This is a genomic window from Plantibacter lichenum (genome assembly GCF_050587525.1).
Lineage (GTDB): Bacteria > Actinomycetota > Actinomycetes > Actinomycetales > Microbacteriaceae > Plantibacter.
This window is the reverse complement of record NZ_JBOBFT010000007.1, coordinates 1-54,935: the sequence shown is the minus strand read 5'-3', so window position 1 is coordinate 54,935 and position 54,935 is coordinate 1. Positions and strand designations below refer to the sequence as shown.

The window sequence follows — 54,935 nt, the reverse complement described above, 5'->3', positions numbered from 1 at the left end:
TCGAGGCCCGCTTCCATGAGCGTCCGGCCGATGCCGCGCCCCGCGTGGTCGGGGTGCACGCCGATCGCGTAGATCTCGCCCTCGCCGTCCTCGACCTTCAACCAGTTGAAGCCGACGAGCGTGCCGTCGGCATCTCGTGCCAGGAGGAAGTCCTCGGCGTCGAACCAGGTGTCGGCTTCGCGGGCGCGGAGGTCGTCGATCGTCATCTTCCCCTGCTCGGGGTGCGTCGCGAACGCGAGGGCGTTGACGGCGAGCCAGTCCGTTTCGTCCTCACCGATGCGGAAGGGGGTGATCGTGAGGTCGTCACGGTTCGTGGACGTCGCTGCACGAGCTTCGGACGCAGCTGCTTCCGGCGCAGCCGACCTGCGCAACTGCAAGAGGGTCCGGATCGCCTCGAAGCCGAACGTCGCAGCGAGCTTCCGCGATGCCGGGTGGTCGCCGTGCGCCCATACCTTCACGGCGGGTGCGCAGTTGCCGAGGACGCCCTCGAGCGCCTTCTTCCCGTACCCGTTGCCGCGCCACTCCGGCTCGACGACGAACTCGAGTTCTCCCTGGCCGAGGATCGCGACGCCGATGACCGCGAAGTCGTGCGGTTCCGCCGGAGGGTCCTGCGGTTCGACCGCGAAGATGAGCGTGCGCGCGCCGGTCGTCACGTCGATGAGCGATTGGTCGCTGAACGGCGGTTGCCCGTCGACGGCGCTCGCCGTGCGGACCACGCGCTCGAACGCGGCGCGTGTGTCAGGGTCGTCGAGGTTACGAACGCTCAGTGTCAGCCGGTGCATGGTCGTCCTCGTACACGTTGAAGCGGTAGCCGACGTTGCGCACGGTGCCGATGAGCTGTTCGAGCTCGCCGAGCTTCGCCCGGAGGCGCCGCACATGGACGTCGACGGTCCGGGTGCCGCCGAAGTAGTCGTAGCCCCACACCTCGCTCAGGAGCTGCTCGCGCGTGAAGACACGGGAGGGGTGCGTCGCGAAGAAGCGGAGGAGCTCGAACTCCTTGAAGGTGAGGTCGAGCGGCTTGCCGTGCACCTTCGCCGAGTAGCTGGCCTCATCGATGACGACGCCGGAGGCCTGGATCTTCGACCCCGTGTGCTCTTGCGAAGCTCGACCGATCGCGAGGCGGATCCGCGCGTCGACCTCGGCCGGTCCAGCCGCTTCGAGGATGACGTCGTTGACGCCCCAATCGGCGCTCACCGCCGTGAGTCCGCCTTCCGTCAGGATGAGGAGGATCGGCATCGACAATCCGGATGCTCCGAGCACCTTGCACAGGGCTTTGGCGCTCGCGAGGTCCTGTCGGGCGTCCACGATGAGGAGGTCGGCGCTCGGGGCATTGGCCAGCTGAGCCGGATCGGCCGGGATCTGACGCGTGCGGTGGCTGAGCAGCCCGAGCGCGGGCAGGACCTCGGTGCCGACCATGGAGGTCAAGACCAGAATTTGCGCCACGCGCGTCCTCTCGCTGAGCTTGGAACCATATTAGGTGCATGCGCGGGGTGTCTGTTTCCAAACGGTTCCCGTCCGGTTCTCCCACGCCGCCGCCCGATCCGCGCACGCACTGGTGGCACCGCGCCACCCGCTCTGTGACAATGGTCGAGTGAACGAACCCGCACTGTCTCCGAGGCTCCGCTGGATCAGCGTCGTCTCGATCTGGGCGCTCGCCGTCATCGGCGTCATCGTGTCCGGGCTCGTCTGGTCGGCGGGGGAGACGTTCTTCGGGCTCACGGTCACCCTCGGGGTCTGCACCCTCGCGGCGTTCTCGGCTCAGCTCCTCACCCGCCAGAAGGTGGGCTTCGTCGACCGCATGTCCACGAGCGTCACGGGCGCCGTGGTCATCCTCGCCCTCGGCGGCGCCGTCTATGGACTCATGTCCCTGGCCGCAGGGTAGACTTTCCCGCATGCTGCTCGCACTCGAACTCTTCTTCATCGGACTGCTCGTCCTGGCCAGCCTCTCGATCGCATTCGTTGCCGTGGTCGTGCTGAAGAACCTGTACCGCGGTCAGCGCTAGTCGCTGAGGTCCCTCGATGATCGAGATCCCCACAGACCTCCCCAGCGAACTCGTTCCGCTGTCCTGGCTCATCGGCGTCTGGGAAGGCACCGGCGTCATCGATTACACCGTCGGTGAAGAGTCGGTCACCCGCGAATTCGGTCAGCGCGTGAGCTTCAGCCACGATGGCCTGCCCTACCTCAACTACAACTCCTACACGTGGTTGCTGCCCGAGACGCCGAAGTCGGCGGAGGACGGCGCTGCTGGTGGCGAGGCTGCTCCCGGTGCCACTTCGTCATCCGAGTCCCTCGCGGACGTCAGTGCCGAGATCGACGCGGACGCCGACCGCTCCGACGCCGCAGCTGCTCAGACGAGCGCTCCTGCAGGTGATGCACTCGACGCCGCCGACCGGCCGGATGCGTCAGGCCCGCTCGACGCCCCCGAACCCCTCGTCACCGAGACCGGGTACTGGCGCCTGGAACGACCGCTCATCGAAGGCGATCCCGGCCCAGGCATGCTGCCGGGCGTCGGACCTCGTCCGTTCGGTACAGCCCAGGCCGTCGAGACGCTCCGCACCACGACGGGCGCGTTCCCGCTGCAGGTGTCGATCGTGCACCCGAACGGTGTGAGCGAGTTGTACCTCGGCCAGGTCAAGGGCCCCCGCATCGATCTCGCCACGGACGCCGTCGTGCGCACCGCCGGCGCGAAGGAGTACTCCGCAGCGACGCGGTTGTACGGCCTCGTCGAGAACCATCTGCTCTGGGCGTGGGACATCGCCGCCCTCGGGCAGGATCTGCGGACGCACGCGTCCGCTCGCCTCGCGAAAGTCGACTGACATGCCCTCCTCCCCGTTCCTCGGCCTGCCCGGAGCTGTCGAACAGCCCGAAGCGATCGACCACGGGGTGCCGTCGCACTACGGCAGCCCCAACATCGAGCAGCGCAAGATCGAGCAGGGGACCGCGGTCGTCGACCTCTCCAACCGTGGTGTCATCACGGTCACGGGGCCCGACCGCCTCACCTGGCTGAACTCCATCACGAGCCAGGAGCTGCGCAGCCTCGCTCCCGGTGAGTCCACGGAGACGCTCTTCCTCGACATCAACGGACGTATCGAGCACGAGGCGAAACTGGTCGACGACGGAACGACCGTGTGGCTCATCACCGAGGCCGAGGACGCCGAACCGATCCGGGCCTGGCTCGATCGCATGCGCTTCATGCTGCGAGTCGAGGTCGCCGATGTCACGGAGCAGTTCGCCGTGCTCGGAGGCATCGCTGCGCTGGAACTCGCCGCCGCGTCCCCCAACGGGTCGCCGCTCGTCTGGCACGACCCCTGGCGCGACGTCACCGTCGGAGGCCACCAGTACGCGCGCGCCGAGCACCCCGCCGCCACCTGGACGTGGACTGAGACGATCGTCCCGCGCGCCGATCTGCCCGCGCTCGTCGCTCGCATCCGTGCAGGAGAACTGACCGCCGCCGGGTCCCTCGCCGCGGAAGCACTGCGCATCGCCGCCTGGCGCCCGCGTCTGGCCGCAGAGGTCGACGAGCGCAGCATCCCGCACGAGCTCGACTGGCTCCGGAGCGCCGTGCATCTGAACAAGGGGTGCTACCGCGGGCAGGAGACGGTCGCCAAGGTGCACAACCTCGGTCACCCGCCTCGGCGCCTCGTGCTGTTGCTCCTCGACGGCTCCGATTCGGTGCTGCCCGCTCCCGGGTCGGCCGTCTTCCTTCGTCCGCCGCTCACGCGTGAGGATGGTGCTGGGGGTGCTGCAGCTGGTGGCGCTGCCGGTGCTTCTGCGCTTGAAGGCGCTCTCGAGGAAGCTCCGGACGCGGTTGCTCCTGCGGCTTCTGCGGTCGACGCTCCCGGAACCGACGCTCCCGCTCCCGATCGCAAGCTCCTCGGCCACATCACGTCGAGTGCCATCCACCACGAGCTCGGTCCGGTCGCGCTCGCCGTCATCAAGCGCACGGCCGACCCCGACGCCGTCCTGTACGTCGACGGCGGAGGCAGTGTCGTGACGGCCACCCAGGACGTCATCGTCCCCGGTGATGCCGGCGCGGTCGCCGACGTCCCCCGGTTGCCTCGCCTCGGCGCCGTCCGACGCTGAGCGGGGTGACGGGCGTGCCTGCCGATGATCCCTCGGCCGGTTCGAATGCCGCCGGACCCGAAGGATCAGCTGGTGCGTCTGGTGCGTCTGGTGCAGCCGGAGTTCCCGGCCCGGCCGGACCCGCGAGCCGGTGGACTGCGGCGATGCGCCGTCGGCTGGCGCTCGGTCTCGCGTGGCAGCGGGTCCTGAACTCGGCTCCCGCCGTCACCCAGGTGACGGTGACGGCCGTCGCATCGTACGCGTTCGCGCACTATGTGCTCGGGCATCCCGCTCCGCTCCTCTCGGTGACCGTCGCGATCTCGAGCCTCGGTTTCGTACGGGACGCGCGTCCTGTGCGGGTGCTCGAGACGGCGGTCGGGATGAGCGTCGGCATCGCGCTCGCCGAAGTCCTGCTGCTCGCGTTCGGGCAGGGCACGTGGCAGCTGGCGGTGGCGTTGTTCGTGACGTTGCTGGTCGCTCGGTTCCTCTCTCCTGCGGCGTCGTTCGCGATCGCTGCCGCCGTGCAGTCCGCGCTCGTGATGCTCCTTCCCGCGCCAGACGGTGGTCCGTTCGTCCGCACGGTCGATGGGCTCATCGGCGGTGTCTTCGCCCTGCTCGCGACGGCGCTCATCCCGCGGGATCCCCGTCGGGCCGCTCTTCGCGACGGTCGTCGGCTGCTCGACGAGCACGTCGCCACGAACGCGTCGCTCGTCGCGGCGCTCCGCCTCGGTGACCTCGACGAGGCGGATCGGGCACTCATCCGTGCCCGTTCCACGCAGCCGGCGCTCGACGCGTGGCGGGGCACACTCGAATCGGGCATCGCGATCGCGAAGCTGTCGCCGTTCCTCCGTCGTTCCCTGTTCGACTTGGAGCGGCAGCGGACCCTGTTGGCGGGGATGGATCTCGCGACGAGGAATCTGCGGGTCATCGCCAGGCGGATCGATTACGTCGTCCGTGACGGTCGTCCGCGTCCGGAGGCGGCCGATCTGCTCGCTCGCATCTCTGTGGCGATCGGGATCCTGTCGCAGTCGCTCGGTGACATCGCCCAGCAGCCGGTCGCTCGGCAGACGCTCGTGGAGATCGCGAAGCACCTCGATCCTTCGTCGATGCTGCAGTCCGCTTCGATCTCGGAGCAGAACCTCGTGCTCGGGCTGCGTCCCTACGTCGTCGACCTCTTGACCGCAACCGGCATGTCGACGGCCGACGCGCAGGCCACACTCCCCGAGCTCTGACCCTGTCTCGGTGCCCGCCCGCTGGCCTCCCCTGTCCCTGAGCCTGCCGGTCTGGTCACTGAGCCTGTCGAAGTGTGGTCCCCGGTCACTGAGCTTGTCGAAGTGTTGTGCTCCCGGTCACTGAGCCTGTCGAAGTGGGTTCTTCTTCTGGGCACTGGCGCCCGGCTTCCGGTCACTGAGCTTGTCGAAGTGTGGGGTCCAGTCGCGCAGAAGTTCTCCACAGATTCTTCGAACCCCTGTTCTAGAACACGTCTCCTTGGTATTCTTGATGAGTGGACATACCTTCGACTCCGGACGCGATCGCCGCTCGTCTCGCGAGCCTCGGCGAGCAGATCGTCGCGGAAGACGTCTGCATCGCCGCCGCCGAAGCACGCAAGGCCACCCTGTTCGCCGAGGCCGCCCGTCTCTCCGACCTCACCGCGTTGACGCTCGCTCCTCCCGGCACGACCCCGGCTCGGGCGAAGGACCTCGCCCGTCTCTCCCTGCACCTGGAACTCTCTGCGATGACGAGGGTTCCGGAGCGCACGATCCAACACCGCCTCGCCGAGTCCGAAGCCCTCGTCGACCAGCTCCCCACCACGCTTTCGGCGTTGGCTGCCGGGTCGATCTCCGCAGGGCACGCCCGGGTGATCGTCGAGCAACTGACCGATGTCGACCCGGCGGACCGTGCAGAGTTCGAGACCCGGATCCTGCCTCTCGCGCAGACCCGCACGGCCGCGCAGCTGAAGCAGCTGGCCCGGCAGCTGCGGGAGAAGCTCCACCCGGAGACCATCGGTACCCGTCACCACCGGGCCAGGCAGGACCGCCACGTGACCCTGTCTCCGGCACCGGACGGCATGTCGTGGCTGTCGATCCTCACGACCGCGACCATCGCAACTGCCGCCTACAACCGCCTCGCCGACCTCACCGCGAACACGCAACGCGGCGGTGACCCGCGGACGCGTGCGCAGTTGATGGTCGACAACGCCCAGAGCCTCCTCCTGTATGGCGTCACGGCGTCCTCCGGCCCTCCCACAACAATCGCAGTGCCCACCCAAGTCACTCCCACCGTTGAGGATGATGAGGTTCCGGCATGGGCGGCACGGTCAGCACCAGCCCGTCCCGCCGCGTCCATGGACGACACGGCGGTCACACCAACACGGAACGTGGCTGTCCTTGACCGTATCGACGAGCGCCGCCCGAGCGCGGAACCTGGCCCGACGACCGATACGCCAGCGCCCTCACTACCGACTGCCGAAACACTCCCGACCCTTGAACCCCGCACCGCGACCCGTCCGCTCCCGAGCATCGAGGACATCACCGACAGCATCATCCCCACCGTCCACGTGACCGTCCCGGTGCTGACGATCCTTGGCCACGAACACCAACCAGGTTCCCTCGAAGGCTACGGTCCGATCGATCCGGAGACCGCGGTCAGGCTGAGCGTGCACGCGAAGTCGTTCACTCGCATCCTGACGCATCCGGAGACCGGGACGGTCCTCTCGGTCAGTCGAGAACGATACGTGCCACCCGCGGACATGAAACGGGCCCTCGCGATCCGAGACACGCACTGCCGAGCACCGGGCTGCAACCGCCTCGCGAAAGGGTGCGAACTGGATCACACGGTCCCGTGGTCGGAGGGAGGTGAAACGAACGTGGAGAACCTTGCGCACCTGTGTCCGAAGCATCACCACCTCAAACACGACACCAACTGGTCCCTCAAGCCGGGCCCGGACGGGGTGCTGCATTGGATCAGTCCGAGTGGTCAGGTGTTCACCACGGAACCGGATCCTCCGGACTGGTACCCCCTCGAACCCCACCCGGAACCTGACGGCGACGCACCCGGTCCCTGAACACGTCCACCCGGTCCCTGAGCCTCACTGACCACGCCGCACCCGGACACTGAGCCTGTCGAAGTGCGGACGACCCGGATCCGTGGGCTCAACCCTTCGACAAGCTCAGGGACCGGACGGCCCCGGTCACTGAGCTTGTCGAAGTGTGGACACGCCGAACACGAACTCACCCTCGATCCGAAACCCAAGCTGTGGAGAAGCGGTTTCGGGCCCTTCCGCCGAATAGCGTTGCTGTCCATGCGAACGAGACAGAGGTTCCCCACCGTCGCTCTGACCGTCGTCGTGATGGTGGTCGGTTTAGGCCTCACTGGCTGCGTCCCACCAGCGCCACGACCGACCAGTGCGCCGTCCGAGACGTTGACGCCGGTGTTCGCCTCCGACGAAGAGGCGCTTCAGGTCGCGACGGAAACGTACCGGGCGTACTTGGTTGTTTCGGACGCGATCTTGCGCGATGGAGGCTTGGAACCGGAGAGGCTTCGCACGATTGCAACTCCGGAATTGGCAGCGCAAGAAGCAGAGGGATATAACGACTTCGCGGTGCAAGGACGAAGGCTCGTAGGCGAGACAAAGTTGCTCAAGTCCAGATTGCAAAGCCGTTCGAGCTCCCCGGATGAACATGGAACGATAGCCACGATCTATGCGTGTGTAACCCTCGCCGATGTGGATGTCGTCGATGTCCAAGGTCAGTCGGTTGTAACGCCTGGGCGGCCAGATGAGCGTGTTCTGCAGGTCGGAATCGCCATGGGTATAGCCATGGATAGCACGGTCTCACAGTCGTACGTTGTTTCTGACAAAGTTGCTTGGGATGATCTCTCTGTGTGTGCGCAATGATGCGGGCAATATCTATGTGCGCCGCGGGTGTCCTCCTCTCGATCCTGTCAGTGGCTTTGCCGAATGCAGCGACTGCTGCAGGCTGCCTAGACACGGACTTCGCCATAGGCGCATGCGTCGGCAACGGGAGCATCGACATCGGCGCAGGGACGACCCGACCGGGACGAGACGGTAACCGAGGAGGAAGCCGCGACGACTCCTCGCACGGCTCTGGTGACTCGGGTTCGGGCTCGGATTCAGGCATCAGCCCGGGCGGTGAGTCCTGCGACGCAAGCTTCCGAGACTGCTACACCTTCGGAGCACCGCCGAGTCCGGAAGGCCCCGGAAGCGATGCACCTGCCGCACCAGCGGTGACCATCCGAGATATCGCCTCGTTCGCACCGAACACTCCCTCCCTGCGAACCCAACCGGACCGCTGGGCAGTCGTCCGGTTGCCGCTCAACGTCATTGCCACGGCCGCTGTGCACATCCGGGAGGGCACACTTCTCGGACAACTCGCGGAAGTGCGTTTCACGCCCATCGCGTACTCCTTCGACTACGGCGACGGAACGACGAACACCGTCACCGACGGAGGAGCCGGGTGGGTGGAGCTCGGACTCCGCGAGTTCAGCGAGACGCCGACGAGCCACACCTTCGGCACCGCCGGTCGATACATGGTGACGGTGTCGGTGGACTACGCGGCCGAGTTCCGACACGGAGGATCGCCGTGGACGGCGGTGAGTGGGAGCCTCACGATTCCGACGGACACACCACTGCAAGTGTCGGTTCGTGAAGCGAAGACGGTTCTCGTCGATCGCGACTGCAGACATCCGCGACGGGGTCCAGGGTGCTGACTGCAGGGTGTTGAGTGCAGGGCATTGCGGGCTGACGATACCAGCCGAGACTCCGACGAACTACACGGGTGCGACAGCGTCCCAGGGGACCGTCAACTCGCCGAGCCGCCAGCGGCTCTTCCCGCCGAGCACCGGCCAGCCGGCATCACGCAACGATCCGACCGCGGCGATCCACCGCTGAGCTGGGCCGTAGACGGCAAGACCGGCATGCATCCGCCACTGACGATCGAGCTCCGTGAGGAGCGCGTGGATCGGCTCACCCGGGACGTTGTGGTGGATGAGGGCTTTCGGAAGTCGTTCGGCAACGATCGACGGAACCTCCAACTCCGACAAACGCAGGCTGATCGTGAAGGTCCGAGGACCACCGGCCTCGACGGCGATCCAACTCGCAACGCGACCGATCTCATCGCACGTGCCCTCGACGAGGACGCCACCCGGCTGCAAGCGCGACGTCATCCGCTGCCACGCATCCGGAACCTGTGATTCGTCGTACTGCCGCAGCACGTTGAACGCACGGATCACCGCAGGTCGCTGACCGTCGACCAACGGGACCTCGAACCCTCCGAGCGCGAACGAGACGGCTGCATCGGCGGGGAAGCCCGTCCGACCGGAGCGCACGCGCTCCAACTGCTCCTGCGCCCGGCGCACCCGTTCGGGAGCGATCTCGAGACCGAGCACGTGGACATCGGGCCGAGCGCGACGGAGTCGATGGTGCAATTCGAAGGCGGTCACACCACTGGCCCCGTAGCCGAGGTCGATGACGAGCGGCGCGTGACTGCGACGAAGCACGGGGGAGTGCGCGATCCAACGGTCCACTCGACGGAGACGATTCGTATTGGTCGTTCCGCGGGTGATGGAACCAACTGGCATTGGTCCATTCTCGCAGGGGGTTCCTGGGCGATCGCGCACAGTGCCGCCCGCAGTGCTGCGCACAGTGCCGCCCGCAGTGCTGCGCACAGTGCCGCCCGCAGTGCTGCGCACAGTGCCGCCTACAGTGCCGGCCGCAGTGCAGCGCCCAGCGGCCGGACATCCTCGATCGCTATGCTGGGAACATGCCTGAGACCTACACACTCATCCTGCTGCGCCACGGGAACAGCGACTGGAACCAGAAGAACTTGTTCACCGGATGGGTCGACGTCCGCCTGAGCGAACTCGGCGTCACGGAGGCCAAGCGAGCAGGCGAACTGCTCGCCGATTCCGGCCTCACGCCCGATGTGCTCTACACCTCGGTGCTGACCCGCGCCATCCAGACCGCCAACCTCGCCCTCGAGGTCTCCGACCGCCTCTGGATCCCGGTCAAGCGCACGTGGCGCCTCAACGAACGCCACTACGGCGCTCTGCAGGGCAAGGACAAGGCCCAGACGCTCGCCGAGTACGGCCCCGAGCAGTTCCAGACCTGGCGCCGCTCCTTCGACGTGCCGCCGCCCCCCATCGAGGACGACAACCAGTGGTCGCAGGCCGGCGACCCGCGCTACGTCGGCATCGACGGCGAACTGCCCCGCACGGAGTGCCTCAAGGACGTCATCGAACGGATGCTGCCGTACTGGGAGTCCGACATCACCGTCGACCTCGCGGCAGGTAAGACCGTCCTCGTGACCGCTCACGGCAACTCGCTGCGCGCTCTCGTCAAGCACCTCGACGGCATCTCGGACGACGAGATCGCCGAGCTGAACATCCCCACGGGCATCCCGCTGGTGTACGAGCTCGATGAGAACTTCACGCCCGTGAGGCCCGCCGTCTATCTCGACCCCGAAGCGGCCGCGGCCGGCGCAGCAGCCGTTGCAGCGCAGGGTGAGAAGAAGTAGCGACACCGCTTCCCGCATCGTCCGGAACCCCGTCCCGTCAGTGACCGTGCTGATCAGGGCGGGGCTTCGTGCTGTCGGGCCGGTCTGAGCGATGTGTTGCGCCGGCGCCATGCACGACGTCATTCCCGACGCCAAACTGGCCGACGACTGGGGGTTTACTCTCGCGAAGGAGAGGCGTATCGTGACGAACGTGTAGCCCGAATGGGGGTGGCTCCAATGGACGAATCAGTCGATCGCTCACACTTCCCGGTGTGGCGCGCGCTCGCTCTCACGGGTTTCGCCGCCGCAGCCCTCACGGCCATCGCGATCTTCTCCTCCCCGTCGAGCGCTTCCGCCGATGAGACGGCACCCGCTCCGGACAGCAACGGTTCGTCCCTGCTCGGTGCCGTGACGAACGTCGTCGGCTCCCTCGAACAACCGCTCGATGCCGTGTCATCGGTTGTCGACGCCGTCAGCACGAACGTCGTGGAGCCGGTCACGCAGACCGTGGACTCCGTCGTCGCGGACGTGCCGGTCGTCAACACCGTCGTCGATCAGACCCTCGGCTCCACGCCGGTCACCGACCTCACGCAGACCGTGACGAACTCGGTGAGCGACACGGTCACCGGGGTGGGCGATGTGGTCGGGGCCGTGGGCGATGTCGGCGCTCCCGTGGTGCCGCAGCCGCCCGTCGTCGACCCTGGCGCCGGTGGAGGCCCGGGAGCCGGAACAGTCACGACGCCGACGCAACCCAGCATCGGGCCGCTGCTCGGCGCAGCCGCAGCGGCTGCCGACGTGGCGGCGTCACCGTCCCAGACGGCCTCTCCGGGCTCCCTGAGCGCTTTCGACGCCGCCTACCAGGCGTTTCTCACCGGGAGCGACCCTGGCGCCGCGACGGCGACGGGCAGCGCCCCAGCGCCGGCGCCGGCAGCTCCCGTACCAGCGGGGCCAGGCGCCCCGGTCGACCAGGTCGCCGTGATCCCCGGTTCTGCAGGCGCTGGCTCGTCCGGCGGAGCAGCATCGGGAATCCCCGTCGCGGACGCGACCAACGACTTCGACGGCATCATCCTGTCGTCGACCCTCAGAGCGCTCGCGAGTGACGACACCCTGCCGTCCTCGCCCACGTTCGACTCAGACACCTCTCCTGACTGACGGGTGCACTCCGCCTGCACACGGCGGACACGCACCGAAGTCTCCCTTCCGGGAGCAACCAACGTCATTCTTCAAGGAGAGAAATCATCATGAATTCGTATGTGAAAAAGGGGCTCTACTGCGGCCTCTTCGTCGCGGGGCTGACGCTCCTCGGCGCGACGGCGGCCAACGCGGCCGAGACCTCCGGCGACGACAGCGTCGCTGGCGGCAACCTCGTCGACACCGTCCTCCAGTTGCCGATCACGATCGTCGACAACGCCGTGAGCGTCGTCGGGGATTCCAGCTCGACTGCCGCTGAGCCTGCAGCTGAGCCAGCTGCCGAACCTGCTGCTGAGTCCGCCGCACCCGCTGCCGACCCCGAGCCCGCCGCACCCGCAGCAACGTCGGGTGACGACAGCATCGCTGGCGGCAACCAGGTGGATCTGCCGATCAGCGTTCCCATCGAGGTGAGCGGCAACGCCGTGAGCGTCGTCGGAGACGCTGCATCGTCCGCTCCTGCTCCCGCTGCGGAGCCGGCGGCACCGGCAGCACCTGCACCGGCAGCACCCGTGAACTCCGGTCCCACGACCAGTGGTGACGAGAGCGTCGCTGGAGGGAACCAGGTCGCCCCGACCGTGACGATTCCGATCACGATCTCCGGCAACGGCATCTCGGTGCTCGGAGATTCGGAATCCGAACAGCCGATCACGGCTCCGGCTCCGAGCGGGGCATCAGGAACCGGCACCGACGAAAGCGCGGGGATGCCGGTGACCTCCGGTGTCGACGGACTGCTGGGCGGTAACCAGATCCTGCCGAACGTCTCGATTCCGGTGACCATCACCGGGAACGCGATCTCGGTTCTGGGTGACTCGGAGTCGAGCCGGACGGGTGCGACTTCGGCTCCTGTCGGCGCTTCCGCAGGGACGGGCGGGAGTGCTGCGGCACCCGTGACATCGGGTGACGACGGACTGCTCGGCGGCAACCAGGTCCTCGCGGACGTGCTGGCGCCGATCACCGCAACAGGCAACGCGATCAGCGTCGTCGGGGATTCGTCCTCGAGCGGCACTGGGACCGGCACTGGAACCAGCCCGCAGAACAGCGGCAGCGGCACCAGCGGCGGCGGCATCACCTCGGGTGACGACGGGCTGCTGGGCGGCAACCAGATCCTCGCGGACATCGGGCTTCCGATCACGATCGGCGGCAACGCCATCTCTGTGATCGGCGACTCGACGACCGAGGGACCGGGAACCGGACCGGTGGGCCCGACGGACCCGACGGATCCGACGGACCCCACCGGCCCGGTGGACCCCGGAACACCGGTGACGCCGGTGACCCCGGCCGTCCCCACGACGACCGTCACGACGGCCGCGTCGGTGCAGGCGTTCGCGTCGGCTCGCACGGATGGCGGCTCCAGCGCTCCGGCGCTCGCTGACACGGGTGTCGAAGCGACCGCACTGTTCGGTGCCGTCACCGTGCTGCTGCTCCTCGGAGCCGCAGCGTTCCTCATCGGACGTCGCCGCAGCGATGCGTGATCGCTGAACCGCGAACGTCCTGAGACGACGAGAGCGGTGCCGGGCCCGAAGGCTCCGGCACCGCTCATCGGCGCGTCTGCGTGAGTCGAATGAATCGCGTGAGTCGAATGAATCGCGTGAGTCGAATGAATCGCGCGGGTCGAACGATCGAGGCGGGTCGAACGATCTCCGCGAGAACGATCAGATCGTGTTCGTCGGCTGCGTCTCTTCCGGGATCCAGTCGCCCGTCGCGAGGTACTGGACCTTCTTTGCGATCGACACGGCATGGTCGGCGAAACGCTCGTGGTAGCGGGAGGCCAGCGTCGCATCGACGGTCGCGACGGAAGCACCCTTCCAGGATTCGCCGAGGACCTTCTCGAAGACGCTCGCGTGGAGTTCGTCCACGTCGTCGTCGTCATTGCGGATCTCATCGGCGATGCGCGGGTCCTGCGTGCGCAGGAGCTCGGTGAGCTTGTGGGCGATGGACACGTCGAGACGGCCCATCTCCGCGAACGTGGAACGGAGACCCTTCGGCACAGCCTTGTCCGGGAAGCGGTATCGCGACAGCTGAGCGATGTGCTCGGCCATGTCGCCCATGCGCTCGAGCGAAGCACTGATGCGCAGGGCGCTCACGACGATGCGGAGATCGCGTGCGACGGGCTGCTGGCGGGCCAGGATGTCGATCGCGAGCTCGTCGAGTTCGACGGCGAGCTGATCGATCCGGTTGTCGTTCTCGATGACCTCTTCGGCGATCGCGACGTCGGACTCACCGAATGAGCGCGTGGCCTTCTCGATGGAAATGGTCACCAGTTCGGAGATCTCGACGAGGCGATCCTGAACCTCTCGCAGTGACTGCTGGAATACCTCGCGCATGTCTGTGGGTTCCGTCCTTCCGTGACCTGGCGGTTGGCAGGCGTGTGCCCGCTCCGCCGATGATGCCGAACCAAGGTTAACAGTTGGTGCCCCAAGCGTGAACAGTCACGAACATCGGGCGGTACGTGCAACTTCGTGCTGCGCCGGGGAGGCTAACGTGGTACCCATGGACACCATGTGGTTGGTGCTGATCGCGTTGGCACTCGGCCTCATCGTCGGGGCCGGATTCGTCAGCCTCATTCTGGTCGCGGTTCGGAGCGGGCAGCGGTCGGCGAGTGTGGTCAACCCCGTCGTTCCAGACGGCGTCGACCAGGTGCTCGAAGCACTCGACAGCGCAGGCATCGTCCTGGACCCCTCGAACAATGTGCTGAAGGCCTCACCCGGGGCCTTCGCGCTCGGCCTCGTCCGCGACCGCGTGCTGTCGCAGGAGGACCTCGTGGAGCTCGCGGCCGAAGTGCGTCGCACGGGCGAAGCGATCACGAGACCCGTCGAGCTCGCACTCGGACGATTCGGGGAATCCACTCGCAGCCTGTCCGTCCGGGGAGCCCGTCTCGGCACGCGATACGTGCTCCTCATCGCCGAGGACCACACGGAGGCCCGCCGCCTCGATGAGGTGCGTCGTGACTTCATCGCGAACATCAGCCACGAACTCAAGACGCCGATCGGCGCGATCGGACTCCTCTCCGAAGCGCTCGACAGTGCCGCGGAGGACCCGGAGCGGGTCAAGAAGTTCGCGGCCAGGCTCGCCACGGAATCGCAACGGCTCACCCGCATGACAGGGGAGATCATCAACCTGTCCCGTCTCCAGGCGGAGGACGCTCTGCATCAGCCGGAGCTCGTCGCCGTCGACCGGGTCCTCGCAGCCGCGGTCGACCAGAACCGGGTGACCGCGGAATCGATCGGCGTCGGCCTCTCGGTCAAAGGCGGCAAGGGACTCGAGGTCTACGGAGACGAGACCCTGCTCGTGGTCGCCGTCAACAACCTCATCTCGAACGCCATCCACTACTCGCCGAGCGGTTCCAACGTCGGCATCGGTGCCCGTGACGTGGCCGGCGTCGTCGAGATCGCTGTCACGGATCAGGGCGTCGGGATACCCGATGAAGACCGAGACCGCGTCTTCGAACGCTTCTTCCGCGTCGACCAGGCCCGCTCCCGCCACACGGGCGGCACGGGCCTGGGGCTCAGCATCGTCAAGCACACCGTCCAGAACCACGGCGGCGAGGTGAAGGTGTGGTCACAGCTCGGCCGCGGCTCCACGTTCACCATCCGCCTGCCGAAAGCGACCACCCCGCCGGAGGATCTCACCACCGGCACCGCAAGGAGAACCCAGTGACCCGCATCCTGCTCGTCGAAGACGAAGCCGCCCTGAGTGAACCGTTGAGCTATCTCCTCGAACGGGAGGGCTACGAAGTCGAAGTCGCGGAGGACGGACCCGCCGCCGTGCAGTCGTTCACGGCTCGCGGCGCCGACCTCGTGCTGCTCGACCTCATGCTCCCGGGCATCCCGGGAACCGAGGTGTGCCGGCAGATCCGCGCCGTCTCGACGACGCCCATCATCATGCTCACGGCGAAGGACTCCGAGGTCGACATCGTCGTCGGACTGGAACTGGGAGCCGACGACTACGTCACCAAGCCGTACTCGACCCGTGAACTGCTGGCCCGCATCCGCGCCGTGCTCCGTCGTCGCGTCGACACCGAGCAGGCCGTCGACGAGGTCGTCCTCGAAGCCGGCACCGTGCGGATGGACACCGAACGCCACGTCGTGGAGGTGAACGGCGGCCCGATCCCGATGCCGTTGAAGGAGTACGAGCTCCTCGAACTGCTCCTGCGGAACGCCGGCCGTGTGCTCACGCGCGGACAGCTGATCGATCGCGTGTGGGGGAGCGACTACTACGGCGACACGAAGACGCTCGACGTCCACATCAAGCGCATCCGCTCGCGCATCGAGGCGAATCCGTCCGAGCCCGTCATGCTCGTGACCGTGCGTGGCCTCGGCTACCGCTTCGAGGCGTAGGCGACAGGTGAACGACGAAGGGCGGGGCCGATGAGGCCCCGCCCTTTCGCGAGAGTGCCGGAAAACTGTGGTACTGGAGACCAGGTGACTAGCCGGCCGCCGGAGTCGAGAGGTCGCTCGGCGTCGGCGTCATCGTGGGGCTCGGAGCCTCAGACGGAACCAGGTCGGAGTACTCGGAGAGCGTGCCGTCGAGGATCGGGATGAGTGCGTCCGCGCCGGTCTCGGTGCCGTACTGGAAGAAGACGCGGATGACCGCACCCGGCTTGGCGCCGAGGTTCTCGATCCGAACGGGGTCGTCGCCGTTCTTGCCGTCGAAGGTTGTGAGACCCGGCTTCGCGAGGACCTGCAGCTTCTCGTCGACGCCTTCGACCTCGATGAGCACGGTGTGTGCGCGCTCGTCCTGGTTGGCGACGCTGAAGACGAGGTTGCCGACTTCGCCGTCATCGGAGATGATCAGCGCGTTGCGGACGTCGACTTTGCCGACGGTCACACCGACGCCGTCGCTCGCGTCGTAGTGCTTGGTGGTCGCCTGTGGGGCGATCAGGTTGCAACCCGCCGTGCCCAGAGCCAGAGCACCGGCCAAAGCGATCGATGCGACGATACGCGCCTTCACAAAACCTCCCAGGGATGACTTCCCCGGGCGTGACGAGTGCCGCTCACCCGGGATGCGTTTCGAGTGTATCCCACGGCTGGCCCCCAGTTCGTGCGGGCGTCCCCGCGACCGCCGACGATGCGCGTCCCGCCCGGCTCCGAAAAGGGGCGGTGTGGTATTCTAGTAGGCGCTGAAGGGATCCATTCAATGCTGTTTGAAGTTGGAGAAACCGTCGTCTACCCGCATCACGGGGCAGCGACCATCACCGAGGTCAAGACCCGAATCATCAAGGGTGAAGAGAAGCTGTACCTGAAGCTCCGCGTCACCCAAGGCGACCTCGTGATCGAGGTTCCCGCCGAGAACGTCGATCTGGTCGGCGTCCGGGACGTCATCGGCCGCGACGGCCTCGACCACGTGTTCGAAGTGCTCCGCGCACCGTTCACGGAAGAGCCCACCAACTGGTCCAGGCGGTACAAGGCCAATCTCGAGAAGCTCGCCTCCGGCGACGTCATCAAGGTGTCCGAAGTCGTTCGCGACCTGTGGCGCCGCGATCAGGAGAAGGGACTCTCGGCCGGCGAGAAGCGCATGCTCGCGAAAGCCCGTCAGATCCTGATCTCCGAGCTGGCCCTCGCTGAGAAGACCGATGAGGAGAGCGCCTCGACCGTGCTCGACGAGGTCCTGGCGTCCTGAGTCGCTGCGCCTCGCGTCCTGAGTTGCTGCGCTTCGCGTCCTGAGCGGCTGCGTGAACCACAGCTAGGCTCTGACCATGAGCGAGTTGCCTGAACCAACCGTCGGTGTCATCGTCGTGGCGGCCGGAAGCGGAACCCGCCTCGGCGCCGGCATCGCGAAAGCGTTCGTCGGGCTCGGCTCGAGCACGATCCTCGAGACATCGCTCGACGGTGTGTTCGGCATGGCCGAGCCCGCTCAGGTGGTCCTCGTCGTGCCGGCCGATCGCGTCGGTGAAGCGCAGACGATCGCGCGAGGAGCCGCCGGTCGGGCACTCGACTACGTCAGCGTCGTTGCAGGCGGCGACAGCAGGCAGGAGTCGGTCTCACGGGGACTCGCAGCCCTGTGGCCGTCGGTCGAGACCGTGCTCGTGCACGACGCGGCCCGTGCATTGACGCCGTCGACGCTCTTCGACGCCGTCGTGGCCTTCGTCCGCAGCACGGGTTGGGGCGCCGTGCCCGGGCTCGCCGTCGCGGACACGATCAAGCGCGTGGATGCCGAGGGGCTCGTGCAAGAGACCGTCGACCGGTCCGCGCTCGCCGCGGTGCAGACCCCGCAGGGCTTCCCGAGAGCATCGCTCGTCGAGGCGTACCGCAGGGCCGATCGCGAGTACACGGACGACGCGGCGCTGTACGCCGCGGCGGGGCACCAGGTGGCGACGGTCGCCGGCGAAGCCACCGCGTTCAAGATCACCACGCCGTGGGATGCTGAGCGGGCCGAACAGGTCGTCGCGAAGCGCGCGGCGCCAGAAGCCATCGAGACGCGTGCGCCCAGGAGCGCGCTGTTCGACATCCGGACCGGCATCGGCATCGACGTCCACGCGTTCGCCGATGACGCGCCCCTCTGGCTCGCAGGACTCTCCTGGCCGGACCAGCCTGGTCTCTCCGGGCACAGCGACGGCGATCCGGTCGCGCACGCGATCGTCGACGCGTTGCTGTCGGCCGCCGGGCTCGGCGACATCGGAACGGTCTTCGGCACCGCGGACCCGGAGTTCGCCGGCGCCCACGGCGACGTCTTCCTCCGCGCCTGCATCACCCGTCTGGCCGACGCCGGCTTCGCGCCGATCAACGTCGCCGTGCAGCTCGTGGGCAACAAGCCAAGATTCTCAAGCCGTCGTGCGGAGGCGGAAGCGCTCCTGAGCGGTCTCGTCGGCGCGCCGGTGAGCGTCGCCGCGACGACCTCGGACGCCCTCGGCTTCACCGGTCGCGGCGAAGGCGTGACGGCCGTCGCGACGGCGCTCGTCCGCGCGGTCTGAGTACAGGCGGCGGAAGCAGCGGGCCGCGGGCTCAGGCGTCGCCCAGTACCTCAGGCGTCGCCCAGTACCTCAGGCGTCGCCCAGTACCTCAGGCGTCGCCCAATACCGTCTCTTCCAGAACCTCCGCCTCGGCGAGCACCGCATCGAGGCCGAGGAACCTCGCGTAGCCCTTGGCCGCCGTTGCGAATCCGGTGCGCGCACGACCGGAGAGCGGCGCGAACGGCACGGGCGTGATCGTGACGCGGTCCTTCGCGACCCGTCGCCGCCACGTGCCGACGATGCGACCGTCGACCGTGATGAGGGGCAGGAACACGCCGTTGCCGCCCGGGACGATCTGGGAGGCGTGTTCGGGCGGGAGGACCGGATCGCGGTTGGTGTATCCCAGGAGGTACTCGTCGAAGCCGGGGAGGGCGAGGACGCGGGGGATTCCGACGGCGCCGGAAGCCTTGGCCGCTTCGTCGGCCGCCGCTGCTCGTGTGGTGGTCCAGGTCGAGACGCCGCCGACGATCTGCTCGACGAGCCGGTCCTGCACCACGGCCCAGCCGCGCTTCGCCTGCGCGACCGTGAGCTTCGACCACCAGACGAAGTCCTTCACAGTGGCGGGTCCGTGGCCGTCGAGGTAGCGGAAGACGAACTCGCCGAGTGCTTCGTCGGGGTCGAGGGAGCGAGGGGACGTGATCCACTCCTCGGTGAGCACGAGCGACTGCTGCTGGGTGGTCGTCGTGGTCGCGGTGGGTCCCCAGCACACGAGGCTCGTCATCGCGAGCGTTGCGATCAGGTGCGGACCGCGCTGGCCGGTCGTGTGGATGCCCGCGTTCTGGAGCGCTGCCATGAACTCGTCGCGCGTGGCCCTGCCTCCGCCGCCGAGGAGCCGTTCGGCGACGCCGCGGGCGGTGTCGAAGTCCGCCTGGTCGAGTTCGAGCTGCCGATGCCGTCCCGCCATCCCCGAGAGCACGCGGGAGGCCGCAACCCCCACCATCCACCCCGCGTCCTCCGCGGGAACGAGGTGGAGGGTGCCGCGCATCGGCCAGGTCCTGACAACCTCACCGGAGTCGAGGGCGGCCGAGACCGAGGCGACGGTCGAGCCCTGGGCGCGGACGCCCACAGCCCAGAGGCCCGAGGCGAAGTCCTGCGCCTGGACGGCGAGGAGCCGACCGACGACCTCCGCAGGAGTTCTCAGTCGTTCGCCGACGAGGCCGTGCGCGAGCAGCCGTGACCGGAGCATCGCTGTGGTCTCACGTTGTGCTCGGGCCGGACCGACACGGCTGACCGTCATGGAATCGCCCTCCTCCGACGACCCGCGCGGGGGCGAAGCGTGAACCTGGTCGACTCCGCCTCTCGTCATGGAAACCATTGTGCCGTGAGCCTCCGACTAAACTCATGGGGTGGCTCTCCGACTCTCTGACTCGAAAGCGCAGGAATTGCGCGACTTCGTGCCGCTTCGACCGAACGAAGCCGGGATCTACGTTTGTGGACCCACCGTGCAGTCGTCGCCCCACATCGGGCACCTGCGGAGCGCCCTCGTCTACGACCAGCTCCGTCGCTGGCTGACGCGCAGCGGCTACCGCGTCACCCTCGTGCGCAACGTGACGGACATCGACGACAAGATCCTCATCAACGCGGCAGCAGGCGTCGAAGGCGGCTTCGCGCTCGAAGGCGAGGAGTGGTGGGCGCTCGCCTACCGCTACGAGCTCGAGTTCACCAACGCCTACCGCGCTCTCGGGATCCTCCCACCCACCTACGAACCGCGAGCGACCGCGAACATCACGGCGATGCAGCGCATCATCGAACGGTTGATCGAGCGCGGACACGCGTACCCGGCTCCGGACGGCTCCGGCGACGTCTACTTCGACACCGCCTCGTGGCCGCGCTACGGCGAACTGACCCGTCAGCAGGCCGACAACATGGAAGCCGCGACCGACTCCGATCCACGTGGCAAGCGGGACCCCCGCGACTTCGCCCTCTGGAAGGGCGCGAAGGCGGACGAGCCCGTCTCGGCCCAGTGGGACTCCGCTTGGGGCGTCGGCCGCCCCGGCTGGCACATCGAGTGCTCCGCCATGGCCACCTCCTACCTGGGCTCCGCGTTCGACATCCACGGGGGCGGCCTCGACCTCCGATTCCCGCACCACGAGAATGAGCTCGCGCAGTCGACCGCGGCAGGCGACCCGTTCGCCACCTACTGGCTGCACAACGGCCTCGTCGCCGTCGGCGGACAGAAGATGTCGAAGTCGCTCGGCAACTCCGTGTTCGCCGCCGACCTCCTCGGCTCAGCCCGCCCGCTCGTCGTGCGCTACTACCTGGGCGCCGCGCAGTACCGCTCCACGCTCGACTACCACGAAGGCGTCCTCGTCGAAGCGGAAGCCGCGCTCGGTCGCATCGAGGGCTTCCTCGACCGCGCCGTCCGCACCGGTCTCCTTCCCGCGGAGTCCATCGAGGCGGCCCGATCGATCGACAGCGCCCTGCCGGAAGCATTCACGATCGCGATGGACGACGACCTCAACGTGCCGCGTGCCCTCGCGTCCGTCCACGACACCGTCCGCGTGGGCAATGCAGCCCTCGACGCCGATGACGAAGCAGGCGCATCCGTCGCCGCGCTCGCCGTCGTCAGCATGACCCACATCCTCGGCATCAACCCGCTCGACCCCCTGTGGTCGGACGCGGGATCGTCGACTGCCCACGGCGCGCTGTCTGCGCTCGTGGAGCGCTTGCTCACGGACCGGGCAGACGCCAGGGCCTCCAAAGACTTCGCCGCGGCCGACCGGATCCGCGCCGAACTCACGGAGGCCGGCATTACCATCGAAGACACACCGTCCGGAGCACATTGGAGTTTAAGTGGCGAATAGTGCAGGCCGCCCCGGCGGCATGAAGAAGAACAAGAAGGGCCCGCTCAAGGGCACCGGCGGCCTCGGCCGCAAGGCGCTCGAGGGTCGCGGGCCGACCCCCAAGGCCGAAGACCGTGCCTGGCACCCAGCCGGCAAGCGCAAGGCCGCTCAGGAGCGGTACGCCGCTGCAGCGGGCCCCCATGCCGCGTCCAAGCCGAAGGTCGCGGGCCGTCAGGGCTCCGGTGCCGGTGGCGCGCGCAAGCCCAAGGCTGGCGACGAGTCGGAGGTGGTGACGGGTCGCAACTCGGTGCTCGAAGCGCTCCGCGCGAAGATTCCCGCGACCACGCTGTACCTCGCGACCCGCATCGAGATGGACGACCGCGTCAAAGAGATCATGACGCTCGCCACGCGCCGGGGCATCCCCGTGCTCGAGGTCATGCGGCCGGAGCTCGACCGCATGGCCGGCTTCGACTCCGTGCACCAGGGCGTCGCGCTCAAGGTGCCGCCGTACGAGTACGCGCACCCGATCGAGCTGCTCGACCAGGTGCTGTCCAAGGGCCAGACGCCCCTGTTCATCGCCCTCGACGGCATCACCGACCCGCGTAACCTCGGAGCGATCATCCGTTCCACGGCCGCGTTCGGCGGACACGGCGTCATCCTGCCCCAGCGTCGCAGCGTCGGCCTCACGGCTTCCGCCTGGAAGACGTCGGCGGGAGCCGCGGCACGCACGCCCGTGGCCATGGCGACGAACCTCACGCAGACCCTCAAGGCGTTCAAGGAGCGCGGCGTCTTCGTCATCGGCCTCGATGGCGATGGCGACGTCTCCCTGCCCGGTCTCGAGCTCGCGGACGGACCGATCCTGGTCGTCGTCGGCAGCGAGGGCAAGGGCCTCTCGCGTCTCGTCACCGAGACGTGCGACGCCGTCGTGTCCATCCCGATCTCGCAGGCGACCGAGTCGCTCAACGCCGGCATCGCCGCGAGCGTCACGCTGTACGAGATCGCCCGCCGTCGTGGCGAGGGCACGCTCACGAAGCGCGTGAAGAAGAAGTAGCAGTAGGAACGCAGCACCCCTTCGACAGGCTCAGGGACCGGTTGTCCGGTCACTGAGCCTGTCGAAGTATGGGGCCTGTCTATCCAGCCACTGGCCTGTCGGTCCGGTCTCTGGGCCTGTCGGTCCGGTCACTGAGCCTGTCGAAGTATGGGGCCTGTCGGTCCGGTCACTGAGCCTGTCGAAGTGCGTGAGGGCAGCTTCCTAGACCAGATCCCGCCAGTCGACAGGGCCGGTCGTGATCGTGCCGATCGGGAGCGTGATGTTCTCGGTCGGAGGGGCGATGATCGTCGCCTCGTCGCGACGGTGCCGCAGCACCGTGTTGATGTAGGACCCCACGGCCTCGGCGAGGGGGATGTCGCGCGACTCCTCCTGAGCGAGGTACCAGCGGTGGTCGAGCAGCTGGTGGAAGATCTCCGCGGGCTCGAGCTTGCCGCGCAATTCGCGGGGGATCGCCTTGACGACCGGTTCGAAGACTCGGATGAGCCACTCGTGCGCGGCCCGCTCCTCGTCGAAGCTGTCCTTGCCGAATGACGCCGAGTACGCGTCCAGGTCGTTGAGGAGGCGCCTGGCCTGGTTCTCGCCGGCGTCGAGACCCGTGAGCCGCAGCAGGCGACGCTGGTGGTGACCGGCGTCGACGACCTTCGGCTGGATGCGGACCGTCGAGCCCTCATCGGTCGTCTTGATGGCGAGTTCCTCGATGTCGAAGCCGAGATCGTTGAGCCTGGCCACGCGTTCCGTGATCCGCCAACGCTCCGAGGCGTCGAAGGACTCGGAGCCCGTGAGCTCCTTCCACAGGGAACGGTACGCGGCCACGATCCCGTTGCTCACGGTCACCGGGTCGAGCTCGGCGTCCACGCGGCCGCCGGCTTCGAGGTCGAGGAGTTCACCGGCGATGTTGACGCGGGCGATCTCCAGATCGTTCTCGCGCTGACCGTTCGACAGCCCGCCTTCGTACAGCTTGCCGGTCTCCGCATCGACGAGGTATGCGGCGAATGCACCGGCGTCACGGCGGAAGAGCGTGTTGGAGAGCGAGACGTCGCCCCAGAAGAAGCCGATCATGTGCAGGCGCACGAGGAGCACCGCGAGGGCGTCGACGAGCCGCGTGGCGGTGTCGGGACGCAGCGTGCCCTGGAAGAGTGCGCGGTAGGGGAGCGAGAACTTCAAGTGCCTCGTGACGAGCACGCTCGGCAGCTCACGCCCCTTCTTGTCCGACCGGTTCGTGATGACCGCGAGCGGGTCGACGCACGGGATGTCGAGACGCTGCAGGGTGCGCAGCATGTCGTACTCGCCCTTCGCCATCTCCGTCGTGGTCTCCTTGACGGCGATGACGTACCCGGAGAGGTTCGCGAAGCGGACGAGGTGCCGTGAAATGCCCTTGGGCAGCGATGCGATGGTCTCGTTGGGCCACTGATCGAGTGGCAACTGCCACGGGAGATCGAGCAGGGCCGGATCGACGGTGGCCGCGGTGATGTTGAGTGCGCCGGACATTGAGCGATGTGCTCCTTAAACGACTGTGGCCGAGCAGTCGGGAAACGACCGCTCGACCACAGTGATGGACCTTAGTGGGAGGAGGACACGACCGGCTTGTTGCCGAGGCGCTCGCCCGACTCCGAGTCGAACGCGTGCACGTGGTTCGACGTGGGGGCCAGGAAGACCGTGTCGCCGATGTGCGCGTGGTTGCGGCCGTCGACGCGGGCCACGATGTCGGTGCGCTTGCCGCCGACCTCGGTGTGGCCGTAGAGGTAACCGTCGGCGCCGAGCTCCTCGACGAGGTCGACGGTCACTTCGATGCCGGAACCGGCGACGCTCGAGACGCTGATGTCCTCGGGGCGGACGCCGACCGTGACGTGCTTCGACGGTGCCTCTGCGACGATCTCGCGCTCGACGGGGATGATGTAGCCGCCCAGCTTGACGCCGCCGTCGGCGACCTCGCCCTGGAAGAGGTTCATGGCCGGGCTGCCGATGAAGCCGGCGACGAACACGTTCTCGGGCTTCTCGTACAGGTCGCGCGGGGTGCCGACCTGCTGGAGGAGGCCGTCCTTGAGCACGGCGATGCGGTCACCCATGGTGAGGGCCTCAGTCTGGTCGTGCGTGACGTAGACCGTGGTGACGCCGAGACGACGCTGCAGTGAAGCGATCTGCGTACGGGTCTGGACGCGGAGCTTGGCGTCGAGGTTCGACAGCGGCTCGTCCATGAGGAAGACCTGGGGCTGACGCACGATGGCGCGACCCATGGCGACGCGCTGACGCTGACCACCGGAGAGGGCCTTCGGCTTGCGGGTCAGGTAGTCCTCGAGGTCGAGGAGGCGAGCGGCCTCGAGCACGCGGGTGGCGCGCTCTTCCTTGCCGACGCCGGCGATCTTGAGCGCGAAGCCCATGTTCTCAGCGACGGTCATGTGGGGGTACAGCGCGTAGTTCTGGAACACCATGGCGATGTCGCGGTCCTTCGGCGGAACGTCGGTCACGTCGCGGTCGCCGATGAAGATGTGGCCGTCGTTGACCTCTTCGAGGCCGGCGAGCATGCGGAGGGAGGTGGACTTGCCACAGCCGGACGGGCCGACGAGAACGAGGAACTCGCCATCGGCGACCTCGAGGTTGAGCTTGTCCACTGCGGGACGGGTGCCGCCCGGGTAGACACGGGTTGCGTTATCGAACGTCACTGACGCCATGATTGTTTCTCCTTCACCGGCAGGTACGTGCCGGACGATCCGTTGTGAATGGACGCGAACGCGTCGACAGTGTCGCGTGCGCGGATCCAGTATGCCATGCCCGACTGAGATCTCCAGGCGAATTTCGGGAGGTGGACCAAGCGGATTCCGGGAGAGACGAGCCGGAGCGTGTCGCAGCGAATGTTGCCACGGATGTCGCGATCATTCAGCGATCTCACTGCCTGGTTTGGCGCTCTCCCAGAGAACCGCACTACCATCGACATGTTTGGCGCGTCGATCTCGCGTCCTACGACCCCCCGAAACGAGGATCAATGTCTGGCGCCGGATCAAGCCGCCCATCCAAGAACGAACGCCGTGATGCGGCACGCGAGAAAGCGCGGGTGCTGCGCGAGCAGCAGCGCAAACGCGAGCGTCGCAACCGGTTCCTGCTCCAGGGCGGCATCATCGTCGGCGCACTCGCGATCGTGGCGGTCGTGGCGGTCATCATCGTCTCCTCGATCAAGCCGGACGGCCCTGTCCCCACGGCCGCTCAGAACGACGGGTTCACGGTCGGTCAGGACCTGAAGGTCGTCGGCGCTGTGCAGACCGACACCACGCCGTCCCCCTCTGCCAGCGCCGAGACGCCGGAGGAACCGTCCGCCACCCCCACCGATGGCGCGACGCCCGGCCCGCAGAACGTGGACATCCGCGTCTACCAGGACTACCTCTGCCCCTACTGCAAGCAGTTCGAGACCACGAACGCCAAGCAGATCGCCGGTTGGCTGAACGCCGGCGCGGCCACCTACACGGTGCACCCGCTCGCGACGCTCACGAACGCCTCGCTCGGCACGCAGTACTCACTGCGCGCGTCGAACGCCGCCGCGTGCGTCGTCGAGAACTCGCCGAACGACTTCTTCGCCTTCAACACGGCGATGTTCGAGAAGCAACCGGCGGAGAACACCGAGGGTCTGACGGATGCGCAGATCAAGGACATCGCCAAGGGCGTCGTCTCCGGGAGCGTGTCGAAGATCAACACCTGCATCGACGAGGGCACGTACAAGTCGTGGGTCAAGGACGCCACGAACCGTGCGCGCAGCGGCCCCCTGCCCGACACCGACGTCAAGAAGGTCGACGGCACGCCGACGATCCTCGTGAACGGCAAGCAGTACACCGGATCGCTCACCGACCCGGAGCAGTTCGCAGCGTTCATCCTCGCCGTCTCGAGCGAGCCGACGTCGACCGATGCACCGACTCCGACTCCCACGGCGACGCAGAGCGAATCGCCTGTCAACGGCTGATCGCCCGAATCGATCGTGTGCTGCCGGCCGTCTCCTTCGGGAGGCGGCCGGTTCTGCGTCATGGCGATGCACCCGATATGCTTGAGCGGTCTCGCCGACGTGGCGCAATTGGTAGCGCAACGCTCTTGTAAAGCGTAGGTTACGGGTTCAAGTCCCGTCGTCGGCTCATATGAATCACGAACATCGCAGTACCTTCCCCGCTTGGCTCGCCCTCCTCATCGCTATCGGGAGCGGAGCCCTCATCGCCGTCCAGGCGAGGATCAACGGCCAGCTCGGAGCGCGGCTCGACGACGGCTTCCTTGCAGCGGCGATCTCCTTCGGGGGAGGGCTCGTCGTCCTCCTCGTCGCACTCGGCGTGTCGAAGGTCGGCCGCACCGGCATCCGCACCGTCGTGCACGCCGTCCGGGCGCACGAACTGCCGTGGTGGTCGGTCCTCGGCGGCACGGCCGGCGCGTTCCTCGTCCTGTCGCAGGGGCTCACGGCAGCGGCGCTCGGCGTCGCGCTCTTCACGGTCGCCGTCGTAGCCGGGCAGACGACGAGCGGCCTCCTGCTCGACCGCGTCGGCTTCGGCCCGGGAGGACGCGTGTACCTCACGGCGCCACGCGTCATCGGCGCCGCGATCGCTCTCGTGGCCGTCGGTCTCGCAGTCTCGGGCGAATTCGGCGGCGACATCCCGCTCTGGATGCTCGTGCTCCCGCTCATCGCCGGGCTCGGCGTCTCCTGGCAGCAGGCCGTCAACGGCCGGGTGCGGGTCCGCGCCCAGAGCACACTCGCCGCGACCGCGATCAACTTCGTCGTCGGCACCATCGCCCTGGGGATCGCTGCCGTGGTGCACATCGCGATCGTCGGCCCGCCCGATGCCTTCCCGACGGAGCCGTGGCTCTATCTCGGCGGTCCCATCGGGTGCGTCTTCATCGCCGTGGCCGCCTACCTCGTGGAGCACACGGGCGTGCTGATCCTCGGACTCGGCACGGTCGCCGGCCAGACGCTCAGCGCCCTCGCCCTCGACCTGTTCCTCCCCGGCGACGGTGGAGGAGTGCACACGACCACGATCATCGGCACGATGCTCGCGTTCGTGGCGGTCGCGATCGCGTCCATCCGGCGCCGGAAGGGCCCTGCAGCAGCGAGCTGAAGGACGATCCGCCGCCGGCCGGAGCGACTTACGGCATGCGGCTCAGGTGAGCCTTGGCGTTGACGGCCTTCCGGCGACCGATCCGAGCTGTCGGAGGCTTGCCGCCGACGTAGAGCCAACCGAGCAGTTCCTCGTTCTTCGCGAGGCCGTGCGCCTTGCGGATGGGCTTGGACCGCGTGTACGTGCCGGTGCGCCACAGGACGCCCCAACCGGCGTCGTCGAGCAACAGGCTGAGCACGTGTGCGACACCCGATGCCACGGCCTCCTGCTCCCACGCGGGGACCTTCTCGCTCGGCTTGATCGTCGCGACGACTGCGAGGAGCAGCGGCGCGCGCATCGGTTTCGTCGACACGCCCTTGTCTCCGGAGGCCTTGGCGATGGCGCGGCCCAGCTTCACCCGGTCGTCACCGCGCAGCGCGATGATCCGCCACGGGCGCATGGAACTGTGATCCGCCACACGACCTGCTGCACCGATGAGGTGCAGCAGCTCGTCGCGGGTGGGAGCGTCGTCCGTGACCTTCGACCAGGATCGCCGATGGCTCACCGCCTCGAAGAGTTCGGTCATGGACTACTCGGCCTGCTCTGCGGCCTGGAAGTTCAGGGCGATCGAGTTCATGCAGTACCGGTCGCCGGTCGGCGTGCCGAACCCGTCGTCGAACACGTGGCCGAGGTGCGAGCCGCAGTTCGCGCAACGGACCTCGGTGCGCACCATGCCGAGCGTGTTGTCCTCGATGAGCTGAACGGCCTCGGGACGGACGGACTCGTAGAAGCTCGGCCACCCGCAACCGGAGTCGAACTTGGTGCCGCTCTTGAAGAGTTCGGCGTTGCACGCCGCACAGGTGTAGAGGCCTGCACGACCCTCGTCGAGGAGCTCGCCGGTCCACGGGCGCTCGGTCGCGGCTTCACGGAGCACCGCGTACTGCTCTGGCCCGAGTTCCTCGCGCCACTCCTCTTCGGACTTCGAAACTTCGTACGTCATACTGCTCCATTCCTCATGGTCATCCTATGCGGGCGGGCATGGAGCCCACCCCATTGTCCAACGTCTGAGGGGCTCCGAACCTTCCCGAGCACACCGACCGTGTCGACGGCCCACCGAACACGATGCGGAGCTGTCAGCAAGCGCCAAATAGGATGGTGTGACCCAGCCAGGACACGTGAGGAGGATCATGCACCAGGCATCGCACGTCGACGCCCCGGACGGATCCGGCCCGACCGCTCCGGAGCTGACGGAACGAGACCTCGCGATCCTCGAGTTCGAGACCCACTGGATGCAGCACGTCGGGGCCAAGGAAGCGGCGATCCGCGACCGGTTCCAGCTGTCCCCGGCGCGCTACTACCAGCTGCTCGGAGCGCTCATCGACTCGCCCCTCGCGCTCGTCCACAACCCCATGCTGTTCAAGAGACTGCAGCGCACACGCGACGCCCGCCTGACGCGCGGCACCCCGGCTCCCCGCCGCGACGTGTGACGCCCGACGACCCCCTGGAGACCAAGCCATGGCAGAGACCTTCCCGCCCGACCGTTTCGACGACGTCCCGGACCTGAAGCGCGTCGGCGCGCACCGGGCACCCGCGCCGAAGGGTCGAGGCTGGATCGCCTTCCTCTGGGCGGTCGTCGCGGTCCTCGTGCTCGTCGGCATCGGAACGGTTGCGCTGTTCACGCTCAACAACAAGGTCGATTTCTTCCCGCAGCCGACGAACAGTGCGAGCGAGAGCGAAACGCCCACCCCGACGCCGACCGAAGCGGCTCCCGTCGTCGACACCGAGGCCAACATCCTCGTCCTCAACGGCACGGAGACCGCCGGACTCGCCGGTCAGGCCTCCGAAGCGCTCGCGGCCGCCGGATTCACCCAGGCGATCTCCACGAGCGACGCGAGCACGAGCGATGTCGCCCAGAGCGGCATCTATTACCAGGACCCGTCTCAGGAGGGCGCGGCGCGCGCCATGTCCGCGGCGCTCGGTGGCATGAAGATCGAACTCAGCCAGCAGTACGCGATCCCGACGGAAGAGGGCGAAACGCCGCTCCTGCGGATCGTCGTCGTCCTCGGTGCGGACTACACGCCAGCGGGCTGATCTCCGAGCCGTCGATGCGGTCGGACACCCTCCTGATCCGATGCAACGTGTTTCCGCGGTGTTTCACGTGTGTTGAGATGTCGTAATACTCCGGGACAAAACCCCGAATGTCCCTGGATCAGCGGGCTGTACGCCATTAGTATCTGGAATTGGCCGCTCGTCTCGCCCCGGCTCCGGACAACTCGGAACGGTGACGGAAGCGTGACCGCCGCACCGCGCGGCAGGCCCGGTGTCAGCACCAGCCGACGCCGTGAGCACGCAGCAATGGGAGTAAGAACATGGCGAATGGAACCGTGAAGTGGTTCAACGCTGAGAAAGGCTTCGGCTTTATCACTGTCGATGGAGGGGGCCAGGACGTGTTCGTCCACTACTCCGCCATCGATATGAGCGGCTACAAGTCCCTCGAGGAAGGCCAGGCGGTCGTCTTCGAGGTCGGAACCGGTGCGAAGGGGCCACAGGCCGAAGGCGTCCGCCTGGCCTAGAGCATCAACGAACGCGGAAGTGTCTCCGCACATCGCCGTCCACGACGTGGGCGGCGATGTCGTGTTTCCGGGGCGGTCTGCCAGAGCCGTTCCCGGAGTCGGTTCCCGGAGTCGGTTCTCGAGCCTCCCCGCGGGGCCGTGCGGAACGCTTCCCGGGAGTTCGCTCCGGGCGTCCCTCCTCACTTGCACTCCCACACCCAGAGTGCCAGAATCGTCTTAGCACTCGATCTCTCTGAGTGCTAACAACGTTCATGACGTCCGGGAGGGACGAAAAACACACATGGCTAAGATCATCGCTTTCGACGAGGAGGCCCGACGCGGCCTCGAGCGTGGACTGAACATTCTTGCTGACACGGTCAAGGTCACCCTTGGACCGCGCGGTCGCAACGTTGTCCTCGAGAAGAAGTGGGGCGCCCCCACGATCACCAACGACGGCGTTTCCATCGCCAAGGAGATCGAACTCGACGACCCGTACGAGAAGATCGGCGCTGAGCTGGTCAAGGAGGTCGCCAAGAAGACCGACGACGTCGCGGGCGACGGCACCACCACCGCCACCGTCCTGGCTCAGGCACTCGTCCGTGAAGGCCTGCGCAACGTCGCAGCCGGCGCAGACCCCATCAGCCTCAAGCGCGGCATCGAGAAGGCAGTCGCAGCAGTGACCGTCGAGCTCATCGCCAACGCAAAGGAGGTGGAGACCAAGGAGGAGATCGCAGCGACCGCTTCCATCTCCGCCGGCGACACCACCATCGGCGAGATCATCGCCGAGGCGATCGACAAGGTCGGCAAGGAAGGCGTCGTCACCGTCGAGGAGTCGAACACCTTCGGCACCGAGCTCGAGCTCACCGAGGGCATGCGCTTCGACAAGGGTTACCTGTCGCAGTACTTCGTGACCGACCCCGACCGCCAGGAAGCCGTCTTCGAGGACCCCTACATCCTCATCGCCAACCAGAAGATCTCGGCGATCAAGGACCTGCTCCCCATCGTCGACCAGGTCATCCAGTCCGGCAAGCAGCTCCTCATCATCGCTGAGGACGTCGATGGCGAAGCACTCGCCACCCTCGTCGTCAACAAGATCCGTGGCATCTTCAAGTCGGTCGCCGTCAAGGCTCCCGGCTTCGGCGACCGCCGCAAGGCTCAGCTGCAGGACATCGCCATCCTCACCGGTGGCCAGGTCATCTCCGAGGAGGTCGGCCTCAAGCTCGAGACCGTCACGCTCGACCTGCTCGGCCGTGCACGCAAGGTCGTCATCACCAAGGACGAAACCACCATCGTCGAAGGTGCAGGCGACGCTGACGCCATCGCCGGTCGCGTCTCGCAGATCCGCAAGGAGATCGAGAACACGGACAGCGACTACGACCGTGAGAAGCTCCAGGAGCGCCTCGCCAAGCTCGCCGGTGGTGTTGCAGTCATCAAGGCCGGCGCCGCTACGGAGGTCGAGCTCAAGGAGCGCAAGCACCGCATCGAGGACGCCGTCCGCAACGCGAAGGCTGCCGTCGAAGAGGGCATCGTCGCCGGTGGTGGCGTTGCGCTCATCCAGGCTGGCAAGACCGCGTTCGAGAAGCTCGAGCTCACGGGCGACGAGGCAACCGGCGCGAACATCGTCAAGGTCGCCATCGACGCACCGCTCAAGCAGATCGCTCTGAACGCAGGCCTCGAGCCCGGCGTGGTTGCAGACAAGGTCCGCAACCTGCCCGTCGGACACGGCCTCAACGCCGCGACCGGCGAGTACGTCGACATGCTCGCTGCCGGCATCAACGACCCGGTGAAGGTCACCCGCTCCGCGCTGCTCAACGCAGCGTCGATCGCTGGCCTGTTCCTCACCACCGAGGCCGTCGTCGCCGACAAGCCGGAGAAGAACCCGGCTCCGGCCGGCGACCCCACCGGTGGCATGGACTTCTAGTCCGACCAGTTCCACACGCAACGGGCGTCTCCCTTCTGGGAGGCGCCCGTTCGCTGTTCGCGGGGCTACGCATACGGCTGATGGCCGCGTAGCGGAGACGCATCAGGGGTAGCCCTCATGGTGTATGCCGATGAGGGAATGCGCGAGGCCGATCGTCTCTGAACCGTTACGCGACTGGTAAATTGGACGCACGACTCATCCATAGGATTGCGTCATGAGAACGCGTGGGGGATTGGCGCTGGTCGCCGCAATCGTCGTGACACTGACCGGCTGTTCGACCGGGGGACCGCCTGCCGGGTCGCCCTCGGCCGTCCCAAGTGTGAGTGTGACTCCGACGGCGACTCCGGTGAGTTGGCCGGAGCCGCTTGTCCCCACGAGCTGCGATGCTCTGCTTTCGCAGGAGACGGTGGACGGCGTCTTCGGAACTCCACTCGTGTTCGGCTCCGAGCATCCTGAAGCAGCCGGTCGCGCTGGACTGTGGAAAGCCGCGATCACCAACTCGGGTTCGCTCGAGTGCGTTTGGGGAGCGATGAATCCCGACGGGAACCAGGACCCGAACTCCGGGGACGGCGATGCCTGGTATGGCGTGGCCGTGACGATCGTGCCCCACGCCAGCGCGATCCAGGCGAGCATCAGCGCCGCGCTGGAATCCACGAAGGAGCCCGCGCGAACAGGTTGCGACTGGGGAATCTGTTTCTCTGAGGACGTCATCAACGACTACTGGGTCGATGCGGAGGTCATCGGTACGGGAGACCCGGCGAACGGTGTCTCCGAGAGCGCTCAGGGCGTGTTCGACGCCGTGACCGCCGCTGCCAACACGTTCGCGCCCGCGGCTGCTCCCGACTGGCCCGCCGAATCGTCCGCGTGGCCGACGACGTGTGATGGACTCGTCTCCTTGACGACGATCGCGGACTCGTTGTCGCTTCCAGGTGCGAGCTTCACCGTCGGGTACAGCTACCGGAGCACCAACATCCCCTACGGATCCGTCGAGGCGGCGAAGGGGCTCGTCTGCGGCATCGCGCGCGAGGGCGGAGGTCGAAGCGGCAGCATCGTGACGGTGCCGGGTGCCGGCGGCGCGTTCGCGGCGTCGTGGAGCGCGGCGACCTCGTCCGACGACGTGGAGATCATCGAGGTGCCGGGACTGCCCGCGGACAGCGCGTTCCTCCGTCGTCCGGCCTTGACGCCGAACAACGCGACACTCGACATGAACCTGCACGGCACGTGGGTCGAGCTCAGCATGGGGACCACTGCAAGCGATGGGCCCGATGCTGCGACCAGGCTTCAGGCTCTGGCCGCCGCGATGGCGGCACGAGGATGACGCCGATGCATCAGTCGCTCGCCATACGTGCAAGAAGGAAGCGGCAAGACATCAAGACGATTCGCTCGGCGGCTATTGTCGCCGCTCTCTCCCTGCTGCTGACTGCATGCACACCCACCGAGGTGGCGCCGACGGCGGCACCGACGAAGAGCGCGACGTCGACCCCTGTCGCTGCCGCCGAGCCGACGGCGCCCGTCAATTCCTTCGGCGTCGACTGCGAGAATCTTGTGCCGCAAGAGGTCGTGGCCTCCGCGCTCTCCTCGTCGGCGACAGCGGTTCCACCGTTTACGCAGCGAGCGGACGATTCTCCTCAGGCCTGGGCGACGACGTCGGTAGGCGGCCTGAACTGCTGGTGGAGCAACGGTGTTCCTCTCGACGGATGGAACCAGGATGCAGACGGATCGGGGCGGTGGGCGGCCCTCACCGTGCTCCCCGGCGCACGCTCCGCATGGGATGCGGCGCAGGAACGGTCGGGCGCTGAACCCGAGCTCACCTGCTTCGCAGGTGATGGTCGGACCCGGAACGTGTGCAGTATCGACGTGCTCATCGGCGACAGCTGGGCGTACCTGCTGATGCAGGGCGTGGGCGACAACGAGCCGACGAGCGATGCGGAGGCTGTGGAAGCCGCGACACCGTTCCTCGACGCCATCCGAGCAGCCCTCCTGCCGACCGCCAGCTCTCCGCGATATGACTGGGAGGGAACAGTCCCAGGTGACGCTTCGCTTCCGGCGAGCTGCGAGGACTACGTGCCGGCGTCCGAGCTCAGCTCGCTGTTCGGTGTGGAACTCGGGTATTCGAGTGTCCCACACAAGGGTTTGTGGCCTCGTGGTGTCGCCATCGCCGACTTCGGTGTGGCCGAATGCCTGTTCGCGCACCCGGACAGTGACAACACTGCGGGTCTGATGGCGGTCCTTCCTGGAGGTCGTTGGGCGTACGAGCGTCTGTTCGAGGCGAAGATGAAGACACACGCATCGATCGAAGAGCTGGACATCGACGGGCTGGGAGCGAAGTCCGCGTTCGTCGAGTGCGTTGAGCTCCCCATTCGAAGCTGCACCGCACAGGTCGCCGTCGCTGGACACTGGCTGTCCGTCACTGCGAGCAACCCGAGCTCGGAAGAGAACGACGGCACCGCTGAGCAGCTCAGCGAGCGCGCCGCGGCGTACGCGAAGCGCGCCGTTGTCTCGCTGCTCGGCTGACACTCGCATACTCGGGTGGGCCCCGTCCATCGGTTCGACTCGGGTGATCGGCCGACCATGCTGGGCGTGAACTGGTGATCGGCCTCGCCTCGTACAGAGGCGGCGGACGGGCCCAGCACCGTCGACGGCCGTTCACCGTCGCCCAACGAGACTCCGTCAGTGTCAGTGTCAGTGTCAGCGTCGACACGGCCGGTCTCCTCTTCCGGCCACCGCGCCTCACCCGGCGAACATGCGGGCGTTCGCCTGCTCGATCTCGTCGTACTGGGCACCCGCTGCTGCGAGGGCCCTGGCGAGCTCGAGCAGGTTGTCCTCCACGACGCGTTGGGTCGTGCGCCACTGTTCGGCCTTCGCCTGGAACGCAGCTGATGCAGCACCCGTCCATTCGCTCTGCAGCGCACTCAGCTGGGCGCTGAGCCGCCCGAGATCTGCTTGCACCTGACCGATCGTCGCCGTCGCCGCCGTGCTCGCCGAAGCGACCGCAGCACTGTCCACCTGAAACACCGTCATCGTCTGATCCGTTCGTTCATTCGCGGGATCGGGTGATCCCTGTTGAGCAGCCTAGGAACGACAAGATCCCCAATGCCGTGGCATCGGGGATCTGTGGACAACCGGTCGAGACGATCGGCTGTGGAGGAGGTACGAGGCGGTCTCGCGGGGCTCAGCTGAGGCGCGGTGCGTCTCCAGCAGCCGCAGGAGCGGGGGCTGCCGGCGCCACCGGGGCCAGAGGGAAGACGACCCGGAACGTCGCGCCGCCACCGGGAGTCTCGGTGACCTCGACGCGGCCGCCGTGTGCCGCAACGATCGACGAGACGATCGCGAGCCCCAAACCGCTGCCGCCCGTCTCGCGAGTCCGCGAGCTGTCGGCACGCCAGAAGCGCTGGAAGATCTTCTCGCGGATCTGCGGGGGGATGCCCTCACCGTGGTCGATGACGGAGATCGTCGCGGTGCCGGCCTGGAGGTCCGTACCCACGCCGAGCTCGATGGGGCTGTCCGCCGGCGTGAATCGCAGCGCGTTGCCGATGAGGTTCGTCACGACCTGCCGGACCTTGTTCTCCTCACCGAGCACGATGGGAGGCACGGAGAGCGAGATGGGAGCGGTCACCGCGGGAGGGGCGTTTGTCGGCGTCTCCGGCTGCTGCGACTTCGGACGCTTCCGGAAGCGCGCGAATGCGGCTCCAGCGAAGGAGATCGGCGCGGTCTGCTGAGAGGTCGCGGTGTCGTCCGATGAAGGGGGCGGAGTCACTGCCGACGATGACGTCGGAGTCGACTCCGAGATCTCGAGGATCGCCGGACGGGGCTCGTCGAGAACGACCCGGACCGTGCGGCCCGGAGCCTGCGCCGTCGTGTCGAGAGCGGCGTCGCGTGCGATGGGGAGCAGGTCGACCGGAGCGAGGTTCAGAGGACGGGTCTCGTCGAGGCGCGCGAGCTGGAGAAGGTCCTCCACGAGCGCGCCCATTCTGATCGCCTCCTTCTCGATACGCTCCATCGCCTGAGCGACGTCCTCCGGCGTCTGCAAGGCTCCCATCCGGTACAGCTCCGCGTATCCGCGTACGGAGACGAGCGGGGTGCGGAGCTCGTGACTCGCGTCGCCGACGAACGTGCGCATCTGCTCGATCGTCTTCCCGCGGTCCGAGTACGCGCGATCGATGCGGGCGAGCATGGTGTTCAGGGATCGGCTCAATCTGCCGACCTCGGTGTTCGGGGTCGACCCTGCGACGCGCTGGCTGAAGTCGCCATCGGCGAATGCCGCTGCGGTGCGCTCGACGCGTCTGAGCGGTTCGAGCGTCCCCGTGACCAACCATCGGGTCAACAGCGCTCCAACGATGATGATGAGCACGCCCAGCACGAAGAAGATCGTGAGGTACGTGGCGATCGTGTTGTCCGTGTTCTGCATCGAGATCGCCAGGAACGCGGCCCCGGTCTCGCCGATGTTCAACGTGTACGGGACGGCGATGGCGTGGTACACGATCGTCCCGGTGGCGTTCGTCACGTCGTAGATCTTCGAACCGTTGACGGCGAGATCCTGCGTGGTGAGCGTCGTCGGGAATGCGGGCAGCGTCGATGGGTCGCGCTCGGACCAGGTGTGGTCCGCCACGGGCCCGGCGGGGGAGTACACGGCGACGAACACATCGGTGGACGACGAATCAGCGGTGAAGTTGCCACTCGAATCGAGGGTGCCGATGACTCGGCCCTTCGCGGCGGACAACAGCCGGTCATTGGCCTGCTGCGTGAGGACTTCCTTGAGGAGCGGGGTCGTCCCCATGCCCGCGACGAGCAGACCGAAGGCGAGGACGAGAACGGTCACCCCGGTGATCTTGGTGCGCAGCGAAATACTCGTCCACCAGGCGGACACGGAATCGGTCATGCGTGAGTGGCTACGCCTTCCCGGCCTTCAGCATGTAGCCGAAGCCGCGCTTGGTCTGGATGAGCGGCTCCGTGGAGAACTGGTCCAGCTTCCGGCGCAGGTAGGAGATGTAGCTCTCCACGATGCCGGCGTCGCCGTTGAAGTCGTACTCCCACACGTGGTCGAGGATCTGGGCCTTCGACAGCACGCGGTTCGGGTTCAGCATGAGGTAGCGCAGCAGTTTGAACTCGGTGGGGCTGAGGTCGATGGGGGTGTCGCCGACGAGGACCTCGTGGGTGTCCTGGTCCATCGTGAGCTCGCCGGTGCGAATCACGGCGTCCTCGTCCGCCTGCATGGTGCGGCGGAGGATGGCCTTGATGCGCGCGACGATCTCGTCGAGGCTGAACGGCTTGGTGACGTAGTCGTCGCCGCCGACCGTGAGGCCCGTGATCTTGTCCTCGGTGTCGTCCTTCGCGGTGAGGAACAGGATGGGGGCGGTGTACCCGGCGCCACGGAGGCGCTTGGTCACGCCGAAGCCGTTCATGTCGGGGAGCATGACGTCGAGGATGATGAGGTCCGGCTCCTCCTCGAGGACGGCGGAGATGGCCGCTGCACCGTTGCCGACCGCGCGCACGGCGAAACCGGCGAAGCGGAGGCTGGTGGTGAGGAGGTCGCGGATGTTGGGTTCGTCGTCGACGATGAGGATGCGGGGTCCGGTCATGAGACTAGTATCTGCGAGTTGCTTGATACTTTCCTGAGAGTGCTGCGGATTCTCGACCAGGACGAAAGATCAGGGCGTCAGACGGCGGCGAGAGCGTGCGCGTCGAGGATCGTGTAGCTATAGCCCTGTTCCGCGAGGAACCGCTGGCGGTTCTGTGCGAACTCCTGATCGACCGTGTCTCTGGCGACGAGCGTGTAGAAGTTCGCGGTGAGACCCGACTTCTTCGGACGCAGCAGACGACCGAGACGCTGGGCCTCTTCCTGACGAGAGCCGAAGGAACCGGACACCTGGATGGCGACGGTCGCCTCGGGGAGGTCGACGGAGAAGTTCGCGACCTTGGAGACGACGAGCACCTCCTCCGAGCCCTCGCGGAAGGCCTGATAGAGGCGTTCGCGTTCGTCGATGGGCGTCGAGCCGGTCAGCTGCGGAGCGCCGAGGGCTGCCGAGAGCTCCTCGATCTGGTCGAGGTACTGACCGATCACGAGGATGCGCTCACCGCGGTGCCGCTCGACGAGGCTCTTGACGACGTCGAGCTTCGCCGGAGCGGTCGCCGCGAGACGGTACCGCTCGTCGTCCGCCGCAGCCGCGTAGGTGAGCCGATCGCTCTGCGGCAGGTCAACGCGCACCTCGAAACAGGCGGCGGGGGAGATGAAGCCTTGGGCTTCGATCTCCTTCCACGGCGCGTCGAAGCGCTTCGGGCCGATCAGCGAGAAGACATCGCCCTCGCGCCCGTCCTCACGGATGAGCGTGGCAGTGAGGCCCAAGCGACGCCTCGCCTGCAGCTCCGCTGTGAGCTTGAACACGGGAGCCGGGAGGAGATGGACTTCGTCGTACACGACGAGACCCCAGTCCATCGCGTCGAGGAGCGCGAGGTGGGCGTACTCGCCCTTCCGCTTCGCCGTGAGGATCTGATAGGTCGCGATCGTGACGGGCTTGACCTCTTTGACCTGACCCGAATACTCGCCGATCTCCTCTTCCGTGAGGGACGTGCGCTTCAGGAGTTCGTCGCGCCACTGGCGGGCGGAGACCGTGTTGGTCACGAGGATGAGCGTGTTCGTGCTCGCAGTCGCCATTGCACCGGCGCCCACGAGGGTCTTGCCCGCGCCGCAGGGGAGGACGACGACGCCGGAACCGCCCGCGAAGAAGTTGTCGATCGCCTGCTGCTGGTAGCCGCGGAGCTGCCAGTCGTCCTGCACGAGGTCGATCTGGTGCGGGGTGCCGGCCGTGTACCCGGCGAGGTCCTCCGCGGGCCAGCCGAGCTTCACGAGCTCCTGCTTGAGCTGCCCTCTCGCCCAGGGCTCCACGAGGAACGAGTCGGGGGAGGGGTGGCCGATGAGGAGCGGGGCGATGCGCTTCGCGCCGGCGACCTCGGTGAGGACGGGGCGATCGTCCGAACGGAGGATGAGCTCGCCCTCGTCGTTCCGTTCGATGACGAGACGGCCGTACCGGTTCACCGTCTCGCGCATGTCGACCGTGACGGAGGCGGGGATCGAGAACTTCGAATAGCGCTCGAGGGTCTCGATCATCGAGTCGGCGTCGTGGCCGGCGGCACGCGCGTTCCACAGACCGAGACGCGTGATCCGGTACGTGTGGATGTGTTCTGGAGCGCGTTCGAGCTCGGCGAACACCGACAGGTCGTGCCTGGCGTCTTCCGCCAGGGCGTGCGCGACCTCGAGCAACACGGTGCGGTCGCTTTGGACGATCAGTGGGCCGTCAGACATAGCCCTCAACTCTACCCCGCGGATCGGAGATGACGTCCCTCAGCGATGCCGGTCCCCCGGGAGTCGGCGACGGAACCGGTGTTCGACCCCGGTTGTCAGACGGCAGCGAGCACCTCGGTGATCGTGGACAGCGGCAGGGTGCGTTCGACGTCCGCGGACCGGTCGAGACCGCGGAGTCGACCCGCGGACAAGCTCGTCGGTTCGATCGTGTACGTCGCCTGGCGCTCGCCGAAGACGACCGAGACGGTCACGGGCGTGTGGTCCCGCACCGCGATCTCCAGCTGCTTCGTGAGCCAGGCCCTGCTCGTGTCGCCGGCGTCCCCTGCGCGCAGACGGGCGACGAGGTCCGGTTCTGGGGCTGCGGGCTCGACATCGGCCCGGCGGGCGGGCGGCTGGCGCTTCACCTGGAGCGGTTCGCCGTGCTCGTCCTCCGCGACCACCGGGTACTTCGCGTCGTGGAGCGCCCAGTAGACGGTCTCCGGTGGGAGGCGGCTCGTGAGCCGGTGCTCGTCGGTGTGGCGGAGGCCGAGCGGGGCGAGGCTCTGATCGACGCTGACGGCGCCGATCACGCCGGCATCGTCGGATCGGACGTAGGACACGCGACCCGCTTCGACCGAGCCGTCGCCGACGGCCCCGATCGTCCCGACGCGGACCCGGCCGAAGCGCTGCTCCGATTCGGTGACGAGGTAGGAGAGCGGCTGCGGGATCCCCGTGAGCGACACGGAGGCGAGGAAGGCCAGGAGCGACTCCGCGGTCTCTCCTGCAGCGAGGGCTCGAGAGACGCTCGTCGAGGTGAACCGATAGCGGGATGCTTGGGCCCGACCCTCCGGATCCGCCATCAGCCGCAGGCGTCGGTCGAGCGTCGCCTCGGGAGGGCCGAGGGCGATGACGGTCAGGTCGTCCTGGAGCACCACCTGGTCCACCTCGGGTGGCAGGAGCGCCGCCAGGGCCTGCTCGGAGCCGACGACGTCGCCCTCGAGGAGCAGCTTGCCCGGGGTGCTGGTGGTTCCCTCCACACTCACGCCGAGGAGTTCTCCGGCGGTCCGAACCGTCTCGACGGCCGTGCGCAGTGTTTCCCCACCCGCCGGATACCACCAGGCGAGTTCCGCGGAGAGGTCGGTCGACCCGCTGCGATACGCATCGACGGCACGGTCGCGGAAAGTCTCCGGGACGGTCTGAAGCCACGCTTCGGCGAGGAACCGCCATCGGGCCGGCAGCGTCGATGCGAGCCACTCCTCGCCGGCTTCGCTCACCCGGATGTAGCCGCCGAGGACGAGCGTGAGTCCCGCCTGGGCGGCGGTGCCGAGGATGAGTTCGACCTGGTCGACGGTCGAGTTCGCGGCGGCCGCCATGCGCTTCAGATCCGGCATCGACGGCGCTCCACGGCCGAGCTGGCGGGCGGGATCCCTGCCGAGCTCGTGGAGACTCTCGCCGAGGACGCCGACGCCGAGCGTCGCGCGTTCGGCGCTCACCCGGTCGGCTGACGCCGGATCGAGCGGCCCGGGTCGGTGGAAGTCCGGCGCGGGCGGTGCGATGAGCTCGTCGACCGTTGGCAGTTTCTGAGTCGGCCAGGATGCGAAGACCTTCGCGACTGCGGCGACGACGGACACCCGTGCGTGGGCGCCGGAGTCATCGGAGTCATCGGAGTCGTCGATGGTCGCGAGGAAGAGGCGTTCGGCAGCGCGGAGGGCGGTGCGCACCACATCGATCGAGCGGCCGGTCGCGCTCGCGATCGAGGCGACGGTGTCCGCGCCGCGAGTGGTGGCGGCCAGAGCGGCGAGGGTGTCGCGGTCCTGGCTCGTCAGGGCTCGGCCGACGCTCGCATCGTCGAGGAGTGATTCGGCCAGGTCGAAGAAGTCGCCGATCCGTGCCGGTGGGGTGCGGCGTGCGCGCAGCAGTTCGCGGAGCGCATCGTCCGGCACCTCCCGGAGCCGGTGCGCCATCGCGAAGGCGTCGCTCATGGCGTTCAGTGCGACGACGATCCGCGGGACTCGCGCGAGCGTCTGACCGCACCGACGATCATCAATGCGATGACCAGTGCGAAGGCGATCGGCAGGCCGATGAGCGGGAGGATCGTCACGATCGGCCATACCCCGGTCCCGAAGTCCGCCTGCTGCAGGCCGGTCGCGGTGCCGATCATGACCGCGACGAACGCGGCGATCGACACGACGACGATCGCCATGACCATGTAGGCCAGGACTCGTTCAGGCCGCGAGATGCTCGGCGTATTCTCCTCAGTCACAACTCCCAGGATACGGCAGGCGAGTCGGCGCGCGAACGAGTGGCGGCGAAGTCTGGCCGACAGATGTTGCTTACTGCTACGTTTCCTGACATGACTCAACGACGAACAGGGGGGATCGTTGCGGCCGGAATGCTCGCAGCGGGCAGCGTTCTGGCGTTCGCCGGCCCCGCGACGGCTGCGACCGGAGATGTGCTGTGCGAGGTCGCGGACGGCGACAACTACCTCTCTCGAGTAACCGACCTCGGCGCAGGGACCTTCCGGGTCGACCTCGTCGACACCACGCTCGCCACCGCGGAATCCGCCGACGGCGAGTCCTACCTGGTGCTCCCGACCGAACCAGTCGACCTCCGCTTCGGAACGAGTGTCACAGCACTCGGGCCGCAGTTCGAGTTGGTCGGTGCGCCGACCCCGTCACAGGGCATCGTCACGACCTTCCCGGCGACGGGGTCTCTGCCGTTCGACGTCGAACTCGTCGGTGCCGCGGGCGGGACCGGCGAGACGGTCACCGTCGGAGCGTCACCGGAAGGCGCGCAACTCACCTGGTTGAGCGATCACGACGCGCTCGAGATCCCGGGGAGTCCTCGCATCGTCCCGACCCAATTCGAGTTCCCGTTCGACGCCATCGACGCCTCCGCCTCCGTCCTCAGCTTCACGCTCCACGTGTCGGACGCGGCGCCCCGCGGCATCGACCTTCCCGCTGTCCTCGGGTCTGAGGTCACGTTCAACGGGGCATCGCTCAACCCGGTCACGGGGGAGGTCTCGCCCGCTGGTGACACCGGCTCGTTCTCCGTGGGCGCGTGCGTGATCCCTGCATCGGCGATCCCGCCGCTCGTGCCGCCGACGACCGAACCGACCGGGCAACCGACGGCGGCTCCGATCGTCGCGTCGCCGAGCGCCGCACGCCTGCCGGACACTGGATCCGCCGCAGGGCTCGTCGCACCCGTCGGCGCAGTCCTGCTGCTCCTCGGTGCAGCCGGGCTCCTGCTCCGTCGGAGACTCCAGAGCTCGGCCCGGCCGGTCCTCCGGCCTCGGAGCCGACCGAGCAACTAAGCTGGGTGGAGGGCCGACGGCCCGATTTCGACCGTGCTGCCCGCGCGGTCACCGCACGGCGCGCAGTTCCGCGCATGACCCACAGCGAGGTTTCCATGCCCACCGGCAAGGTCAAGTTCTACGACGACGAGAAGGGGTTCGGCTTCATCAGCTCCGATGACGGCCAGGAGGTCTTCCTGCACGCGTCGGCGCTCCCGGCCGGAACCACCGTCAAGCCCGGATCCCGGCTCGAGTTCGGCATCGCCGACGGCAAGCGCGGGGCACAGGCGCTCTCGGTGCGCGTCCTCGAGCAGCCGCCGAGCCTCGCGAAGCTCAAGCGCAAGCCGGCGGACGACATGGCCATCATCATCGAGGACCTCGTGAAGCTCCTCGATGGCATGGGTGGAGACCTCCGTCGCGGCAAGTACCCGAACAGCGCACACAGCAAGAAGATCGCTGCCGTGCTGCGCAAGGTGGCGGACGAGCTGGATGCCTGACCTCGACCCGTTCGACCCCGTGGCCGTCCAAGCGGCCGCTGCGGAGCGTGCCGAGCGCGCTGCCGAGCAGGCGGCGCAGGCCGTCGAGGACACTGCCCAGGCCGTTGAGGTTGCTGCGCCCGCCGTCGAAGCTGAGTCCGTCGACACTGCTGAGTCCGTCGACACTGCTGAGTCCGTCGACGCCGCTGAGTCCATCGAGCCTGAAACCGCTGCCGAGTCCGCAGAACCCGCAGAACCGGTGGAACCTGCACGCCCACCGATCCCCGATGAGCTGTTGATCGCATCCGTCGAACTCGCCCACTCGGCGCTCCTCGGCATCACACCGGAAAGCACGATCGGCGAGCCCGCCGGCTACACGGTCATCGACGACCACCTCGTCTCACTCCTCTTCGCCAACACGCTCGCGGGCTACCCGGGCTGGTTCTGGACGGTCACGTTGTCGCGAACGGGCGACGATGCGGCTCCCAACGTGCTCGAGACCGAGCTCATGCCGGGCGACGGAGCGCTCCTCGCCCCGCAGTGGGTGCCGTGGTCGGAACGACTCGCGGACTACCGCGCCGCCCAGCTCGCCGTTGCCGCGGCGAACGAGGACGGCGATGACGAGGACGGCGACGATGAGGACGATGTCGAGGAAGAGGACCTGAGCGTCCTCTCGCTCGACGGCGGCGACGATGAAGACGACCTCGACGACGACTACGAGGACGAAGACGAGTCTGAAGAAGACGACTCCGACGAGGACGACGATGATGATGATGACGACGACTCCGACGAGGACGACGACTTCGAGGAAGATCCCCGACTCGGCCGCTGATCCCTCATGCGCTGAGGTAGTGCTCGGCTGAAGCGCATCCGTTCGGGTGTCGACGTCGCCTCGGCGAGCAATCCGTTGCGTTCGAGCAGTTGGACGAGCCCGGCAGGAAACGTCGGGATGAGGGGTCCGTCGGGTTTCGTCCAGAGCGGAGCGCGTCCAGGCCCGACGAGCAGCGTGAGCGGACCGACGGTCGTCTCGCACTCGATGCGAGCCGTGATGCCCTGCGACCGCAGGCGCACCGCTCGGACCTGCGGGAGAGGCGTGCTGCGCATCATCATGCCGTCGCCGCGAAGCTCGATGACGGAGCCCGCGATCCGCATCGTGTGCGGGTGCATCCGAGACCTGATCGTCCATTGCGAGGCGGAGAGGACGAGGACGAAGGCGGGCGCGGAGAGCACGAGGGTGCCGGGGCCGAACCCGATTCCGAGGCGCACGAGGCCGAACAGGACGCCGAAGTACGCGGCGACGGCGATGACCGCTCCACCGCCGAAGCCGATCAGGGCGGTCGACAGTCGTGTGTTGAGCGCGTCGATCGTGAGGACGTATTCACCGCGCTCGCCGCTCCACGCCGGTGCGGAGACCACCTGCGCGGGCCGTCGGTCGCCGATCGTGAAGATCAGCTGCCCGAGGAGCGCCACCGCCGACCACGCGCCGAAGGGGAGAGCCGCCATGAAGACGAAGAAGATCGTCCCGGACACGAACGCGGGGCGGCCGGAGAATAGGAAGGACCAAGCGTCGAAGACCTCGATCGAGGCGAGTGCCACCGCGAGGGCGCCGACCACGGTGCTGTGCACGACCCAGCGGGTGCGGGCCCGTTCGATCCGGTGCAGGCGGTTGGTGAAGCTCACCGCGCACAGCATCCCGGCGGCCAGCGCGAGAAACAACGGTGGGAGGTCGGCCGCGTCGTCGCGGGCCAACCACCACCAAGCGGCGACCCAGCACAGGACGGCGACGACGTAACCGCTCCGGAGCGCACTCCGGAGCGGTCGTCGCGTCCCACCGTCCGCGGGGTGCAGCTCAGTGTTCACGCAGTGTTCAGAGCGCGCCGACCACGTGCTCGATGCTCGCGATGAGCTGGCGCACATCGGCCGGGTCGATGGCCGTGAACGTCGCGACTCGCAGCTGGTTGCGGCCGAGCTTCCGGTACGGCTCGGTGTCGACGATCCCGTTCGCGCGGAGCGTCTTGGCGACGACGGCAGCGTCGATGGCATCGTCGAAGTCGATCGTGACGACGACCTGCGAACGGTGCTCCGGGTTCTCGACGAACGGCGTGACGTAGTCGGTGCGACCCGCCCAGTCGTAGAGGGCGCCGGAGGACTCGAGCGTGCGCGCCGAAGCCCAGGCGAGACCGCCATTGCCGTTGATCCACTTCACCTGCTCGTCCAGGAGCACGAGCGTGGACAGTGCCGGGGTGTTGAGCGTCTGGTTGAGGCGCGAGTTGTCGATCGCGTTCTTCAGGCTGAGGAACTCGGGGATGTACCGGCCGCTCGCGGCGATGCGCTCGACGCGTGCGATGGCGGCGGGGGAGAAGAGGGCGAGCCACAGACCGCCGTCCGATGCGAAGTTCTTCTGCGGGGCGAAGTAGTAGACATCGGCCTCCGCTGCGGAGAAGTCGACGCCGCCGGCAGCGCTCGTCGCATCGATGACCGTGAGCGCGCCATCGTCGCCGTGGACGCGCGTGACCGGCGCCATGACACCCGTGGAAGTCTCGTTGTGCGGCCACGCGTAGACGTCCACGCCTTCGACGGCCTCGAACTCGGTGCGCGAGCCGCCAGCGGACTCACGGACGTCCGGGGCGGTCAGCCACGGAGCGGCGGCGGCCTTCGCGAACTTCTGGCCGAACTCGCCGAAGACGAGGTTCTGGCTGCGCTGCTCGATGAGCCCGAACGCCGCGGCATCCCAGAACGCCGTCGATCCGCCGTTGCCGATGACGACCTCGTAGCCCTCCGGAGCGTTGAGGAGCTCCGCGAGACCGGATCGGACGCTGCCGACGAGGTTCTTGACGGGCGCCTGGCGGTGAGAGGTTCCGAGCAGGGACGGACCGGCGTTCGCGAGAGCGGCGAGCTGCTCTGGGCGGATCTTCGACGGGCCGCACCCGAACCGTCCGTCGGCGGGCAGAAGGGAAGAAGGAATGATGATCTCCGGCATGAGCCGATTCTAGTTGCGCCGGAGTGTCAGCCACTCACACTAGGCTTAGCTCGAAAACGTGCAATCGGGCAGGGAGGGCGTCGATGACCGATTTGATTGACACCACGGAGATGTATCTCAGGACCATCCTCGAGCTGGAAGAAGAGAACATCATCCCTCTGCGCGCCAGGATCTCGGAGCGCCTCGGGCACTCCGGTCCCACCGTCTCGCAGACGGTCGGCCGCATGGAACGCGACGGACTCGTCGTCGTCTCCGGCGATCGGCACCTCGAACTCACCGAAGCAGGACGCCGCAAGGCCGTCCACGTCATGCGCAAGCACCGGCTCGCCGAGCGTCTGCTCAGTGACGTCATCGGACTCGAGTGGGAGTTCGTGCACGAAGAGGCCTGCCGCTGGGAGCACGTCATGAGCGAGCAGGTCGAGCGCAAGCTGCTCGAGATGCTCAACCACCCCACGGAGTCCCCGTACGGCACGCCGATCCCCGGGCTCGACGAATTCGGAGACAGCCCGGCCGTCTCCTTCTCACAGGGCGTCGTCAACATCGCATCGCTCGTCGCCGGAACGACGGAACCCGTCACGGCGACCATCCGTCGCCTCGGCGAGCCGGCGCAGGTGGACCCCGAGCTGCTCCTGCAGCTCAAGCAGTCCGGAGTGATGCCGTCCGGCACCGGTCGCTTCTCGTCCGCGGGCAACTACGTGCTCGTGCACATCGACGGGTTCGAGGACGGCCTCGAGCTGCCCAACGAGCTCGCGACGCACATCTTCGTCGACGCGCCCGCCGCGTAACGCGGCTTCGCGGCCGGCCGAGTGGTTCGTTCGGCCGGTTGTGCGTCTTCTATGAGACGACGATGAGGAAATGCGCCACACGCCCTCCGGCTCGTGACGAAAACGTGACATTCCTAGGGTTAGCCCGTAGGCTGTCACCTGTTCTCGCGGTCACAACCCGGCCGATGAACACCGATCAAGGCACCTCCCTAGCCCGTCTCTTGATCGTTGAAGCCGATACCTATGGCGGACGGGGCAGCTCTGTGCTGGCGGGGTGCCGGAGGAACTCACTTGACTGAAGCTGGCGCGAACGGCCCCGATGGAGCCGGCACCAACCCAAGCGACGCTCCACTGACCCGGCGACAGCTGCGGCTTCAGGAGCAGGCGAACGGTCGATCCGCGGACTCGTCCGTTGCCGCCGACGAAGCCGCTGAAGCCGTCACCGGCGAAGCAGTCATCCAGTCCTCCGACGAGGTCATCGAAGCCGAGATCGTCGTCGAAGCGGACGAGGCCGCAGCGCCCGTCGCCGAAACCGAGCCGAGCGTTCCGCTCGCCCCGGTCGTCGTCTCCGAGGCCGAGAGCGTCGTTCCACCCGCTGCCGTTCAGGCTCCTGCTGCCCCGGTCGCCCCCTCCGTCGCACGAACGGTCCCCGTCCGGACCGGACCGATCCGCACCTCGTCGAGCGCCAAGCCGGGCTCGAAGGACGTCGCCGTCCGCAAGCCCAAGAAGACCGGCGCACGTCCCGGATCCGTCCGAGGCATCGCCACCATGGCCGTCCTGGTCCCCGCGCTCCTCGCGACCGTCGCTCTGCCCGCCTATGCGGCGAGCACGGACCCGAAGAACGAGTTCGGCACCTCCGCATCGGCCAGCCTCAAGGCGTCCGGCGCACAGAGCGTCGTCGTCTCCGACCAGGTCGCGGACACGAACATCTCCCGCGACGCCTACACGGCGACCACGCCGGACGAACTGGCCCAGCGCCAGCGTCAGCTGGATGCGGCAGCGGCCGTCACCAACGCGAAGTACTCGATCGAGGTCTCCGCAGCGCGCGCCGAGGGTGACGACTACCCGTGGTACAACATGCCCTCGGACAACGAGGGCGGTGGTCTCTCGCCGCTGCGCTACTACTACCGCGAATGCGTCGACTTCGTCGCATGGCGCCTCAACCGCGACGCAGGCACCCCCGACGGCAACTGGGCGTTCACCTGGGGTAACGGCCTTCCGCCGAGCAGTGCCTACGGCTGGTCCAGCTCGTGGCAGTACAAGCAGGGCACCACGGCCATCGCCGGTTCCGTCGCCTGGTTCACCTACAACCACGTCGCCTACGTGCAGGCCGTGAACGCCGACGGCACGGTGGTGCTCGAGGAGTACAACTACGGTGCCAACAAGCACGCCTACAACGTGCGCGTGGTTCCGGCGAGCTCAGTCGCGAGCTACCTGTACCCGCCCGGAGTCGGTTGATCCCGCGCCCATGGTTTCGTCGATCGGGCCCCAGGACTCTCGTCCAGGGGCCCGATCGCCGTTTTCCCGGCCATCGCGAAGCCGTCACCGAACGGCGTCATTCGGTGAAGCGCAGATGAATGTGTGCCGATCACGCGCACTTTCAGCCGATCGTGGGTTAATCTGGTGCTCTGCAACTCGGAGTGGCCGTGACCGGCCGGGAGAGGTTCAGGGGCTGATGCACGGAATACGGAGCCACGGTGTCGCGGATCGTCGCGGCCTGTACGCGCTTCGGCATTCCAGCCAACTGTGCCGCGGCGGAGCCGTGTGCGTGAGGGTGTTGTCATGATGACAGCGCCCTTTTTCGTTGCCCGGAACCGGTGCGTTCTCCGAGGAGTGACAGTCGTTTCGTCGCGGCAGCCGTCGCGGCCGATCGAAAGGGAGCGTGCATGCGCACACTGGTGTTGAATGCGGGCTATGAGCCGCTCGCGATCGTGTCCTTCAAGCGAGCCCTCATGCTCGTCATGAATCAGAAGGCCGTCGTCGTCGAGATCGACTCCTCGCATCCCGTCTACGCGTCGAGCGGGGAGTTCGACCGGCCGTCGGTCATCCTCCTGACGCGCTATGTGCGGATCCCGCACTCGAGACGCGTCCCGGTCACGCGTCGCGGTGTCCTCCGTCGCGACGGTCATCGGTGCGCGTACTGCGGGAAGGCGGCGACGACCATCGACCACGTCCTGCCGCGCTCCAGAGGGGGCGTGGACAGCTGGGAGAACCTCGTCGCCTGCTGCCTGCGCTGCAACAACGTCAAGGGTGATCGGACTCCGGCCGAGATGAACTGGGACCTCGGCATCTCCCCGCGGATGCCGCACGGCTCGCACTGGATGGTCCGTGGTGTGGAGCGTTCGCAGCCCGACTGGGAGCAGTACCTGGAGCCGGCCGCCTGAGCACGCGCGCCTGATTTCGCGCGCCTGAGTGCCTGCCCATCGGTGTCGTGCTGCTGTCCGGGAGGCCTGCGGACCACAGCACGGCGCCGATGAGCGGTGCCGGGTGCGCGTCTCCGCTAAACTCGTCTGGTCAGCCTCTGTAGCTCAATGGAAGAGCAGTTCCGTCCTAAGGAAAGGGTTGGGGGTTCGAGTCCCTCCAGGGGCACAGCGATATCACACCCAAGATCCGCGTATTTCCGGGGTCTGGGGTTGCATCAAGCCAGTGCGGCAGGTGAATTTGCCCACGATTTGCCCACGTTTGAGGCGTAGGCGTGCTCATTGAGGCGTGTCGCAACCGCTTCCAGGTCGTCGTCGAACAGATCGGCGTACGTGTCCAGCGTCATCGTCGCGGACTTATGTCCGAGCATCGACTGCACGGCCTTCACGTTCGCGCCCGCGCTGATCGCGAGGCTGGCTGCGGTGTGCTTCAAGTCATGCACGGTGAGGCGCTCGAGTCCCGCCTTGCGGAGCGACGCGAGGAACCATGAGTATCCCGACGCGCTCGTGTCTGGCCGCATGGCGAACCCTCCCCCTGCTGCGGGGAACACGAGCTCATCCGGGCCCTTCCCCTCGCACAGTTTCGCGAGCGGCTCATCGAGGAACTCTGGATACGGGACGGCGCGCTCCTCCCAGCTCTTCGGAGGGCCGACATGGATCACGCCCGCTACCTCCGTGGCGCTCTGTGAGATCTGTAGCCGACGCCGGAGGAAGTTCACATCGCGGACGCGCAACCCGACCGACTCTCCCCAGCGAATGCCGGTGTAGGAGAGCGTGACGATCTGGACTTCGCGCGTGTAGTCCGGGGCGAAGCTCGCGAACCGGAACACCTCGGCGTGATTGAGGTACCGCCGAGGCTTCTTTGACATCTTCCGCGGGAGGTTGGTTGCCTTCGCGGCGGGATTGCTCGGCAGCCTCCCGTCTCGAAGTGCGCCGTCGAGGATCCCAGAGAGGATGCCCACAGCGCGGATGACAACGCTTGCTGACTTCGGTTTCCCCGAGAGATCGGTGCGCTTTCGTGTGCTCACTGCAGACCCTGTGCCGAGCTCGGCGATCCAGTCTTCGACGGCTGATGGTCGAATCTTACCGATCTGCGTACGGGCCCAGCGCGGCTCGACGTGCACGCGCCATGCTGTCTCTAGTGGCGCATAGGCCGATGGCTTCAATGCCTGCTTCTTGCGTGCGAGCCATGCCGGAGCCAACTCGCCGACGGTGACCAGCGCCTCTTTCGGGTCGATGTACGTCCCGGTCGCCTTCGACACCTCGACATTGGCGATGTAGAGGTTCGCTTCCTTCTTCGTTTTGAAGCCGCGCTTCTCGCCTGCGGTGTTGTCCGGCTTCCTGTAACGAGCCCTGTATCTCGTGCCGGCCGCGGTCTGGTAGGCGTGTGCGGTACCCATGGGTCTCCTATGGAGTGAGTGCTCGAGCGAGCTTGCTTGTGAACGGGCTGTTGTGCCCTGTCGAGTAAGTGCGGTGCCCGAGACGTTGCAAGCAGAACTGTTGGTAGTGCTCAAGCAGTTCGACGGTGACGCCGATCTCGTCTGCGATGTGGTGAGAGTCGCTGCCCAGTCGTTCTAGCCGCGCGTACTCGACGGGGTCGATCAAAAGCTGGGCGGCGTAGGTGTTCGCCTGGCGCTCGTGTCGATCGCTGTCGCAGCCATGGCCGTAGTATGCGTGGCCGCACTCGTGGGCGATAACACAGCGGCGTTCGTCGGGCGTGAGCCTCAGGTCGAAGTAGATCAGTCCTTCGCTGGGGGAGTAGTAGCCGAGGTCGTCATCGGGCAGGTAGTCGCCTCGCAGCTTGAGGCCCAGGTCGGCCACCCGTTGCACTACTCGGCGCATGTCTCCCCTTACTCGGCGTAGTCCTGATCGATCTTCCGCTTTCCGCGTTTGGCGACTAGCGCGACGTCTTTCTTTCTCATGTCCTCGTGGTTGACGTCGAAGTCCTCATCGTGGAGGTCGCCACTGACATCCTCGGAGCGTTCTTTCATGCGACGCGCAAGTTCCGAGACAAGCTGCTCATCTGTGAACCGTGCCAGATCAACTGGGAGTGGCACTGGCGTAACGAGTGTCGTCGAGGAATCGAACGAAGCCGCAGCTAGCGCTTGCGCCGCATCTGCCCCTAGAACGTTCGCGATAACGATCGCGTTCCTGTGCGTTGGGCGCTCCTTGCCGTTGACCCACTTGCTGACTCGGTCGCGCTTAATCGCTCCTCCGGATGCCTTCACGAGGTCAGCCTGCTTCCAACCGCGCTTGTCGAGCTCGGCGATCAGCCATTCGGTCCAGCGACCCTGAGCAGTCACATGCATGTCATCGTTCACGACCTAAGTGTTGCGCATACGCAACCAAAACGCAAGGAACGTCGTGTTGCGCGCGACAGACTTAAGTCGTATGGTGTTCGCAACACCTTGTATCGACCACCAGACAAAGGAACGCGATGTTGCGAATCAACCCCTCCGTGCTCACGGAGATTGCCCGCGAAAATGGCTGGCTACACACCCGAGGTCGACTCTCTGGAACTGTCAACGCATCAAAGATGGCAGGCGAACTCGGAGTGGCGAAATCTACGGTAACGCGAGCCTACGACAACGGGTCGACAGGACTGGTGCTCCTAGAGAAACTGCAGGACACCAGCGGGTGCTCCCTCGACCTTCTGCTCGAGAAGGTGCCGGCATGAGCTTCCCGGTCTACCTCTCTCCGGAGCAGGTATGTGAACGACTCCCGGGGGTGACAAAGGCCAATCTCGCAACGCTTCGCTACGAAGGGAGAGGCCCAGTGTTCCTCAAGCCCACACCTCGAACCGTTCTGTACCGCGAAAGCGATATCACCGCATGGATCGAGGCTACCGAGAGGCAGAGTACAAGCGCCGAGCAGGTTCAATTATGACTGCTGTCGTTTCCCTCCTCTCCGCTGGCGACGCCCAGCGCCTCACTCAGCGGATCAAGCTCACCGCGTCGGTGGTCCGCGACAACCTGTTCAAGCTCCGCAACCTCGTCGACGAGGCGAAGAACTCGAACGCCTGGCAGGTTCTCGGGTTCCAGTCATGGACGGCCTACCTCGCGGACACGCTCGGCGATGAGCCGATGCGTCTCGGTCGCGAGGAGCGACAGGAACTCGTCGGCTACCTCGCCGGCGAAGGTCTCAGTGTCCGAGCTATCGCACCAATCGTTGGTGCTGCGAAGTCGCAGGTAGCTCGCGATATCCAAGACGCACCTGTCCCAATTGGGACACCTGAGCCAGACCTCGAGCCGCTCCCGCCCGCCAACCCGTTCACGGGTGAGGTCATCGAAGAACCGGCTGTCGTCACGGAGACGCACACGGTGAAGGTCGTGACTGGTCTCGATGGCAAGGAGTACGCGCAGAAGCCGCGTGAGCCGAAGCCTGTCGTGGTTGGTGATGCTGCGAGCCGTCAGAACGCTGAGACGGCGGCGAAGGAGATCGCTGACGCGATCGATGTCATGTGGCGGTTTGGTCACGTGGCCCACAGGACCCGGATCCTGACCGACTGGTGGCCGCTTGGGAAAGCTGCGGTCCCACCAGCCAGTCGAGGTCTGTTCAACCCAGGGCAGCTACGGCAAATAGCTGAGTCCCTGGTTCTTCTTGCAACCGAAATGGAGAATCTCGATGTCTAAGGATCAGATTACACGTGTCTACCGGGAAACGGTGGGCTTGTACGGCACTGAGGGTGTCAACCGGATGGAGGCTGTCGAGTCTGGCGTTGCCACGCTGATGGTCGAGTGGAAGGCGGGTCGGCTCGAGGTCGACATCGAACGGTACTTCCGCCGCCGTCTGGTTGAGGCTGATGAGCGTGACGGCCGGTCGGCTGACACGATCATCCGCCGGGCCGCGTTCGGCGATACGCCGCTGGACGTCGCTGACCTCGATGTGGTGGTGACGCTGGGCGCCGGTCTGCGGAAGCAGTGGGCTGACGTGTCGGTCGCTGACCTGACGGCGATGAACACGATCCGGTACCGGAACTTCCGCCAGGCGGAGGAGGCGTACGACCAGTTCAACTCGGCGTTCGTTCGCATCCGCGAGATGGTGCTCGAGCACGGCACGTTCGGTGCCGCGTATGAGGCTGGCGGTTTCCCGCCGGCGGCCCAGCAGGACTCGAGGGCCACAGCATGAACCCGGAGGCTTTCCTCAAGCTGGTGAGCGACTACGGTTCGGCTCGCGCAGCAGCGGTCATCTCTGCGCATCCGGATGACATGGACAAGAGCATGGCGCTCTATGGCCAGATCGTCGACGTCGTCAACTCAGGGGCGGTGTCCGCATGACCGCCATCAAGATCGGTGAACGGTACCGACGGGTCCGTAGCTTAGAAGCTGATCGTGAGGGTGTTGTTTTCAGCGAAGGCGAAGCCTACGACTGGCATCTGCGCGACGACGAGGGTCAGTCATTCTTCGCTGACTCGGATTCGCTCTTTCCAGCCAACCCCCCAGTCCCGCCGTTCTCGAATGGTGACATCATCCGTCTCGAAAGCCCCGATGCGGAGACGACGATCGTTGGTCGTGTGTACGACGAGGTTTGGGTCGGTTCTGACATTGGGACGCGTTTCACCATCACTTCTCGCACTGACCGGGGTTGGTCGTTGTCGGTCGTCGAGTGGGCGCCACGTGAACTGCCGACCCGTGAAGGGTTCTACGTCTCGCCGGATGGTCAGGTGTTCACGCTGGCTGACGGGCGGTGGCAGTTCGGAACGAAGCTGACCGTGCCTGCCATGGTGCGCCAGGTCGGCCCTCTGACGCGTCTCGTCCCGGAGGTGGTGACCTCATGACCATCCTCCTCGCAGCCTTGTTCGCTGCCGTCGCGGGTTACTTCCTTGGTCGTACCCACAAAGCCCGACAGAAGGTGACGGGATGAGCGGCAACCAGAAGCTGGAAACTGCGCTCGATGAGACTGGATTTCAGAGGCCGCGCACGTTGTGGCAGCGCCTCACGTACCCGGCTCTGCGGGAGGTGTTCGAGTACGCATTCAAGTACGGGTACGCCAATGGTCACATGGATGCGCAGTCGGAACTATCCGAAGACGAAATCGCTGACTGGTTCGCTCGTCACTCATCTCCCGCAGTTAGCCGCGTCGTCGATCAGGGCAAGCGCGTCATCACCGAACGCGCCGAAGACGGGGTGACGTCATGAGCGAAGCGGCGAAGCGTCTCATCGATGCTGAGGACCGGGCTACCGGACGCGTCATCCCCGAGTGGCGGGTGCGGCTCATCACCTGGCTGACCACTGTGAGCGTCGGGGTAACTCCGTTGTTCCAGGGGTCTCTCTGGATGACTCTCGTGACGATCTTCGTGAACGCGTTCGTCGCCACTCTCCTGCTTGAACCGTATCGACGGCGAAGCATCTCCTAACCCCTCCCCTCTCGGGTGGGGTGGCCCTCACAGTCCGGCCACCCCACCGCTATCCGGCGCGCCCGGATGTTCTTTGACAACTCCACAGCGGTCCCTGCCTCGGCAGTAGAAGCGGCTCCACATGGCTGCTGGGAAGGGGATTCTGCCGGACACGCGACTAGCAAACTCGTGGGCCGGCGCAGTACCCCTTCCTGTCTTGGAGGGAGCGTGTCAGTGGGAGAGGTCCCCATCGCTGAACGAGACAGGAGGGGGCGTCGTTCACCATCGGCAGATCGCCTTTCGGGGCGGT

At 66.9% G+C, this 54,935-nt stretch carries 56 protein-coding genes, 2 tRNA genes and 2 pseudogenes (1 of these 60 running past the window's edge); 39 read left to right on the top strand and 21 right to left on the bottom strand.

The window, feature by feature from the left end; translation table 11 throughout:
- Together mshD and ACQ3HB_RS10990 are read right to left on the bottom strand one after the other, a co-directional pair.
- Positions 1-782, bottom strand: the 5' portion of a protein-coding gene (gene mshD, locus ACQ3HB_RS10995; protein ID WP_430920094.1) for a mycothiol synthase. 139 nt of this gene lie to the left of the window's left edge; the window shows 782 of its 921 coding nt (coding positions 1-782); it begins with the start codon at positions 780-782; its stop codon lies beyond the left edge, outside the window.
- Positions 754-1,443 carry a response regulator transcription factor gene (locus ACQ3HB_RS10990; protein ID WP_430920093.1) on the bottom strand — a complete coding sequence of 230 codons (690 nt, stop codon included), beginning with the start codon at positions 1,441-1,443 and terminating at the stop codon, positions 754-756. Before ACQ3HB_RS10990 ends, mshD begins: the two co-directional genes overlap by 29 nt.
- Positions 1,444-1,591: 148 nt before the next feature.
- On the opposite strand from ACQ3HB_RS10990, the gene ACQ3HB_RS10985 reads away from it, so the two are divergent.
- From ACQ3HB_RS10985 to ACQ3HB_RS10950, 8 genes and pseudogenes are all read left to right on the top strand, one after another.
- On the top strand, positions 1,592-1,882 hold the full coding sequence (locus ACQ3HB_RS10985; protein WP_430920092.1) for a hypothetical protein: 291 nt from the start codon (positions 1,592-1,594) through the stop codon (positions 1,880-1,882).
- Positions 1,883-2,019: 137 nt separating this feature from the next.
- Positions 2,020-2,238, top strand: a pseudogene (locus tag ACQ3HB_RS10980) (heme-binding beta-barrel domain-containing protein); the annotation flags it as partial.
- A gap of 177 nt (positions 2,239-2,415) precedes the next feature.
- Positions 2,416-2,817, top strand: a pseudogene (locus ACQ3HB_RS10975) (nitrobindin family protein); the annotation flags it as partial.
- A 1-nt stretch (position 2,818) separates the two neighbouring features.
- Positions 2,819-4,084 (top strand): CAF17-like 4Fe-4S cluster assembly/insertion protein YgfZ, encoded by a 1,266-nt coding sequence (ygfZ, locus tag ACQ3HB_RS10970; RefSeq protein ID WP_430920091.1) that lies wholly within the window; start codon positions 2,819-2,821, stop codon positions 4,082-4,084.
- A 143-nt stretch (positions 4,085-4,227) separates the two neighbouring features.
- Complete coding sequence (locus tag ACQ3HB_RS10965; RefSeq protein ID WP_430920090.1) at positions 4,228-5,295, top strand: FUSC family protein; 1,068 nt, start codon at positions 4,228-4,230, stop codon at positions 5,293-5,295.
- 272 nt (positions 5,296-5,567) lie between these two features.
- Complete coding sequence (locus tag ACQ3HB_RS10960) at positions 5,568-7,127, top strand: HNH endonuclease signature motif containing protein (RefSeq protein ID WP_430920089.1); 1,560 nt, start codon at positions 5,568-5,570, stop codon at positions 7,125-7,127.
- A 237-nt stretch (positions 7,128-7,364) separates the two neighbouring features.
- On the top strand, positions 7,365-7,958 hold the full coding sequence (locus tag ACQ3HB_RS10955) for a hypothetical protein (protein WP_430920088.1): 594 nt from the start codon (positions 7,365-7,367) through the stop codon (positions 7,956-7,958).
- 350 nt (positions 7,959-8,308) lie between these two features.
- Positions 8,309-8,791, top strand: coding sequence for a PKD domain-containing protein (locus ACQ3HB_RS10950; RefSeq protein ID WP_430920087.1), 483 nt, complete (start codon positions 8,309-8,311; stop codon positions 8,789-8,791).
- A 60-nt stretch (positions 8,792-8,851) separates the two neighbouring features.
- Here the strand turns inward: ACQ3HB_RS10950 and ACQ3HB_RS10945 are convergent, their stop codons facing one another.
- The gene (locus tag ACQ3HB_RS10945) at positions 8,852-9,661 is read right to left on the bottom strand and encodes a class I SAM-dependent methyltransferase (protein WP_430920086.1); all 810 of its coding nucleotides are present in this window, start codon (positions 9,659-9,661) and stop codon (positions 8,852-8,854) included.
- A gap of 182 nt (positions 9,662-9,843) precedes the next feature.
- On the opposite strand from ACQ3HB_RS10945, the gene ACQ3HB_RS10940 reads away from it, so the two are divergent.
- From ACQ3HB_RS10940 to ACQ3HB_RS10930, 3 genes are all read left to right on the top strand, one after another.
- Positions 9,844-10,596, top strand: coding sequence for a phosphoglyceromutase (locus ACQ3HB_RS10940; RefSeq protein ID WP_430920085.1), 753 nt, complete (start codon positions 9,844-9,846; stop codon positions 10,594-10,596).
- Between the two features lie 216 nt (positions 10,597-10,812).
- On the top strand, positions 10,813-11,727 hold the full coding sequence (locus ACQ3HB_RS10935) for a hypothetical protein (protein ID WP_430920084.1): 915 nt from the start codon (positions 10,813-10,815) through the stop codon (positions 11,725-11,727).
- Between the two features lie 89 nt (positions 11,728-11,816).
- A complete protein-coding gene (locus ACQ3HB_RS10930) occupies positions 11,817-13,238 on the top strand; it encodes a chaplin family protein (RefSeq protein WP_430920083.1) in 1,422 nt (473 codons plus the stop codon).
- A gap of 180 nt (positions 13,239-13,418) precedes the next feature.
- Here the strand turns inward: ACQ3HB_RS10930 and phoU are convergent, their stop codons facing one another.
- Entirely contained in the window at positions 13,419-14,090 is a 672-nt protein-coding gene (phoU, locus tag ACQ3HB_RS10925; protein WP_430920082.1) for a phosphate signaling complex protein PhoU, read from the bottom strand.
- A 166-nt stretch (positions 14,091-14,256) separates the two neighbouring features.
- Here phoU and ACQ3HB_RS10920 point away from each other — a divergent pair, with 166 nt between their 5' ends.
- Complete coding sequence (locus ACQ3HB_RS10920) at positions 14,257-15,423, top strand: sensor histidine kinase (RefSeq protein WP_430920081.1); 1,167 nt, start codon at positions 14,257-14,259, stop codon at positions 15,421-15,423.
- Positions 15,420-16,103, top strand: a complete 684-nt coding sequence (locus ACQ3HB_RS10915) for a response regulator (RefSeq protein WP_430920080.1) — start codon at positions 15,420-15,422, stop codon at positions 16,101-16,103. Before ACQ3HB_RS10920 ends, ACQ3HB_RS10915 begins: the two co-directional genes overlap by 4 nt.
- 88 nt (positions 16,104-16,191) lie before the next feature.
- Here ACQ3HB_RS10915 and ACQ3HB_RS10910 read toward each other — a convergent pair whose 3' ends face one another.
- Positions 16,192-16,716, bottom strand: coding sequence for a hypothetical protein (locus ACQ3HB_RS10910; protein WP_430920079.1), 525 nt, complete (start codon positions 16,714-16,716; stop codon positions 16,192-16,194).
- A 186-nt stretch (positions 16,717-16,902) separates the two neighbouring features.
- Here ACQ3HB_RS10910 and ACQ3HB_RS10905 point away from each other — a divergent pair, with 186 nt between their 5' ends.
- Complete coding sequence (locus ACQ3HB_RS10905) at positions 16,903-17,385, top strand: CarD family transcriptional regulator (protein WP_430920078.1); 483 nt, start codon at positions 16,903-16,905, stop codon at positions 17,383-17,385.
- A 76-nt stretch (positions 17,386-17,461) separates the two neighbouring features.
- Positions 17,462-18,676, top strand: coding sequence for a 2-C-methyl-D-erythritol 4-phosphate cytidylyltransferase (ispD, locus tag ACQ3HB_RS10900; protein ID WP_430920077.1), 1,215 nt, complete (start codon positions 17,462-17,464; stop codon positions 18,674-18,676).
- 88 nt (positions 18,677-18,764) lie between these two features.
- Here the strand turns inward: ispD and ACQ3HB_RS10895 are convergent, their stop codons facing one another.
- A complete protein-coding gene (locus ACQ3HB_RS10895) occupies positions 18,765-19,952 on the bottom strand; it encodes a winged helix DNA-binding domain-containing protein (RefSeq protein ID WP_430920076.1) in 1,188 nt (395 codons plus the stop codon).
- 109 nt (positions 19,953-20,061) lie between these two features.
- Between ACQ3HB_RS10895 and cysS the strand changes: the two genes are divergently transcribed.
- Both cysS and rlmB read left to right on the top strand, forming a co-directional pair.
- Positions 20,062-21,519, top strand: a complete 1,458-nt coding sequence (gene cysS, locus ACQ3HB_RS10890) for a cysteine--tRNA ligase (protein WP_430920075.1) — start codon at positions 20,062-20,064, stop codon at positions 21,517-21,519.
- On the top strand, positions 21,509-22,549 hold the full coding sequence (gene rlmB, locus ACQ3HB_RS10885; RefSeq protein ID WP_430920074.1) for a 23S rRNA (guanosine(2251)-2'-O)-methyltransferase RlmB: 1,041 nt from the start codon (positions 21,509-21,511) through the stop codon (positions 22,547-22,549). The genes cysS and rlmB overlap by 11 nt, the downstream gene beginning before the upstream one ends.
- 201 nt (positions 22,550-22,750) lie before the next feature.
- Here the strand turns inward: rlmB and ACQ3HB_RS10880 are convergent, their stop codons facing one another.
- Positions 22,751-24,037, bottom strand: a complete 1,287-nt coding sequence (locus ACQ3HB_RS10880; protein ID WP_430920073.1) for a DUF4032 domain-containing protein — start codon at positions 24,035-24,037, stop codon at positions 22,751-22,753.
- Positions 24,038-24,108: 71 nt separating this feature from the next.
- Positions 24,109-25,218 carry an ABC transporter ATP-binding protein gene (locus tag ACQ3HB_RS10875; RefSeq protein ID WP_430920072.1) on the bottom strand — a complete coding sequence of 370 codons (1,110 nt, stop codon included), beginning with the start codon at positions 25,216-25,218 and terminating at the stop codon, positions 24,109-24,111.
- 311 nt (positions 25,219-25,529) lie between these two features.
- On the opposite strand from ACQ3HB_RS10875, the gene ACQ3HB_RS10870 reads away from it, so the two are divergent.
- From ACQ3HB_RS10870 to ACQ3HB_RS10860, 3 genes are all read left to right on the top strand, one after another.
- On the top strand, positions 25,530-26,495 hold the full coding sequence (locus ACQ3HB_RS10870; protein ID WP_430920071.1) for a DsbA family protein: 966 nt from the start codon (positions 25,530-25,532) through the stop codon (positions 26,493-26,495).
- A gap of 93 nt (positions 26,496-26,588) precedes the next feature.
- Positions 26,589-26,661, top strand: a tRNA-Thr gene (locus ACQ3HB_RS10865).
- A 3-nt stretch (positions 26,662-26,664) separates the two neighbouring features.
- The gene (locus ACQ3HB_RS10860) at positions 26,665-27,627 is read left to right on the top strand and encodes a DMT family transporter (protein WP_430920070.1); all 963 of its coding nucleotides are present in this window, start codon (positions 26,665-26,667) and stop codon (positions 27,625-27,627) included.
- Between the two features lie 28 nt (positions 27,628-27,655).
- Here the strand turns inward: ACQ3HB_RS10860 and ACQ3HB_RS10855 are convergent, their stop codons facing one another.
- Together ACQ3HB_RS10855 and msrB are read right to left on the bottom strand one after the other, a co-directional pair.
- Positions 27,656-28,192: a nitroreductase family protein gene (locus ACQ3HB_RS10855; protein WP_430920069.1), complete on the bottom strand. Its 537-nt coding sequence runs from the start codon at positions 28,190-28,192 to the stop codon at positions 27,656-27,658.
- 3 nt (positions 28,193-28,195) lie between these two features.
- Positions 28,196-28,606, bottom strand: coding sequence for a peptide-methionine (R)-S-oxide reductase MsrB (gene msrB, locus ACQ3HB_RS10850; protein WP_430920068.1), 411 nt, complete (start codon positions 28,604-28,606; stop codon positions 28,196-28,198).
- 187 nt (positions 28,607-28,793) lie between these two features.
- Here msrB and ACQ3HB_RS10845 point away from each other — a divergent pair, with 187 nt between their 5' ends.
- The 6 genes from ACQ3HB_RS10845 (at position 28,794) to ACQ3HB_RS10820 (ending at position 34,593) form a co-directional block, all read left to right on the top strand.
- Positions 28,794-29,093, top strand: coding sequence for a DUF3263 domain-containing protein (locus ACQ3HB_RS10845; RefSeq protein WP_430920067.1), 300 nt, complete (start codon positions 28,794-28,796; stop codon positions 29,091-29,093).
- Positions 29,094-29,121: 28 nt separating this feature from the next.
- The gene (locus ACQ3HB_RS10840) at positions 29,122-29,697 is read left to right on the top strand and encodes a LytR C-terminal domain-containing protein (RefSeq protein WP_430920066.1); all 576 of its coding nucleotides are present in this window, start codon (positions 29,122-29,124) and stop codon (positions 29,695-29,697) included.
- Between the two features lie 278 nt (positions 29,698-29,975).
- The gene (locus ACQ3HB_RS10835; protein WP_064296568.1) at positions 29,976-30,179 is read left to right on the top strand and encodes a cold-shock protein; all 204 of its coding nucleotides are present in this window, start codon (positions 29,976-29,978) and stop codon (positions 30,177-30,179) included.
- 280 nt (positions 30,180-30,459) lie between these two features.
- The gene (gene groL / locus ACQ3HB_RS10830; protein WP_430920065.1) at positions 30,460-32,079 is read left to right on the top strand and encodes a chaperonin GroEL; all 1,620 of its coding nucleotides are present in this window, start codon (positions 30,460-30,462) and stop codon (positions 32,077-32,079) included.
- Between the two features lie 406 nt (positions 32,080-32,485).
- Positions 32,486-33,397 (top strand): hypothetical protein, encoded by a 912-nt coding sequence (locus tag ACQ3HB_RS10825; RefSeq protein WP_430920064.1) that lies wholly within the window; start codon positions 32,486-32,488, stop codon positions 33,395-33,397.
- A 122-nt stretch (positions 33,398-33,519) separates the two neighbouring features.
- A complete protein-coding gene (locus ACQ3HB_RS10820) occupies positions 33,520-34,593 on the top strand; it encodes a hypothetical protein (protein WP_430920063.1) in 1,074 nt (357 codons plus the stop codon).
- Positions 34,594-34,809: 216 nt separating this feature from the next.
- On the opposite strand, the gene ACQ3HB_RS10815 is transcribed toward ACQ3HB_RS10820, so the two are convergent.
- The 6 genes from ACQ3HB_RS10815 to ACQ3HB_RS10790 form a co-directional block, all read right to left on the bottom strand.
- The gene (locus tag ACQ3HB_RS10815; protein WP_430920062.1) at positions 34,810-35,100 is read right to left on the bottom strand and encodes a WXG100 family type VII secretion target; all 291 of its coding nucleotides are present in this window, start codon (positions 35,098-35,100) and stop codon (positions 34,810-34,812) included.
- 151 nt (positions 35,101-35,251) lie between these two features.
- Positions 35,252-36,958: a sensor histidine kinase gene (locus tag ACQ3HB_RS10810; RefSeq protein WP_430920061.1), complete on the bottom strand. Its 1,707-nt coding sequence runs from the start codon at positions 36,956-36,958 to the stop codon at positions 35,252-35,254.
- Between the two features lie 10 nt (positions 36,959-36,968).
- Positions 36,969-37,658, bottom strand: coding sequence for a response regulator transcription factor (locus ACQ3HB_RS10805; RefSeq protein WP_422779934.1), 690 nt, complete (start codon positions 37,656-37,658; stop codon positions 36,969-36,971).
- Between the two features lie 77 nt (positions 37,659-37,735).
- Positions 37,736-39,379: a DNA repair helicase XPB gene (locus ACQ3HB_RS10800; RefSeq protein WP_430920059.1), complete on the bottom strand. Its 1,644-nt coding sequence runs from the start codon at positions 39,377-39,379 to the stop codon at positions 37,736-37,738.
- Positions 39,380-39,474: 95 nt separating this feature from the next.
- Positions 39,475-41,340 carry a helicase-associated domain-containing protein gene (locus tag ACQ3HB_RS10795; RefSeq protein WP_430920058.1) on the bottom strand — a complete coding sequence of 622 codons (1,866 nt, stop codon included), beginning with the start codon at positions 41,338-41,340 and terminating at the stop codon, positions 39,475-39,477.
- A 5-nt stretch (positions 41,341-41,345) separates the two neighbouring features.
- Positions 41,346-41,621 carry a multidrug ABC transporter ATPase gene (locus ACQ3HB_RS10790; protein WP_430920057.1) on the bottom strand — a complete coding sequence of 92 codons (276 nt, stop codon included), beginning with the start codon at positions 41,619-41,621 and terminating at the stop codon, positions 41,346-41,348.
- Between the two features lie 90 nt (positions 41,622-41,711).
- Between ACQ3HB_RS10790 and ACQ3HB_RS10785 the strand changes: the two genes are divergently transcribed.
- The 3 genes from ACQ3HB_RS10785 (at position 41,712) to ACQ3HB_RS10775 (ending at position 43,958) form a co-directional block, all read left to right on the top strand.
- Entirely contained in the window at positions 41,712-42,671 is a 960-nt protein-coding gene (locus ACQ3HB_RS10785; protein ID WP_430920056.1) for an LPXTG cell wall anchor domain-containing protein, read from the top strand.
- A 95-nt stretch (positions 42,672-42,766) separates the two neighbouring features.
- Entirely contained in the window at positions 42,767-43,147 is a 381-nt protein-coding gene (locus tag ACQ3HB_RS10780; protein ID WP_430920055.1) for a cold-shock protein, read from the top strand.
- On the top strand, positions 43,140-43,958 hold the full coding sequence (locus ACQ3HB_RS10775) for a DUF3027 domain-containing protein (protein ID WP_430920054.1): 819 nt from the start codon (positions 43,140-43,142) through the stop codon (positions 43,956-43,958). Before ACQ3HB_RS10780 ends, ACQ3HB_RS10775 begins: the two co-directional genes overlap by 8 nt.
- Here the strand turns inward: ACQ3HB_RS10775 and ACQ3HB_RS10770 are convergent.
- A complete protein-coding gene (locus ACQ3HB_RS10770; RefSeq protein ID WP_430920053.1) occupies positions 43,841-44,986 on the bottom strand; it encodes a hypothetical protein in 1,146 nt (381 codons plus the stop codon). The two genes, ACQ3HB_RS10775 and ACQ3HB_RS10770, sit on opposite strands and share 118 nt — an antisense overlap.
- Before the next feature lie 7 nt (positions 44,987-44,993).
- A complete protein-coding gene (gene serC / locus ACQ3HB_RS10765) occupies positions 44,994-46,106 on the bottom strand; it encodes a phosphoserine transaminase (RefSeq protein ID WP_430920052.1) in 1,113 nt (370 codons plus the stop codon).
- Positions 46,107-46,189: 83 nt separating this feature from the next.
- Between serC and ACQ3HB_RS10760 the strand changes: the two genes are divergently transcribed.
- From ACQ3HB_RS10760 to ACQ3HB_RS10745, 4 genes are all read left to right on the top strand, one after another.
- Positions 46,190-46,891 (top strand): iron-dependent transcriptional repressor DtxR, encoded by a 702-nt coding sequence (locus ACQ3HB_RS10760; protein ID WP_430920051.1) that lies wholly within the window; start codon positions 46,190-46,192, stop codon positions 46,889-46,891.
- Positions 46,892-47,161: 270 nt separating this feature from the next.
- Positions 47,162-48,328: a CHAP domain-containing protein gene (locus ACQ3HB_RS10755; protein ID WP_430920050.1), complete on the top strand. Its 1,167-nt coding sequence runs from the start codon at positions 47,162-47,164 to the stop codon at positions 48,326-48,328.
- A gap of 428 nt (positions 48,329-48,756) precedes the next feature.
- Positions 48,757-49,254 (top strand): HNH endonuclease, encoded by a 498-nt coding sequence (locus ACQ3HB_RS10750; RefSeq protein ID WP_430920049.1) that lies wholly within the window; start codon positions 48,757-48,759, stop codon positions 49,252-49,254.
- A 133-nt stretch (positions 49,255-49,387) separates the two neighbouring features.
- Positions 49,388-49,459: transfer RNA gene (locus ACQ3HB_RS10745), tRNA-Arg, on the top strand.
- Positions 49,460-49,508: 49 nt separating this feature from the next.
- Here the strand turns inward: ACQ3HB_RS10745 and ACQ3HB_RS10740 are convergent.
- The 3 genes from ACQ3HB_RS10740 to ACQ3HB_RS10730 are packed head-to-tail and all read right to left on the bottom strand — an operon-like array spanning position 49,509 to position 51,611.
- Positions 49,509-50,690 (bottom strand): tyrosine-type recombinase/integrase, encoded by a 1,182-nt coding sequence (locus tag ACQ3HB_RS10740; protein WP_430920048.1) that lies wholly within the window; start codon positions 50,688-50,690, stop codon positions 49,509-49,511.
- Between the two features lie 7 nt (positions 50,691-50,697).
- Entirely contained in the window at positions 50,698-51,111 is a 414-nt protein-coding gene (locus ACQ3HB_RS10735; RefSeq protein WP_430920047.1) for an ImmA/IrrE family metallo-endopeptidase, read from the bottom strand.
- Between the two features lie 29 nt (positions 51,112-51,140).
- The gene (locus ACQ3HB_RS10730) at positions 51,141-51,611 is read right to left on the bottom strand and encodes a helix-turn-helix domain-containing protein (RefSeq protein WP_430920046.1); all 471 of its coding nucleotides are present in this window, start codon (positions 51,609-51,611) and stop codon (positions 51,141-51,143) included.
- 510 nt (positions 51,612-52,121) lie between these two features.
- Here ACQ3HB_RS10730 and ACQ3HB_RS10725 point away from each other — a divergent pair.
- The 6 genes from ACQ3HB_RS10725 to ACQ3HB_RS10700 all read left to right on the top strand — a co-directional run bounded on the left by ACQ3HB_RS10725 (position 52,122) and on the right by ACQ3HB_RS10700 (position 54,646).
- Positions 52,122-52,922, top strand: a complete 801-nt coding sequence (locus ACQ3HB_RS10725) for a hypothetical protein (RefSeq protein WP_430920045.1) — start codon at positions 52,122-52,124, stop codon at positions 52,920-52,922.
- Positions 52,915-53,418 (top strand): hypothetical protein, encoded by a 504-nt coding sequence (locus tag ACQ3HB_RS10720; RefSeq protein WP_430920044.1) that lies wholly within the window; start codon positions 52,915-52,917, stop codon positions 53,416-53,418. Before ACQ3HB_RS10725 ends, ACQ3HB_RS10720 begins: the two co-directional genes overlap by 8 nt.
- Positions 53,415-53,567 carry a hypothetical protein gene (locus ACQ3HB_RS10715; RefSeq protein ID WP_430920043.1) on the top strand — a complete coding sequence of 51 codons (153 nt, stop codon included), beginning with the start codon at positions 53,415-53,417 and terminating at the stop codon, positions 53,565-53,567. The genes ACQ3HB_RS10720 and ACQ3HB_RS10715 overlap by 4 nt, the downstream gene beginning before the upstream one ends.
- Entirely contained in the window at positions 53,564-54,067 is a 504-nt protein-coding gene (locus ACQ3HB_RS10710; RefSeq protein WP_430920042.1) for a hypothetical protein, read from the top strand. The genes ACQ3HB_RS10715 and ACQ3HB_RS10710 overlap by 4 nt, the downstream gene beginning before the upstream one ends.
- Before the next feature lie 82 nt (positions 54,068-54,149).
- Positions 54,150-54,428, top strand: coding sequence for a hypothetical protein (locus ACQ3HB_RS10705; protein WP_430920041.1), 279 nt, complete (start codon positions 54,150-54,152; stop codon positions 54,426-54,428).
- Complete coding sequence (locus ACQ3HB_RS10700; RefSeq protein WP_430920040.1) at positions 54,425-54,646, top strand: hypothetical protein; 222 nt, start codon at positions 54,425-54,427, stop codon at positions 54,644-54,646. The genes ACQ3HB_RS10705 and ACQ3HB_RS10700 overlap by 4 nt, the downstream gene beginning before the upstream one ends.
- Positions 54,647-54,935: the final 289 nt, after the last annotated feature.

What these genes read in the sequence shown, in the direction of transcription:
- ygfZ (WP_430920091.1), top strand. Translation starts at nt 2,819, where the DNA reads ATGCCCTCCTCCCCGTTCCTCGGCCTGCCCGGAGCTGTCGAACAGCCC.
- ACQ3HB_RS10965 (WP_430920090.1), top strand. Translation starts at nt 4,228, where the DNA reads ATGCGCCGTCGGCTGGCGCTCGGTCTCGCGTGGCAGCGGGTCCTGAAC.
- ACQ3HB_RS10955 (WP_430920088.1), top strand. Translation starts at nt 7,365, where the DNA reads ATGCGAACGAGACAGAGGTTCCCCACCGTCGCTCTGACCGTCGTCGTG.
- ACQ3HB_RS10945 (WP_430920086.1), bottom strand. Translation starts at nt 9,661, where the DNA reads ATGCCAGTTGGTTCCATCACCCGCGGAACGACCAATACGAATCGTCTC.
- ACQ3HB_RS10940 (WP_430920085.1), top strand. Translation starts at nt 9,844, where the DNA reads ATGCCTGAGACCTACACACTCATCCTGCTGCGCCACGGGAACAGCGAC.
- ACQ3HB_RS10935 (WP_430920084.1), top strand. Translation starts at nt 10,813, where the DNA reads ATGGACGAATCAGTCGATCGCTCACACTTCCCGGTGTGGCGCGCGCTC.
- ACQ3HB_RS10930 (WP_430920083.1), top strand. Translation starts at nt 11,817, where the DNA reads ATGAATTCGTATGTGAAAAAGGGGCTCTACTGCGGCCTCTTCGTCGCG.
- phoU (WP_430920082.1), bottom strand. Translation starts at nt 14,090, where the DNA reads ATGCGCGAGGTATTCCAGCAGTCACTGCGAGAGGTTCAGGATCGCCTC.
- ACQ3HB_RS10920 (WP_430920081.1), top strand. Translation starts at nt 14,257, where the DNA reads ATGGACACCATGTGGTTGGTGCTGATCGCGTTGGCACTCGGCCTCATC.
- ACQ3HB_RS10905 (WP_430920078.1), top strand. Translation starts at nt 16,903, where the DNA reads ATGCTGTTTGAAGTTGGAGAAACCGTCGTCTACCCGCATCACGGGGCA.
- ispD (WP_430920077.1), top strand. Translation starts at nt 17,462, where the DNA reads ATGAGCGAGTTGCCTGAACCAACCGTCGGTGTCATCGTCGTGGCGGCC.
- ACQ3HB_RS10895 (WP_430920076.1), bottom strand. Translation starts at nt 19,952, where the DNA reads ATGACGGTCAGCCGTGTCGGTCCGGCCCGAGCACAACGTGAGACCACA.
- ACQ3HB_RS10880 (WP_430920073.1), bottom strand. Translation starts at nt 24,037, where the DNA reads ATGTCCGGCGCACTCAACATCACCGCGGCCACCGTCGATCCGGCCCTG.
- ACQ3HB_RS10875 (WP_430920072.1), bottom strand. Translation starts at nt 25,218, where the DNA reads ATGGCGTCAGTGACGTTCGATAACGCAACCCGTGTCTACCCGGGCGGC.
- ACQ3HB_RS10870 (WP_430920071.1), top strand. Translation starts at nt 25,530, where the DNA reads ATGTCTGGCGCCGGATCAAGCCGCCCATCCAAGAACGAACGCCGTGAT.
- ACQ3HB_RS10860 (WP_430920070.1), top strand. Translation starts at nt 26,665, where the DNA reads ATGAATCACGAACATCGCAGTACCTTCCCCGCTTGGCTCGCCCTCCTC.
- ACQ3HB_RS10855 (WP_430920069.1), bottom strand. Translation starts at nt 28,192, where the DNA reads ATGACCGAACTCTTCGAGGCGGTGAGCCATCGGCGATCCTGGTCGAAG.
- msrB (WP_430920068.1), bottom strand. Translation starts at nt 28,606, where the DNA reads ATGACGTACGAAGTTTCGAAGTCCGAAGAGGAGTGGCGCGAGGAACTC.
- ACQ3HB_RS10845 (WP_430920067.1), top strand. Translation starts at nt 28,794, where the DNA reads ATGCACCAGGCATCGCACGTCGACGCCCCGGACGGATCCGGCCCGACC.
- ACQ3HB_RS10840 (WP_430920066.1), top strand. Translation starts at nt 29,122, where the DNA reads ATGGCAGAGACCTTCCCGCCCGACCGTTTCGACGACGTCCCGGACCTG.
- ACQ3HB_RS10835 (WP_064296568.1), top strand. Translation starts at nt 29,976, where the DNA reads ATGGCGAATGGAACCGTGAAGTGGTTCAACGCTGAGAAAGGCTTCGGC.
- groL (WP_430920065.1), top strand. Translation starts at nt 30,460, where the DNA reads ATGGCTAAGATCATCGCTTTCGACGAGGAGGCCCGACGCGGCCTCGAG.
- ACQ3HB_RS10815 (WP_430920062.1), bottom strand. Translation starts at nt 35,100, where the DNA reads ATGACGGTGTTTCAGGTGGACAGTGCTGCGGTCGCTTCGGCGAGCACG.
- ACQ3HB_RS10810 (WP_430920061.1), bottom strand. Translation starts at nt 36,958, where the DNA reads ATGACCGATTCCGTGTCCGCCTGGTGGACGAGTATTTCGCTGCGCACC.
- ACQ3HB_RS10805 (WP_422779934.1), bottom strand. Translation starts at nt 37,658, where the DNA reads ATGACCGGACCCCGCATCCTCATCGTCGACGACGAACCCAACATCCGC.
- ACQ3HB_RS10800 (WP_430920059.1), bottom strand. Translation starts at nt 39,379, where the DNA reads ATGTCTGACGGCCCACTGATCGTCCAAAGCGACCGCACCGTGTTGCTC.
- ACQ3HB_RS10795 (WP_430920058.1), bottom strand. Translation starts at nt 41,340, where the DNA reads ATGAGCGACGCCTTCGCGATGGCGCACCGGCTCCGGGAGGTGCCGGAC.
- ACQ3HB_RS10785 (WP_430920056.1), top strand. Translation starts at nt 41,712, where the DNA reads ATGACTCAACGACGAACAGGGGGGATCGTTGCGGCCGGAATGCTCGCA.
- ACQ3HB_RS10780 (WP_430920055.1), top strand. Translation starts at nt 42,767, where the DNA reads ATGCCCACCGGCAAGGTCAAGTTCTACGACGACGAGAAGGGGTTCGGC.
- ACQ3HB_RS10775 (WP_430920054.1), top strand. Translation starts at nt 43,140, where the DNA reads ATGCCTGACCTCGACCCGTTCGACCCCGTGGCCGTCCAAGCGGCCGCT.
- serC (WP_430920052.1), bottom strand. Translation starts at nt 46,106, where the DNA reads ATGCCGGAGATCATCATTCCTTCTTCCCTTCTGCCCGCCGACGGACGG.
- ACQ3HB_RS10760 (WP_430920051.1), top strand. Translation starts at nt 46,190, where the DNA reads ATGACCGATTTGATTGACACCACGGAGATGTATCTCAGGACCATCCTC.
- ACQ3HB_RS10750 (WP_430920049.1), top strand. Translation starts at nt 48,757, where the DNA reads ATGCGCACACTGGTGTTGAATGCGGGCTATGAGCCGCTCGCGATCGTG.
- ACQ3HB_RS10740 (WP_430920048.1), bottom strand. Translation starts at nt 50,690, where the DNA reads ATGGGTACCGCACACGCCTACCAGACCGCGGCCGGCACGAGATACAGG.
- ACQ3HB_RS10725 (WP_430920045.1), top strand. Translation starts at nt 52,122, where the DNA reads ATGGATCGAGGCTACCGAGAGGCAGAGTACAAGCGCCGAGCAGGTTCA.
- ACQ3HB_RS10720 (WP_430920044.1), top strand. Translation starts at nt 52,915, where the DNA reads ATGTCTAAGGATCAGATTACACGTGTCTACCGGGAAACGGTGGGCTTG.
- ACQ3HB_RS10715 (WP_430920043.1), top strand. Translation starts at nt 53,415, where the DNA reads ATGAACCCGGAGGCTTTCCTCAAGCTGGTGAGCGACTACGGTTCGGCT.
- ACQ3HB_RS10710 (WP_430920042.1), top strand. Translation starts at nt 53,564, where the DNA reads ATGACCGCCATCAAGATCGGTGAACGGTACCGACGGGTCCGTAGCTTA.
- ACQ3HB_RS10705 (WP_430920041.1), top strand. Translation starts at nt 54,150, where the DNA reads ATGAGCGGCAACCAGAAGCTGGAAACTGCGCTCGATGAGACTGGATTT.
- ACQ3HB_RS10700 (WP_430920040.1), top strand. Translation starts at nt 54,425, where the DNA reads ATGAGCGAAGCGGCGAAGCGTCTCATCGATGCTGAGGACCGGGCTACC.